Source organism: Geodermatophilus sabuli, assembly GCF_010686765.1.
GTDB lineage: Bacteria > Actinomycetota > Actinomycetes > Mycobacteriales > Geodermatophilaceae > Geodermatophilus > Geodermatophilus sabuli_A.
In genome coordinates, this window is record NZ_JAAGWF010000009.1 from 57,672 (window position 1) to 115,342 (window position 57,671).

Annotated in this window: 44 protein-coding genes (2 of these 44 cut by a window edge); 16 read left to right on the top strand and 28 right to left on the bottom strand. The window is 75.5% G+C overall.

Going from position 1 to position 57,671, the window contains the following annotated elements; genetic code table 11:
- From GCU56_RS08995 to GCU56_RS09015, 5 genes are all read right to left on the bottom strand, one after another.
- A protein-coding gene (locus GCU56_RS08995) for an AAA family ATPase (protein ID WP_163481337.1) crosses the window boundary here: on the bottom strand, positions 1-1,836 show its 5' portion. Its footprint begins 1,125 nt before the window's first position; the window shows 1,836 of its 2,961 coding nt (coding positions 1-1,836); the start codon lies at positions 1,834-1,836; the stop codon falls past the left edge of the window.
- Positions 1,833-2,981 (bottom strand): exonuclease SbcCD subunit D, encoded by a 1,149-nt coding sequence (locus GCU56_RS09000; protein WP_163481339.1) that lies wholly within the window; start codon positions 2,979-2,981, stop codon positions 1,833-1,835. The genes GCU56_RS08995 and GCU56_RS09000 overlap by 4 nt, the downstream gene beginning before the upstream one ends.
- 80 nt (positions 2,982-3,061) lie before the next feature.
- The gene (locus GCU56_RS09005) at positions 3,062-3,619 is read right to left on the bottom strand and encodes a PH domain-containing protein (protein ID WP_163481341.1); all 558 of its coding nucleotides are present in this window, start codon (positions 3,617-3,619) and stop codon (positions 3,062-3,064) included.
- A 31-nt stretch (positions 3,620-3,650) separates the two neighbouring features.
- Positions 3,651-4,973, bottom strand: a complete 1,323-nt coding sequence (locus tag GCU56_RS09010; RefSeq protein ID WP_163481344.1) for an acyltransferase family protein — start codon at positions 4,971-4,973, stop codon at positions 3,651-3,653.
- Between the two features lie 122 nt (positions 4,974-5,095).
- On the bottom strand, positions 5,096-5,938 hold the full coding sequence (locus tag GCU56_RS09015; RefSeq protein ID WP_163481346.1) for a biotin--[acetyl-CoA-carboxylase] ligase: 843 nt from the start codon (positions 5,936-5,938) through the stop codon (positions 5,096-5,098).
- Between the two features lie 58 nt (positions 5,939-5,996).
- Between GCU56_RS09015 and GCU56_RS09020 the strand changes: the two genes are divergently transcribed.
- The 3 genes from GCU56_RS09020 (at position 5,997) to GCU56_RS09030 (ending at position 8,544) form a co-directional block, all read left to right on the top strand.
- Positions 5,997-7,625 carry a carboxyl transferase domain-containing protein gene (locus tag GCU56_RS09020; protein WP_163481348.1) on the top strand — a complete coding sequence of 543 codons (1,629 nt, stop codon included), beginning with the start codon at positions 5,997-5,999 and terminating at the stop codon, positions 7,623-7,625.
- 128 nt (positions 7,626-7,753) lie between these two features.
- Positions 7,754-7,939 (top strand): acyl-CoA carboxylase subunit epsilon, encoded by a 186-nt coding sequence (locus GCU56_RS09025; RefSeq protein WP_345771740.1) that lies wholly within the window; start codon positions 7,754-7,756, stop codon positions 7,937-7,939.
- Positions 7,936-8,544: a Maf family protein gene (locus GCU56_RS09030; protein WP_163481352.1), complete on the top strand. Its 609-nt coding sequence runs from the start codon at positions 7,936-7,938 to the stop codon at positions 8,542-8,544. The genes GCU56_RS09025 and GCU56_RS09030 overlap by 4 nt, the downstream gene beginning before the upstream one ends.
- Here GCU56_RS09030 and GCU56_RS09035 read toward each other — a convergent pair.
- Positions 8,522-9,310 carry an FkbM family methyltransferase gene (locus GCU56_RS09035; protein WP_163481354.1) on the bottom strand — a complete coding sequence of 263 codons (789 nt, stop codon included), beginning with the start codon at positions 9,308-9,310 and terminating at the stop codon, positions 8,522-8,524. The genes GCU56_RS09030 and GCU56_RS09035 overlap by 23 nt on opposite strands.
- A 113-nt stretch (positions 9,311-9,423) precedes the next feature.
- On the opposite strand from GCU56_RS09035, the gene GCU56_RS09040 reads away from it, so the two are divergent.
- The gene (locus GCU56_RS09040) at positions 9,424-11,184 is read left to right on the top strand and encodes an ATP-binding protein (protein WP_163481356.1); all 1,761 of its coding nucleotides are present in this window, start codon (positions 9,424-9,426) and stop codon (positions 11,182-11,184) included.
- Between the two features lie 15 nt (positions 11,185-11,199).
- Here the strand turns inward: GCU56_RS09040 and GCU56_RS09045 are convergent, their stop codons facing one another.
- From GCU56_RS09045 to GCU56_RS09055, 3 genes are all read right to left on the bottom strand, one after another.
- The gene (locus GCU56_RS09045) at positions 11,200-13,302 is read right to left on the bottom strand and encodes a hypothetical protein (RefSeq protein WP_163481358.1); all 2,103 of its coding nucleotides are present in this window, start codon (positions 13,300-13,302) and stop codon (positions 11,200-11,202) included.
- Between the two features lie 93 nt (positions 13,303-13,395).
- Entirely contained in the window at positions 13,396-15,141 is a 1,746-nt protein-coding gene (locus tag GCU56_RS09050; RefSeq protein WP_163481360.1) for a reprolysin-like metallopeptidase, read from the bottom strand.
- Positions 15,142-15,395: 254 nt separating this feature from the next.
- Positions 15,396-16,799 (bottom strand): NAD(P)H-quinone dehydrogenase, encoded by a 1,404-nt coding sequence (locus tag GCU56_RS09055; RefSeq protein WP_163481362.1) that lies wholly within the window; start codon positions 16,797-16,799, stop codon positions 15,396-15,398.
- A gap of 117 nt (positions 16,800-16,916) precedes the next feature.
- On the opposite strand from GCU56_RS09055, the gene GCU56_RS09060 reads away from it, so the two are divergent.
- On the top strand, positions 16,917-17,390 hold the full coding sequence (locus tag GCU56_RS09060; RefSeq protein WP_163481364.1) for a gamma-glutamylcyclotransferase: 474 nt from the start codon (positions 16,917-16,919) through the stop codon (positions 17,388-17,390).
- Between the two features lie 7 nt (positions 17,391-17,397).
- On the opposite strand, the gene GCU56_RS09065 is transcribed toward GCU56_RS09060, so the two are convergent.
- From GCU56_RS09065 to GCU56_RS09090, 6 genes are read right to left on the bottom strand one after another with little or no spacing between them, the layout of a single operon-like run.
- Positions 17,398-17,892, bottom strand: a complete 495-nt coding sequence (locus tag GCU56_RS09065) for a hypothetical protein (RefSeq protein WP_163481366.1) — start codon at positions 17,890-17,892, stop codon at positions 17,398-17,400.
- 9 nt (positions 17,893-17,901) lie between these two features.
- Complete coding sequence (meaB, locus tag GCU56_RS09070) at positions 17,902-18,903, bottom strand: methylmalonyl Co-A mutase-associated GTPase MeaB (protein WP_163481368.1); 1,002 nt, start codon at positions 18,901-18,903, stop codon at positions 17,902-17,904.
- Positions 18,904-18,946: 43 nt separating this feature from the next.
- On the bottom strand, positions 18,947-21,157 hold the full coding sequence (scpA, locus tag GCU56_RS09075; protein ID WP_163481370.1) for a methylmalonyl-CoA mutase: 2,211 nt from the start codon (positions 21,155-21,157) through the stop codon (positions 18,947-18,949).
- A complete protein-coding gene (locus GCU56_RS09080) occupies positions 21,154-23,055 on the bottom strand; it encodes a methylmalonyl-CoA mutase subunit beta (protein WP_163481372.1) in 1,902 nt (633 codons plus the stop codon). Before GCU56_RS09080 ends, scpA begins: the two co-directional genes overlap by 4 nt.
- A gap of 34 nt (positions 23,056-23,089) precedes the next feature.
- Entirely contained in the window at positions 23,090-24,334 is a 1,245-nt protein-coding gene (locus GCU56_RS09085) for an amidohydrolase (RefSeq protein WP_163481374.1), read from the bottom strand.
- Complete coding sequence (locus GCU56_RS09090) at positions 24,331-25,515, bottom strand: glutamate--cysteine ligase (protein WP_163481376.1); 1,185 nt, start codon at positions 25,513-25,515, stop codon at positions 24,331-24,333. Before GCU56_RS09090 ends, GCU56_RS09085 begins: the two co-directional genes overlap by 4 nt.
- Before the next feature lie 146 nt (positions 25,516-25,661).
- Between GCU56_RS09090 and GCU56_RS09095 the strand changes: the two genes are divergently transcribed.
- Complete coding sequence (locus GCU56_RS09095; protein WP_163481378.1) at positions 25,662-25,922, top strand: hypothetical protein; 261 nt, start codon at positions 25,662-25,664, stop codon at positions 25,920-25,922.
- A 102-nt stretch (positions 25,923-26,024) separates the two neighbouring features.
- Here GCU56_RS09095 and GCU56_RS09100 read toward each other — a convergent pair whose 3' ends face one another.
- The 3 genes from GCU56_RS09100 to GCU56_RS09110 form a co-directional block, all read right to left on the bottom strand.
- Positions 26,025-30,482 carry an nSTAND1 domain-containing NTPase gene (locus GCU56_RS09100; protein ID WP_163481380.1) on the bottom strand — a complete coding sequence of 1,486 codons (4,458 nt, stop codon included), beginning with the start codon at positions 30,480-30,482 and terminating at the stop codon, positions 26,025-26,027.
- Positions 30,483-30,598: 116 nt separating this feature from the next.
- Positions 30,599-35,023, bottom strand: coding sequence for an nSTAND1 domain-containing NTPase (locus tag GCU56_RS09105; RefSeq protein WP_163481382.1), 4,425 nt, complete (start codon positions 35,021-35,023; stop codon positions 30,599-30,601).
- A gap of 113 nt (positions 35,024-35,136) precedes the next feature.
- Positions 35,137-36,624, bottom strand: a complete 1,488-nt coding sequence (locus GCU56_RS09110) for a M16 family metallopeptidase (RefSeq protein ID WP_163481384.1) — start codon at positions 36,622-36,624, stop codon at positions 35,137-35,139.
- Positions 36,625-36,736: 112 nt separating this feature from the next.
- On the opposite strand from GCU56_RS09110, the gene GCU56_RS09115 reads away from it, so the two are divergent.
- Genes GCU56_RS09115 through GCU56_RS09130 form a run of 4 tightly spaced genes read left to right on the top strand, consistent with a single transcriptional unit; the run spans position 36,737 to position 40,725 of the window.
- Positions 36,737-37,546, top strand: a complete 810-nt coding sequence (locus tag GCU56_RS09115) for a purine-nucleoside phosphorylase (RefSeq protein WP_163481386.1) — start codon at positions 36,737-36,739, stop codon at positions 37,544-37,546.
- Positions 37,543-38,406, top strand: a complete 864-nt coding sequence (locus GCU56_RS09120) for an NAD-dependent epimerase/dehydratase family protein (protein WP_163481388.1) — start codon at positions 37,543-37,545, stop codon at positions 38,404-38,406. The genes GCU56_RS09115 and GCU56_RS09120 overlap by 4 nt, the downstream gene beginning before the upstream one ends.
- The gene (locus GCU56_RS09125; protein ID WP_163481390.1) at positions 38,403-40,028 is read left to right on the top strand and encodes a phospho-sugar mutase; all 1,626 of its coding nucleotides are present in this window, start codon (positions 38,403-38,405) and stop codon (positions 40,026-40,028) included. The genes GCU56_RS09120 and GCU56_RS09125 overlap by 4 nt, the downstream gene beginning before the upstream one ends.
- Before the next feature lie 10 nt (positions 40,029-40,038).
- Complete coding sequence (locus GCU56_RS09130) at positions 40,039-40,725, top strand: haloacid dehalogenase type II (protein ID WP_345771741.1); 687 nt, start codon at positions 40,039-40,041, stop codon at positions 40,723-40,725.
- A 19-nt stretch (positions 40,726-40,744) separates the two neighbouring features.
- Here GCU56_RS09130 and GCU56_RS09135 read toward each other — a convergent pair whose 3' ends face one another.
- Entirely contained in the window at positions 40,745-41,773 is a 1,029-nt protein-coding gene (locus GCU56_RS09135) for an ABC transporter substrate-binding protein (protein WP_163481394.1), read from the bottom strand.
- A gap of 176 nt (positions 41,774-41,949) precedes the next feature.
- Between GCU56_RS09135 and GCU56_RS09140 the strand changes: the two genes are divergently transcribed.
- Both GCU56_RS09140 and GCU56_RS09145 read left to right on the top strand, forming a co-directional pair.
- The gene (locus tag GCU56_RS09140; protein WP_163481396.1) at positions 41,950-42,540 is read left to right on the top strand and encodes a DUF6318 family protein; all 591 of its coding nucleotides are present in this window, start codon (positions 41,950-41,952) and stop codon (positions 42,538-42,540) included.
- Positions 42,541-42,968: 428 nt separating this feature from the next.
- Positions 42,969-43,436, top strand: a complete 468-nt coding sequence (locus tag GCU56_RS09145; protein WP_163481398.1) for a hypothetical protein — start codon at positions 42,969-42,971, stop codon at positions 43,434-43,436.
- A 13-nt stretch (positions 43,437-43,449) separates the two neighbouring features.
- Here GCU56_RS09145 and GCU56_RS09150 read toward each other — a convergent pair whose 3' ends face one another.
- Positions 43,450-44,331 carry a Gfo/Idh/MocA family protein gene (locus GCU56_RS09150; protein ID WP_163481400.1) on the bottom strand — a complete coding sequence of 294 codons (882 nt, stop codon included), beginning with the start codon at positions 44,329-44,331 and terminating at the stop codon, positions 43,450-43,452.
- Positions 44,332-44,333: 2 nt separating this feature from the next.
- Positions 44,334-44,957 (bottom strand): uracil phosphoribosyltransferase, encoded by a 624-nt coding sequence (gene upp, locus GCU56_RS09155; protein WP_163481402.1) that lies wholly within the window; start codon positions 44,955-44,957, stop codon positions 44,334-44,336.
- 51 nt (positions 44,958-45,008) lie between these two features.
- Between upp and deoC the strand changes: the two genes are divergently transcribed.
- From deoC to GCU56_RS09175, 4 genes are all read left to right on the top strand, one after another.
- Positions 45,009-46,004, top strand: coding sequence for a deoxyribose-phosphate aldolase (deoC, locus tag GCU56_RS09160; RefSeq protein WP_239522011.1), 996 nt, complete (start codon positions 45,009-45,011; stop codon positions 46,002-46,004).
- Between the two features lie 8 nt (positions 46,005-46,012).
- Positions 46,013-47,461, top strand: a complete 1,449-nt coding sequence (locus GCU56_RS09165; RefSeq protein WP_163481404.1) for an aldehyde dehydrogenase family protein — start codon at positions 46,013-46,015, stop codon at positions 47,459-47,461.
- A 64-nt stretch (positions 47,462-47,525) separates the two neighbouring features.
- Complete coding sequence (locus tag GCU56_RS09170) at positions 47,526-48,392, top strand: aldehyde dehydrogenase family protein (RefSeq protein WP_163481406.1); 867 nt, start codon at positions 47,526-47,528, stop codon at positions 48,390-48,392.
- 55 nt (positions 48,393-48,447) lie between these two features.
- Positions 48,448-49,878: a hypothetical protein gene (locus GCU56_RS09175; protein WP_163481408.1), complete on the top strand. Its 1,431-nt coding sequence runs from the start codon at positions 48,448-48,450 to the stop codon at positions 49,876-49,878.
- Positions 49,879-50,068: 190 nt separating this feature from the next.
- On the opposite strand, the gene GCU56_RS09180 is transcribed toward GCU56_RS09175, so the two are convergent.
- The 7 genes from GCU56_RS09180 to GCU56_RS09210 form a co-directional block, all read right to left on the bottom strand.
- Positions 50,069-51,577, bottom strand: coding sequence for a DEAD/DEAH box helicase (locus tag GCU56_RS09180; RefSeq protein WP_163481409.1), 1,509 nt, complete (start codon positions 51,575-51,577; stop codon positions 50,069-50,071).
- A gap of 234 nt (positions 51,578-51,811) precedes the next feature.
- Positions 51,812-52,894, bottom strand: coding sequence for an adenosine deaminase (locus GCU56_RS09185; protein ID WP_163481411.1), 1,083 nt, complete (start codon positions 52,892-52,894; stop codon positions 51,812-51,814).
- Positions 52,895-52,971: 77 nt separating this feature from the next.
- Complete coding sequence (locus tag GCU56_RS09190) at positions 52,972-53,796, bottom strand: ABC transporter permease (protein ID WP_163481412.1); 825 nt, start codon at positions 53,794-53,796, stop codon at positions 52,972-52,974.
- Positions 53,793-54,695 (bottom strand): ABC transporter ATP-binding protein, encoded by a 903-nt coding sequence (locus GCU56_RS09195; RefSeq protein ID WP_345771742.1) that lies wholly within the window; start codon positions 54,693-54,695, stop codon positions 53,793-53,795. The genes GCU56_RS09190 and GCU56_RS09195 overlap by 4 nt, the downstream gene beginning before the upstream one ends.
- Before the next feature lie 94 nt (positions 54,696-54,789).
- Positions 54,790-56,055: a thymidine phosphorylase gene (locus GCU56_RS09200; RefSeq protein ID WP_163481414.1), complete on the bottom strand. Its 1,266-nt coding sequence runs from the start codon at positions 56,053-56,055 to the stop codon at positions 54,790-54,792.
- Positions 56,055-56,519: a cytidine deaminase gene (locus GCU56_RS09205; RefSeq protein ID WP_163481416.1), complete on the bottom strand. Its 465-nt coding sequence runs from the start codon at positions 56,517-56,519 to the stop codon at positions 56,055-56,057. The genes GCU56_RS09200 and GCU56_RS09205 overlap by 1 nt, the downstream gene beginning before the upstream one ends.
- Positions 56,519-57,671, bottom strand: partial view of an ABC transporter permease gene (locus GCU56_RS09210; protein WP_163481418.1) — the 3' portion only. Its footprint extends 128 nt past the window's final position; 1,153 of the gene's 1,281 nt are visible here — the last part of the coding sequence; its start codon lies beyond the right edge, outside the window; the stop codon is at positions 56,519-56,521. Before GCU56_RS09210 ends, GCU56_RS09205 begins: the two co-directional genes overlap by 1 nt.

Consider the following 57,671-nt stretch of genomic DNA (forward strand, 5'->3'; position numbering starts at 1 on the left):
CTCGGCGAGCAGGCCGGCCAGCTCGGTGCGCAGCGCCGGGAGCCGGGCGGCCAGCTCCCCGGCCTCCTCGGCCGCCGCGGACTGGGCCGCGACCAGCGCCGGCCCGTCGGTCCCGGCGAGGTCGCCGGCGCGGCCGCGGAGGGCAGCCAGCTCCCGCTCGCGCTCCTCCACGACGCCCGCCGCGGCGGCCATCGCCGCCTCGGCGGCATCCACCCCGGACCGGGCGGCCTGCTCGTCGGCGGCCGTGACGACGGGGCCGGCGTGCTGCGCCAGGCGGGGGTGTTCGGTCGCGCCGCACACCGGGCAGTCGTCTCCGTCGGCCAGCTGCCGGGCCAGCTCGGCGGCCATGCCGTCCAGCCGCTGGGCGCGGAGCTCGACCCAGCGCTCGCGGGCGGCGACCCAGGCCTCCCGCCGTTCGTGCGCCCGGACCCGCAGCCCGGTCAGCGCCGCCGCGAGCTCGTCGGCGGACCGGGCGGCGGCGAGCGCGGCCGCCGTGGCCGCCAGCTGGGCCCGGAGCCCGGGCAGCCGGGCGGCCGCCTCGGCCGCCTCCGCGACCCGGGCCTCGGCGTCGCCGAGCCGCACCGGCCAGTCCGCCGCGGCCGCGGCGGACTCCGCGCACCGGCGGGTCAGGTCGTCGACCGCGCGGGCCAGCCGACGTCCCCGCCGGGTCAGCTCGGCCGCCCGGTCCACGTCGGGCAGCAGCACCCGGACGGCGGCGGCCTCGTCCCGCAGTTCCCGGGCCAGCGTCGGATCCGCCTCCCGGCCGCCCGCGACCGCCGCCCACGCCGATCGCGCCGCGGCCAGGCGCTCCGCGGCGCCGTCGGCCTCCAGCGCGCACCGGCCGGCGGACTCCAGGACGTCGCGCATCGGCTCGGCACGGCGGCCGGCGTCCCGCTCGGCGCGCAGCGGCACCAGCCCGGCCTCGCCGGCGGTGAGCCGGTCGTGTTCCGCACGGGCGCGGTCCCGGCGGGCGTGCCGGTCGGCGAGCGCCCGCGCCGCGCTGAGCTCGGCGTCCAGCTCCGCCGTCCGCGCCGCCGCCGCGTCGGCCGCTGCGGTGGCCGTGGCCAGGTCCTCGGCCGCCGCCGTCCGGAGCCGGACGACCCAGCTGCCGATCCGCGCGCCGTGTCCGGCGCCGGCCAGCTCGGGGGCCAGCTCCTCCGGGACGGCGGTGTCGGCGACCTGGGCGAGCCGGGCCAGCAGTCCGCCCATCGTGCGACGGACGGTCTCCAGCCGGTCCCGGGCGGCGCTCCGCTCGGCGGCCAGCCAGTCCTCGACGCGGGCGAACCGGCCGACGTCGAACAGGGTCCGCAGCAGGCGGCCGCGGTCCTCGGGCTCGGCGCGCAGGAACCGGGCGAAGTCGCCCTGGGGCAGCAGCACGACCTGGCAGAACTGCTCCGCGGACAGGCCCAGCCGGGTGCGCAGGAACTCCGATCCCTCGTCGATGCGGGTGCTGACCGGCTCCCACGTGCCGCCGTCCCACCGCTGCACGGTGAGCTTGGCCTGCTCGGTGGTCCAGCCGTCCCCGCGCTTCTTCGGCCGCTGCTGCTCGGGCCGGCGGATCACCCGCAGCCGCTCGCCGGCGAGGGTGACCTCGCAGGAGACCTCGGTGCGGACGGCGTCGGCGGCGTGGTCGCTGCGCAGCCGCTTCTCCTCGCCGCGGGCGCCGGGCACCGTCCCGTAGAACGCGTAGACGACCGCGTCGAGCAGCGTGGTCTTCCCCGCGCCGGTCGGCCCCCACAGCAGGAACAGCCCGTCGCGGCCGGCATCGTCCAGGTCGACCTCGACGGTGTCGGGGAAGGGGCCGAACGCGGTGAGCGCGAGCGTGTGCAGCCTCATCCGGCCGCCTCGGCCCGGTCGGCCGCGGCCAGCGCGCGGCCGATCAGGTCCCGCTCGGCGGCGGTCGCCGGGACCGCGCGCACGTGGCCGACGAACTCGCCGACCACGTCGAGGTCGCCGCGCCCGCGCAGCCGCTCCTGGTAGGTGCGGCCGTCGGACACCGCGGCCGAGCCGGTCCACTCCAGGTGGACGCAGTGTGGGAAGCGGGTCTGCAGCCGGCGCATCGGATCGGCCGGCCGCACCGGGTCGGTGAGCCGCGCCGAGACGAAGTGCGCCTCGGCGGCGGCGTGCGCCCGGTCCTGCAGCAGCTCCTCGAGCGATCCGGTGAGCACCGTCAGCGGCCGCGCCGTGGGCAGCGGCACCGGCCGGACGTCGGCCAGCCCGCCGGCGTCGAGCTCGACCAGCCACGCCTGCTTCTGCTGGCCCGCCTCGCCGAACGAGTAGGCCAGCGGCGAGCCGCTGTAGCGCAGCCGCGGGGTCAGCGTCTGCGGCCGGTGCAGGTGACCCAGGGCGACGTAGTCGACCCCGTCGAAGACGGCGGGCGAGACCAGGTCGACCCCGCCGACGCTGATGTCGCGCTCGCTCTCGCTGGGCTGACCGCCGCCGACGAAGGCGTGCGCGAGCACCACCGAGCGGGTGCCCGGGCGGAGGAACAGGTCCGCGCGCACGCGGTCCATCGCCTCGCCCAGCACGCCCTCGTGGCTGCGGGCTCCCGTGACGCCGAGCTCGAAGCGGGCGATCTCGGGCTCCAGGTAGGGCAGGCCGTAGACGGCGACGTCGCCGTGCTCGTCGGCCAGCAGGACCGGCTCGTCGACCTGCCGGGTCTCGGCGCGGACGTGCAGGCCGCCCGCGGCGAGCAGCTCGGAGAAGGTGCCCAGCCGGCGCGCCGAGTCGTGGTTGCCGGGGGTGAGCACCACGGCGGCGCCGGCGCGGCGCAGCCGGGCCACCACGCGGCTGAGCACCGCCGTCGCGTCGGCGGAGGGGACGGCGCGGTCGTAGACGTCGCCGGCGACCAGGACCACGTCGACGCGGTCGGCGGCCACCACCTCCGCCAGCCCACCCAGCACCGTCTCCTGCTCGGCCAGCAGCTCCGTGCCGTGCAGGGTGCGGCCGATGTGCCAGTCGGAGGTGTGCAACAGCCGCATGGCCGCAGAAGGTAGGTCGCGGTACCGACAGAACGGCCCAGGCGCGCCGTGACGGATCCGTCACACCGAGCCATGGTGGCTCACACCAGCGCGGTCGGGTACCCGCTCTCGGACCCGCGGACGTGGTCGGCGCTCTCCTGCGCCCGCCGGTCGGCGTCCTCCTCGATCATGTGGTTGAGCAGCTGCTGGACGCCGTCGCTGTCCGGGATCTGCTCGAGCACCGTGGGGCCCCCGTCGCCGGCGGTCTCGATCGTGACCGTGCCGGAGCCGATGACCCGCTCCCACAGCGTCTGCCGGTAGGAGACGTCGGTGATCCGGCTCAGCCCGATGTCCCGGCCGGAGCGGGCCAGGACGCCCACCCGCAGCAGCACCCGGTGCGTCGTGACCACGTAGTGGGTCGTGCGCCAGCGGATCAGCGGCAGCAGCACCAGCGCGACGACGAGCAGGGCCGCCAGCGCGAGGACCCCCACCCGGATCGAGCCCTGCTGCCGGCCGTCGGGCACGAGGGCGGCTCCGAACGAGGCGGCGCCGACCAGCAGCAGGAGCAGCACGACCGGCCAGGAGATCGTCAGCCAGTGCGGGTGCAGGTGCCGCACGACCTCTTCGTCGTCGGCGAGGAGCTTGTCCGGGTACGCCACGCCGCCAGAATGACCGAGAGTCGTCGGTTGGTCACGCATCCACGCGGCTGCGGGGGTGCCGCGCCGTGCGGGCCGCACCGGCCCGGGCAGGCGCGGGGACGAGCGCCGCGGCCGGCGCCGGGACCTCGGCCGGCTGCTCAGCCCGGGGCGGCGGCACGGGGGTGCCCGGTCGGGCCGGCCGGTCGGCGCGGGCCCAGCGGCCGGGTCCGCGGTGGCGGAGGAACAGGCGGGCCGGCTCCTCCAGGTAGCGGTAGCTGAGGTGCGCGAGCAGGACGGTGAACAGCAGCACCTGCGGGATGAGGAACCCGGCCAGACCGCTGCCCGGGGCGATCGACGGCGTCCAGCCCATGGAGGTCCAGAAGATCTCGAACACCGGGATGTGGACCAGGTAGAGGCTGTAGGAGATCCGGCCGCCGTGCACCATCGGGCCGGTCGAGAGGACACGGCTCAGCCCCTGCCGGGAGAGCGCCAGCGACCCGACGAGGACGGGGAACGCGAGGACGACGACGCCGCCGTACTCGCCCTCGCCCTGCCCGCGCCACTCGCCCCACCACAGCCCGACGAGGATCTCCACGACCGCGAGCACCGCGACGCCCGCGGCGATCCGCTCCACGCGCGGGGTCACGCTGATCCGGCGCACGGCCAGGCAGGTGAACGCCCCGGCCAGGAAGCCCGCGCCGATGCGCAGCGCCCAGCTCCACGCGAAGTACGGCTCGCCGGTGGTGAAGCAGACGTAGGCGAGGGGCACCATCGCGCCGACGGCGAGCGCACCGGTGACGACCGCCGGGGCGCTGCGCAGCCGCCAGAGCAGCAGGACGGCGACCGGGAAGAGGACGTAGGCCAGCCACTCGGCGCTGATCGACCACGCGGCCCCGACCCAGGAGGAGCCGTCGAAGAACGGCTGGTCCCACAGCTGGACCATGAGCAGCTGCTGCAGGTAGTGCCAGACGTCGACGTCGGGCTGCTCGAGCTGGTAGGCGACGAACCCGTCGGTGACCTGGGTCGCCTTGTAGAGCAGCCACGCGCCGAACAGCGTCGTGACGACGACGTAGACCGGCCAGATCCGGCAGACCCGCGCCCACCAGAAGCTGAGCATCCGGCGCGGGGAGGGCCGTCGGCCCATCTTGTCCAGGTAGGTCAGCGTGATGACGAAGCCGCTGAGGACGTAGAAGAGGTCGACGCCCAGAGCACCGGTGCGGACCACCGGCTGGAGCGGCTCCCACAGGTCGGCGTAGGTGTCGCCCGGCGTGAAGGAGAAGTGGAAGACGACGACCCACAGTGCGGCGACGATGCGCAGCCCCGTCAGCGACCGGATCTCGCCACCGGTCGGCGGTGTCTGACTGGCAGCGGTCACGACCGGCCCTCCTGGGACAGCGGTACGTCAACGACCGCCTACGGGTAGTAGTCAGAAGCTACCGGGCGGACCCGTCCGTCCGCAGTACGACACCGACCCGCCGACCCCGCCGTCCCCAGCCGTCACAACCGCCCCGGCGGCGCGGTCCGCACGTGCCGGACGTCGCCGACGGCCAGACCGACGGTGCCCTCCGGCGTCCGGACCACGAGCCGGCCGTCCCAGTCGATCGACTCGGCCACCCCGTCGAGCCGGGAGCCGTCGGGCAGCGCCACGGCCACCGTCGCGCCGACGGTCGAGGACCAGGCCAGGTAGTCGCGGGCCAGCCCGGAGCTGACCGGGTCCCCCAGCACCTGAGCCCAGCCGAGGTACCGGCGCTCGAGGGCCCCCAGGAACTGGAGCAGCAACGAGGCCCGGTCCACCGGCCGGCCCGCGGCCATCGCCAGCGAGGTCCCGCCCTCGGGCAGCTCGTCGGCGCGGGTCGAGACGTTGACGCCCACGCCCACGACCACGGCGCCCGGTCCGACCTCGGCCAGGATCCCGGCCAGCTTCGCCCCGTCGGCGGCGAGCAGGTCGTTGGGCCACTTCAGCGAGGCCCGCACGCCGGGCACCTCGGCCACGGCCTCGGCCAGCGCCACCCCGGTCAGCAGCGGCAGCCACCCGCGCCGCGCGGCCGGCACGTCCGGACGGAGCAGCAGGGAGACGGTCAGCCCGGCGCGGGGCGGGGAGGCCCAGGTGCGCTCGAGCCGGCCGCGGCCGGCCGCCTGGTACTCGGCGACGAGGACGGTGCCCTCGGGGGCGTCATCGGCGGCGGCGGCGAGCAGGGCGGCGTTCGTCGAGCCGATCTCCTCGACCACCTCCACCGTGCGCCACAGGCGGCTGCCCGTGACCAGCGCCGTGGTGAGCGCCGACGCGTCGAGCGGGGACCGCTCGGCGTCCGACCAGGGGGACGGCGACGACTCGGGCACTCCCCTACGCTACGGAACCCGTGAGCGAGCATCGCAGCGAGCGACCGGGCCCCAGCACGTGACCGCGGCCGAGCTGGAGAGCGCCGGGGAGCACGTGCCGGGCGACGTCGACGTCCACACGACCGCCGGCAAGCTGGCCGACTTCGAGCGGCGGGTCGTCGAGGCCACGCACGCGGGCTCGGAGCGGGCGGTCGAGAAGCAGCACGCCGCCGGCAAGATGACCGCCCGCGAGCGCATCGAGGCGCTGCTGGACCCGGGGTCGTTCACCGAGCTCGACGAGTTCGCCCGGCACCGGTCGTCGAACTTCGGCATGGACGCCAGGCGCCCGTTCGGGGACGGCGTCGTGACCGGCCACGGCACCGTCGACGGCCGCCCGGTGTGCGTCTTCTCCCAGGACGTCACGGTGTTCGGCGGCAGCCTCGGCGAGGTCTACGGCGAGAAGATCGTGAAGGTGCTCGACCTCGCCATGAAGACCGGCTGCCCGGTGATCGGCATCAACGAGGGCGGTGGGGCGCGCATCCAGGAGGGCGTGGTCTCCCTCGGCCTCTACGCGGAGATCTTCCGCCGCAACGTGCACGCCTCCGGCGTCGTCCCGCAGATCTCGCTGGTGATGGGCGCCGCTGCCGGCGGGCACGTCTACTCCCCCGCGCTCACCGACTTCATCGTGATGGTCGACAAGACCAGCCAGATGTTCATCACCGGCCCGGACGTGGTGAAGACCGTGACCGGCGAGGACGTCACGCTCGAGGAGCTCGGCGGCGCCCGCACGCACAACACCCGGTCCGGGGTGGCCCACTACCTGGCCGAGGACGAGGCCGACGCGCTCGACTACGTCAAGGCGCTGCTGTCCCACCTGCCCAGCAACAACCTGGACCCGCTGCCGGCCGTCGAGGTGCCACCGGTGGACATCGCGCTGCCCGGAGCCCTGACCGACGACGACCGGGAGCTCGACACCTTCATCCCGGACTCGCCCAACACGCCCTACGACATGCACACCGTCATCACCCACGTCCTCGACGACGGCGAGTTCCTCGAGGTGCAGGCGCTGTGGGCACCCAACATCCTGATCGGCTTCGGCCGGGTCGAGGGGCGGCCGGTCGGGATCGTGGCCAACCAGCCCACCCAGTTGGCGGGCACGCTGGACATCGACGCCAGCGAGAAGGCGGCCCGGTTCGTCCGCACCTGCGACGCCTTCAACATCCCGGTGCTGACGTTCGTCGACGTCCCCGGGTTCCTGCCCGGCACCTCGCAGGAGTGGGAGGGGATCATCCGCCGCGGCGCCAAGCTGATCTACGCCTACGCGGAGGCGACGGTCCCCACGATCACGATCATCACGCGCAAGGCCTACGGCGGCGCCTACGACGTCATGGGGTCCAAGCACCTGGGCGCCGACGTCAACCTGGCGTGGCCGACCGCGCAGATCGCCGTCATCGGCGCGCAGGGGGCGGTGGGCATCCTCTACCGCAAGGAACTCGCCGCCGCCGAGGACCCCGACGCGCTGCGGGCCGAGCTGGTCACCGAGTACGAGGACACGCTGGCCAACCCCTACGTCGCCGCCGACCGCGGCTACGTCGACGCGGTCATCCCGCCCTCGCACACCCGCATCCACGTGGTGCGGGCGCTGCGGCTGCTGGCCAACAAGCGGCAGACCCTGCCGCCCAAGAAGCACGGGAACATCCCGCTGTGACGACGACATCGCGATCCTCCGGATCGCACCGCGGCCGGGTGCCGTCCCCCGACGCGGGCGGAGCCGCTTCGGCGCTCGATCGCGGGGACCCTCCGGGCCCCCACTCGGCACGACCACCGTTCCTGCGGGTGGTCCGCGGGGTGCCCACCGCCGAGGAGCTCGCGGCTCTCACGGTCGTCCTCGCGGCCCTGTCCCAGCGCCGTCCGCGCCGCCGGCTCACCCCTGTCGGGACGTGGGGCTCGGCGGGCGCCGCGCACCGCGCGCCGCTGCGTCCCGGCCCGGGCGGCTGGCTGGCATCCGGGAGGCCGGCATGAGCACCGACCGTCGCCTGGTCCTGGCGTCCGCGTCCCCCGCGCGGCTGGCGCTGCTGCGGCAGGCCGGGCTGGCCCCCGAGGTGGTCGTGAGCCACGTCGACGAGTCCGCGGTGCACGCCCCACGGGTCGGCGAGCGGGTCGCGCTGCTGGCGGCGGCCAAGGCGGGCGCGGTCGCCCGGCGCGAGGACGACGCGCTGGTCATCGGCGCCGACTCCCTCCTGGAGTTCCGCGGCCAGGCGATGGGCAAGCCCGCCGACGCCCGCGAGGCGCGCGACCGGTGGCAGCGGATGCGCGGTCGCCGCGGCGTCCTGCACACCGGGCAGGCACTGCTCGACGTGCGGGACGGCCAGGTGCTCGCCCGGGACGTCGCCGTCGTCTCGACGGTGGTGCACTTCGCCGAGCCCACCCCGGAGGAGGTGGAGGCCTACCTGGCCACCGGAGAGCCGCTGGCGGTCGCCGGCGCGTTCACCCTCGACGGGCTGGGGGCGCCGTTCGTCCGCCGGGTGGAGGGCGATCCGGCCGCCGTGGTGGGGTTGTCGCTGGCGACCCTGCGCACCCAGCTGGCCAAGCGGGGGCTCGCGATCACCGACCTCTGGCGCCGCTGACCCGCTCGGCCGGACGACGGTCGGGCGGGGCCTCCGGCGACAGCGCCAGGCAGTCGCAGTTCTCCTGCGACGTCTTCAGGTAGGCGGCCATGTCGGTCGCCGACATGGGGCGTCGGGTGACCCAGTCGGACTGCTCGGCGACCCGGACGAAGAACTCCCGGTAGCCACGCGCCGCCAGGGTGTCCAGGACGTCGAAGGCGCCGGGCGGGTTGACCTCGAAGAAGATCGTCGGGCGCACCGTCGTCAGGCCCCGGACGACGCGGTGCTCGTGACCCTCGACGTCGATCTTCACCAGTGCGGGCTCCCCGTGCGCGGCCACCAGCGCGTCCAGCGTCTGCAGGGGCACGGTGATCGTGGCGCCCCACTCCAGTTCGGCGCCGGGGCCGGTCCCCTCCGTCGCGCGGGCCGCCTCCAGGGTTGCCAGCGCGTCGGCGGTCGTGGTGTACAGGGTCGCCTCCCCTGCGTGGTCGGACACCGCCGTCCCCACGACCGTCACCTCGGGGTCGGAGCGGAACCGGTGGCGGAGGTGTGCACCGAGCCGCGGCTGCGGCTCCACGGCGACGACGCGGGCACCCAGGTCCCGGAACGCGCCGGTGAACTCGCCGATGTTGGCGCCGACGTCGAACACCACGTCGCCGGGGCCGACCAGCTCCGCGAACAGCCGGCGCTGGTGGCGCCGCGTCCCGACCGCCTTGCGGCCGACGTTGCGCAGGTGGAAGTACAGACCCGGGACCCGGGTGAGGAGGAACCGGTGCACGGCCAGCATCAGCGCAGGTTAGCCACCAGCGGCCGGCATCGGGGCCGCTGTCGGCCTGCCGGGAGGAGTGGCCGGGCCCACTGGTTAGAGTCCGACCGGTTCGAGCCGACAGGGAGCAGCCGGTGCAGAAGGTCCTGATCGCCAACCGCGGTGAGATCGCGGTCCGTGTCGCGCGTGCCTGCAGGGACGAGGGCCTGACCAGCGTCGCGGTGTACGCCGAGCCGGACCGGGACGCCCTGCACGTCCGCGTCGCCGACGAGGCCTTCGCCCTCGGCGGGACGACGCCCGGCGACTCCTACCTGGTGGTCGACAAGATCCTCGACGCGGCGACGAAGTCCGGCGCGGACGCGATCCACCCCGGCTACGGCTTCCTGTCCGAGAACGCCGACTTCGCCCGGACGGTGATCGACGCCGGGCTGACCTGGATCGGTCCCTCCCCCGAGGCGATCATCGCCCTCGGCGACAAGGTGCAGGCTCGGCACATCGCGATGAGGGTCGGCGCGCCCCTCGTCCCGGGTACCGAGGACCCGGTCGGCGGCGCCGACGAGGTGGTCGCCTTCGCCGAGGAGCACGGGCTGCCGGTCGCCATCAAGGCGGCGTTCGGCGGCGGCGGCCGCGGGCTCAAGGTCGCCCGGACCATCGAGGAGATCCCCGAGCTGTTCGACTCCGCCGTCCGCGAGGCGGTCTCCGCCTTCGGCCGCGGCGAGTGCTTCGTTGAGCGGTTCCTGGACCAGCCTCGGCACGTCGAGGCGCAGGTGCTCGCCGACACGCACGGCACCGTCGTCGTCGTCGGGACCCGCGACTGCTCGCTGCAGCGGCGCAACCAGAAGCTGGTCGAGGAGGCGCCCGCGCCGTTCCTCACCGAGGAGCAGCGGGCGCGGATCCACTCCTCCGCCAAGGCCATCTGCGCGGAGGCCGGCTACCACGGGGCCGGCACGGTGGAGTACCTGGTCGGCGTCGACGGCTCCATCTCCTTCCTCGAGGTGAACACCCGGCTGCAGGTCGAGCACCCGGTGAGCGAGGAGACCAGCGGCATCGACCTGGTCCGCCAGCAGTTCCGCATCGCGCGGGGCGAGGCCCTCGAGATCACCGAGGACCCGACGCCGCGCGGGCACAGCATCGAGTTCCGGATCAACGCCGAGGACGCCGGCCGCGGCTTCATGCCGGCGCCGGGCCCGGTGACCCGGCTGGAGATCCCGCAGGGGCCCGGCGTCCGCTGGGACTCCGGCGTCGAGACCGGCGGCGAGGTGGTGGGCGCCTTCGACTCGATGCTGGCCAAGCTGATCGTCACCGGCGCCACCCGCGCCGAGGCGCTGCAACGGGCCCGCCGGGCGCTGGACGAGCTCGTCGTCGAGGGCATGCCGACGGTCCTCCCGTTCCACCGCGCCGTCGTCCGCGACGAGGCGTTCACCACGGAACCGTTCGCGGTGCACACCCGGTGGATCGAGACCGAGTGGGACAACCAGGTCGCCCCCTACGCCGCTGCGCCGGCCGAGTCCGACGAGGACGAGCCCCGTCAGAGCGTCGTGGTCGAGGTGGGCGGCCGCCGGCTGGAGGTCTCCCTGCCCGCCGGTCTGGCGCTCGGCGGCGGCGCCCCGGCCGCCGGCCCGGGTGGCCGGGCCCGCAAGCGTGCCGGCGGGCACGGCGGCGCGGGTGCCTCCGGTGACTCCCTGACCAGCCCCATGCAGGGCACGATCGTGAAGGTCGCGGTGGCCGACGGGGACACCGTGGCCGCCGGTGACCTGGTCGTCGTCCTCGAGGCCATGAAGATGGAGCAGCCGATCACCGCCCACAAGGCCGGCACGGTGAGCGGCCTGTCGGCCGAGGTGGGCGCCGCCGTCACCAGCGGCGCCGTCCTCTGCACCATCGCCGACGCCGGGTAGGGCGCCGGCGCGCCCTCAGCCGGGACGCCGGACGCCGAGGGTGTCCACCCCGTCGCCGTCCCAGTCCCCGGCGAACGCGGTGTCGGTGACGTCGCCGTAGGCCACCAGCTGGTCGGCCGGACCCGACGTCAGGCTGAAGCGCAGGTGGTAGAGCCCGCCCCGGCGCACGGCCAGGGTGTCGCCGCGCTGGCCGGCCCGCCAGCGGCCGATCAGGACGGTGTCCTGCGGGTCGCCGTAGCCGAACGTGCCGTCGGCGTACCCGGTGGTCAGGCCGTTCTTCACGAAGTACAGCGCGCCCCGGCGGACGGTCAGGCTGTCGGCCCGGTCGCCGTCCCAGTCCCCGACGAGGACGACGTCGCCGGGGTCGCCGTAGCCGAAGGTGGTGTCCGCGAAGCCGGTCTGCAGCGTGTTCTTGACGAAGTACAGGTTGCCCCGGCGCACGGCGAGGGTGTCCCGGCCGTCGCCGTCCCAGTCGCCGACCAGCACCGCGTCCCCGGGGTCCCCGTAGGTGAAGCTGGAGTCGGCGGGCCCGGTGGTGTTCTGCTCGCGCAGGTGGAAGGTGTTCCCCCGCCGGACGGCGAGGGTGTCGACGCCGTCGCCGTTCCAGTCACCGAGCAGCACGCTGTCCCGCGGCTCCCCGTAGTGGAACACCTGGGTGGCGATGCCGGTGAACCGGTCGTTGAGGAAGTACCTGCTCCCGGTGCCCCCGATCTCGCCGGTGCCCTGGGAGGCCGCGGGCGCGGCACCCGGCTGCCCCGCGCCGCTGGTCACCTCGATGCGCGCCCCGGCCGGCGTCTGCTCCAGCACCCGCACGGCGAACCGCGCGTCCCCGACCACCACGGGACCGCCGCCGGGGAGCGCCACCGCCGAGTCGGCGGACCACTGGCTGCGCGGGGAGGGCGTCGCGTCGAGCAGGAGCGACGTGTGGTCGGCGTCGCGGGCGAGCCGGAGCAGCACCCCCGACTGCAGCCGGCGCCGGTTCGCCGACGAGCCCAGCCAGGCGTCCTGGCCGGTCGCGGTCCGGTACTCCAGCCAGTACACGTCACCGTCGGTGTCGGTCAGCCGCACCGCGCGGGTGCCCGTCCGGGCACCCACCGGGGCCAGCACGAACTGGGTGGGCGGTGCGCCGGCGGCCGCCGTCGGGACCGATCCGGGCGGCAGCACGCCCAGGCGAGCGGCGTGCGGAGCGCCCAGCGAGCCGAGCTGCTCCCAGGAGACACCCATGACGTCGTACCAGTCGGCGTAGCCGGCGACCGCACAGGCGCCCGTCTCGACGGCGGCGTCGCACTGCAGCTCGGAGGCGTGACCCAGGCCGAAGTTGTGGCCCAGCTCGTGCGCCAGCAGGGAGGTGACGGTGTCGCGGACGTAGAGCCGCCCACCGGAGGTGACCGAGCTGCCCACCTCGGCCAGTCCGGACACGCAGCCGGGTGCGGTGCTGGGGACGTAGACCAGCAGGTGCCGGTTCGGGCCCCGGACCCATCCGGCGTGGGCCGCCGCCTGGTTCCACAGCGCGTACGGGTCCCCGCATCCGGCGGACGCCTGGAACCAGCCGGAGGACGCCGTCACGCCCAGGCGGATGGCCCCCTCGCTCTGCTGCGCCCACCAGCTGGCCACCGGACCGTCCACGGCCGCGACGACGTCCGCGACGGTGCGGCCGTCCGGAGCCGCGCCGGCCGGCAGGACCATGACGACGGTGACCGCGTTGGTCACGCCCGACACGGCCGCGGCGAGCGGGGGGTCCGGCCGGGCGCCGGCGACGACCGCGGCCTCCTGCACCTCGACGGCCGGCTCGAGCAGTCCCGCGGCCGATGCCGCGTCGCGCACCTCCGCGCCGACGACCGCCTCGACCGTGGCGCCCACCTCGACGTGCGCGACGTCGTCGGTGGCGACGCGGACCGCCTCGCCCTCCGGGGTCTCGATCCAGCTGACCGGCCCGGCCTCGGCGTGCGCCGACCCCGTGTCCGCCGGCTCCGCCCAGGCCTGCACCAGCTCGCCGACGACGGTCTCGCCGGCCGGGGGGCCCTCGGCGGCGGCGGGCGCGGTCGGCAGGACGGGGAGGAGCACCGCGACGGCGCCCAGCACGAGCAGGCGCACGGACGGACGGGGCAGATCGGGCACGGCGGACTCCAGGTCGGTGGGGGTCGTTCTGGTTCATCGGCGGCCGGCGCCCGGTTCTGCAGGGGAAGGCCCCGGACGGGGGACGGCGAGGGGTCAGGACCGGCTGCCGGCCGCCCGTCGCCGCGTGCCGGCCCACCAGGTGAGCCCGAGCAGCGGAACGCCGGCGAGCAGCGCGGGAACGGCCCAGCCGGCCGCGGTGGACCGGGTCGACGCCACCGTCTCGGTGTCCGGGCCGGCCTCGGCCGCTGCCGGGCCGTCCACCCGGGCGAGGGGGACGGCGGCCGCGTCGGGGGCCGGCGCGACCTCGACCGGTGCCGCGTCGGCGGTCACGGCGTCGGCCGGAGCGGCGGGAGCGGCCGCGGCCGGCGCGGACCCCGCTCCCGGGAGCACCGACGGGCGACCGGTCCGCGGGGGCAGCGGGGTGACGGGGAGCGCGTCGCCCGCGGCAGGGGCGACCGTCACCGTGGCACCGGCGGCGGAGACGGCCTCGACGGTGACGGTCAGGTCACCGCCCGAGACCGGCACGGGCACGCCCACCGGCAGGGCCGCCTGCTGGTCGGCGTCCCACCCTGCCGCGGCCGCGGGGGTGCCGTCGAGCAGGAGGGAGGTGTCGGGCATGGCGCCGCTGCGGCGCAGCAGGACGCCGGAGCCCAGGCCGAAGCGGTCCTCGGCCGAGTCCAGCCAGGCATCCCGGCCGACCGCGGCCCGGTACTCGAGCCAGTACGTGGCGCCCTCGCGGTCGGTCAGGCGCACCACGCGGGTGCCGGTCCGGCCCGCCAGCGGTGCCAGCGTGACCGTCGCCGCCGGACCGGCCGCCGGCAGCACCAGCTGCGCGGACGCCGGCAGCACGCCGAGCAGGGCGGCCTGCGGCGCGGTGAGCGCGCCCGACCGGCTCCACGAGGCGCCCATGACGTCGTAGTAGTCCCGGTAGGGGGCGGTGCGGCAGCGGCCGGTCTCCACGGCACCGTCGCACTGGTGGCCCGACGAGTGGCCGAGGCCGAAGTTGTGACCCAGTTCGTGGGCGATGACCGAGGGCAGCACGTCGCGGACGTAGAGCCGGCCGCCGGTGCCCGGGCCGGTCCCGATCTCGCCCAGGGCGTAGGAGCACCCGGGCAGGTCGCGCGGTGCACCGCTCAGGTAGACGGCGAGGTGCCGGCCGGGGCCGGGCACGAATCCGGTCCGCGCGGCCACCTCGTCCCACAGCGCGGTGGGGTCGGAGCAGCCGGCGTCGGTGGTGATCCAGTCGGTGGCCGCGGTGACCCCGAGGGCGATCGCGCCGTCGGTCTCCTCGCCCCAGTACCGGGCGACCGGGCCGTCCACCGCGGCGACCACCTCGTCGAGCGTCGTCCCGTCCTCGGCGCCGCCGGCCGGCACCACCATCGCGACGGTGACCTCGTTGGTGAGCAGCCCCATCCGGGCCGCGGCCACGGGCTCGGCGTCCGCCAGCAGCTCGGCGGCCAGCACGTCGCGGGCCGGCTCGTAGCCGTCCTCGCCGGCGGCGTCGGCCAGCTGCTCCCCCACGGTGACCTCCACCGTGGCGCCGACCGGCAGGCCGGCGAGCGCGTCGGTCGGCACCCGCACCGACTCCCCGGCCGCGGTCTGCACCCAGCTCAGCGGCGCCTCGGCGACCTCGTGCCCGGCGTCCCCGGTGGCGTGGCCGTCCAGGCCGGCCTCGGGCCAGGCCTGCACGAGCGCCCCGACGACGGTGTCCCCCGCGGGCTCGTCGGCGTGCGCGGCCACCGGCGGCAGCGCCAGCGCGGCGACGAGGGCCGTCGCGACACCGGCCAGCGCCCGGAGTGGGCGGCGGCGGGGGGCGGGGGTCGTCCGGTGGGGGTGCATCCCCCTTCCCATCGGCGGGCGAGGTCCCTGTCGGCACCGGGCGGACGGAATCCAGCCGAACCCGGTGTCACCTCAGTCCCACGGCGCCCCGCGCGTCCCGCAGGCCCCGTCCGTCCCGCACCCGGCGCACCACACGCCCCGCCGGCCCCGCCCCCGGGGTCCGCCGCGGGCTGGCGAGTGGCGCGGGGCACCGTGGCCCCGCTGCAGGGGCCCGCCGCGAGCTCGCGAGTGGCGGGGGGCAGCGGGGTCCTCTGTCACGCCAGGGCGTCGGCGCCCATCAGCCGCCGGCCGGCCTCGGTGATCGACCCGGACAGCGACGGGTAGATCGCGAAGGTGTGCGCCAGGTCGGTGACGGTGAGCCCCTTGGTCACCGCGAGGGCGATCGGCAGGATCAGCTCCGACGCCCCCGGGGCGACGACCACCCCGCCGACGACCACGCCGGTCGCCTGCCGGGCGAAGAGCTTCACGAAGCCGTCCCGCAGGTCGCTCATCTTGGCGCGGGCGTTGGTGGCCAGGGGCAGCCGGACGACGTCGACCTGCACGTCGTCGGGCAGTGACTTCTCCTGGACGCCGACGGTGGCGATCTCGGGGTGGGTGAAGACGTTCGCCGCGACGGTCTTCAGCCGGATCGGGGTGACCGCCTCACCGAGGGCGTGCCACATGGCGATCCGGCCCTGCATCGCCGCGACCGAGGCCAGCTGGAACACCCCGGTGACGTCACCGGCGGCGTAGATGCCCGGTACCGACGTCCGGGAGACGCGGTCGACGACCACGTGACCGGAGGGGGCGAGCTCGACGCCGCACCGATCGAGGTTGAGCCCCTCGGTGTTGGGCACCGTCCCGACGGTCATCAGCGCGTGCGAGCCCTCGACGGTGCGCCCGTCGGTCAGCTCGACGGCGACGCCCTTCTCGGTGCGCTGCACCGCGGCGGCCCGGCCGCGCTCGAGCCGGCCACCGCGGGACTGGAACACCTCCTCGAGCACCTCGGCGGCGTCGGAGTCCTCGCCGGGGAGCACCCGGTCCCGCGAGGAGACCAGCGTGACCCGCACGCCGGCCTCCAGGTAGCCGGAGGCGAACTCCGCGCCGGTCACCCCGGAGCCGATGACGACGAGGTGCTCGGGCATCTCCTGCAGGTCGTAGACGTCCCGCCAGTCGAGGATCCGCTCGTGGTCGGGCTCGGCCCCGGCCAGCACCCGCGGGTCGGCGCCGGTGGCGATGAGGACGACGTCGGTCTCCAGCGTCTCGGTGACCGTGCCCTCGGCGTCGCGCACCTCGACCCGGTGCTCGGCCAGGCCGCGGATCTCGTCGGAGAGCCGCGCCTGGCCGGCCACGACACGCACGCCCTCGCCGATCAGCCGCTCCCGGATGTCGGCCGACTGGGCGACGGCCAGACCCTTGACCCGCTGGTTGACCGCGGCCAGGTCGATGCCGACGGCGGCCAGCTCGGCACCCTGCACGCCGAGGGACGCCGAGTCGCGGACGCCGGTCATCGCGCCGGCCGAGGCGATGAAGGTCTTCGAGGGCACGCAGTCGGAGAGCACGCTGGCGCCACCGACGCCGTCCCGCTCGATGACGGTGACCTCGGCACCGAGCGATGCAGCCACCAGCGCGGCCTCGTAGCCGGCGGGGCCGCCGCCGATGATCACGATGCGGGTCATGGAGTCCTCACTGGTGAGCCGAACGGACACGAGCGCCCGCCATTCTCCCCGCTGCCGGTCCCGCCGTCGTCCATCCCCCCGGGTCAGCCGTGCCACACGGCCGTAGGCTCGCAGGCGATGGGCCTCTACGCCGCGTACGGGTCGAACATGGACCCCGCACAGATGCTCCGGCGCTGTCCCTCCTCGCCGCACACCGGCACCGGCTGGATCCGGGGCTGGCGGTTGACCTTCGGGGCGGAGGAGTACGGGTGGGAGGGGGCGATGGCCACCCTCGTGCCCGACGACACGACGCCGGGTGAGGCGCTCACCCCCGGCGTCTTCGTCGCCCTCTACGACCTCACCGACGCCGACGAGCAGGCGCTGGACGCGTGGGAGGGCGCCGATCTGGGCCTGTACCGGAAGCTGCACCTGCGGGTGCACACGCTGACCGGGGACCAGGTCGCCTACGTCTACGTGCTGGACGCCTTCGAGGGCGGGCTGCCCTCGGCCCGGCACCTGGGTGCGCTGGCCGACGCCGCCGAGTCCGCCGGCGCCCCGGCCGACTACCTCGAGGAGCTCCGCTCCCGCGAGTGCCGCTCCTCCGGCGTCTGAGCCGCGCTCACGCGCAGGTGTCGAACCACCAGTCGGTGAGCTCCTGCTGGGCTGCCTCGACCTCGTCACCCGGGTCGAACAGGGCGGGGTCGTCGACCGTGCCCCCGTCGGGCAGCGCCTGCGCCGCCGCCTGGTACTCCTCCAGGTAGCTCTGCGCGGTCGCCCACGCGTCGGCGACGTCGGCGGCCGGGTCGGACTGCTGGAGCGGGGTGAGCTTCCCGTCGATCCAGTCCAGCAGGTCCGCCTTGGGCAGCAGCGCCTGCACCGGCCCGAAACTGGCGCCGTTGGCTCCGGCCGACCGCAGCTGCTCGCAGGTGTCGCCCTCGACCACCGGCTCGTCCCCCGCCGCGGACGACGCGGCCGACGACGCCCTGGACGACGCGGCGGGCGAGGACGCCGACGACGCGGTGTCGTCCGCGCCGCAGCCGGTCACCAGCACCGTGCTCAGGGCAGCGCCGACGACGAACAGGGACCGGAACGGTAGGGCATCGGAAGTCGGCACCCCGCGAGGCTAACGAGCCGCGCCGTCCTCCCCGAGGAAGGCCCCCAGCAGCTGCCGCGCCGCCAGCGCAGGCGTCAGCTCGCCCGCGAGCACCGCCTGCTCCAGCCCGGGCCGGGCCGACCGCACGCCGGGGTGCGCGCGCAGCCGGTGCTCGAGCCCGTCGCGGACCAGCTGCCAGGTCCAGCGCACCTGCTGCGCCCGGCGGCGTTCGGCGAACTCCCCGGAGGCCCGCATCCGGTCCTGGTGCTCGACCAGCTTGGCCCACACCTCCGGCAGGCCCTCCCCGGTCAGCCCGGCACAGGTGAGCACCGGCACGTCCCAGGTCTCGCCGTGCCCCCGCAGCATCCGGATCGCCCCGGCCAGCTCGCGGGCGGCCTTCCGCGCGTCGCCGGCCGCCGGCCCGTCGGCCTTGTTGACCGCGATCACGTCGGCGATCTCGAGGATGCCGCGCTTGATGCCCTGCAGCTGGTCGCCGGTGCGGGCCAGGGTGAGGAAGAGGAAGGAGTCGACCATCTCGGCGACGGCGATCTCCGACTGCCCGACGCCCACGGTCTCCACCAGGACGACGTCGTAGCCGGCCGCCTCGACGACGACCATCGACTCCCGGGTGGCCTGCGCGACCCCGCCGAGCGTCCCCGACGTCGGCGAGGGGCGGATGAACGCGGCCGGGTCGACCGACAGGCGCGACATCCGCGTCTTGTCCCCGAGGATCGACCCGCCCGACCGGGCCGACGACGGGTCGACGGCGAGCACCGCGACCCTCGAGCCCGCGGCCGTCAGGGTCACGCCGAGGGAGTCGATGAAGGTGGACTTGCCCACTCCCGGGACGCCGCTGATGCCCACCCGGCGGGCCGACCCGGCGTGCGGCAGCAGCTCGACCAGCAGCTCCTGGGCCCGCTCCCGGTGGTCCCCCCGCCGGGACTCGACCAGCGTGATCGCCCGCGCCACCACCCGGCGGTCGCCGGCCAGCACCCCCTCGACCAGCGCCGGGACGTCGACCTCCCGGCTCACGTCCCGTTCCCGACGGCCGGAGTGGCCACTCTGGCCGTCGTCCTCACGCGTGGCCGAGGCGGCTGGACAGCTGGGTGAGCAGGTCCTGGGCGGCCTCGGCGATGACCGTGCCGGGCAGGAACACCGCGGCGGCGCCCATCTCGGTCAGCGTCGGGACGTCGTCGGGCGGGATGACGCCGCCGACGACCACCATCACGTCGTCGGCCCCGAGCGCGGACAGCGCCTCGCGCAGCGCCGGCACCAGGGTGAGGTGCCCGGCGGCCAGTGACGAGACGCCGACGACGTGCACGTCGGCCTCGACCGCCTGCCGGGCCACCTCCTCCGGGGTCTGGAACAGCGGGCCCACGTCGACGTCGAAGCCGAGGTCGGCGAACGCGGTGGCGATGACCTTCTGTCCCCGGTCGTGGCCGTCCTGACCCATCTTGGCGACCAGGATCCGGGGACGACGCCCCTCGGCCTCCTCGAACGCCGCGGCCATCCGGCGGGTCTCCTCCAGCGGGCCGGTGTCCCCGGCCTCGTCGCGGTACACACCGGAGATGGTGCGCACCTGGCCGGCGTGCCGCCCGTAGACCTCCTCCAGCGCGTCGGAGATCTCCCCGACGGTGGCCTTGGCCCGCGCGGCGTCGACGGCCAGCTTCAGGAGGTTGTCGTCCAGGTCGCGGCCCCGCCGTCCCTCGGCCGCGGCGCGCGCGGCGTCGGTGAGCCGCCGGAGCGCGTCGGTGACCGCGGCGCCGTCCCGCGAGGCCCGCAGCTCCGCCAGCTTGGCCTTCTGCTGGGCGAGCACGTCGGCGTTGTCGACGCGCAGGACCTCGATCGCCTCGTCGGCCTCGACGCGGTACTTGTTGACGCCGATCACCGGCTGCCGGCCGGAGTCGATCCGGGCCTGGGTGCGGGCGGCGGCCTCCTCGATCCGCAGCTTCGGGATGCCGTCGTCGATCGCCTGCGCCATGCCGCCGTGCTCGGTGACCTCCTCGATGTGCGCCCACGCCCGCCGGGCCAGGTCGTAGGTCAGCTTCTCCACGTAGGCCGAGCCACCCCACGGGTCGATCACCCGGGTCGTGCCGGACTCCTGCTGCAGCAGGAGCTGGGTGTTGCGGGCGATCCGGGCGGAGAAGTCGGTCGGCAGCGCGAGCGCCTCGTCGAGGGCGTTGGTGTGCAGCGACTGGGTGTGCCCCTGGGTGGCGGCCATGGCCTCCAGGCAGGTGCGGACGACGTTGTTGTAGACGTCCTGCGCGGTCAGCGACCAGCCCGAGGTCTGCGAGTGGGTGCGCAGCGCCAGCGACTTGGCGTTCTGCCCGCCGGCGTCCTTGACCAGCCGGGCCCAGAGCAGCCGCCCGGCGCGCAGCTTGGCGACCTCCATGAAGAAGTTCATCCCGATCGCCCAGAAGAACGACAGGCGGGGCGCGAACCCGTCGACGGGGATCCCGGCGTCCTGGCCCGCCTTCAGGTACTCCACCCCGTCGGCCAGCGTGTAGGCCAGCTCCAGGTCGGCCGTCGCCCCGGCCTCCTGGATGTGGTAGCCGGAGATGGAGATCGAGTTGAACCGCGGCATCTGCTGGGACGTGAAGGAGAAGATGTCGCTGATGATCTGCATCGAGGGCTTGGGCGGGTAGATGTAGGTGTTGCGGACCATGAACTCCTTGAGGATGTCGTTCTGGATGGTCCCGGTCAGCTGCGCGGGGGCGACCCCCTGCTCCTCCGCCGCGACGACGTAGAGCGCGAGCACCGGCAGGACGGCGCCGTTCATCGTCATCGAGACGCTCATCTTGTCCAGCGGGATGCCGTCGAAGAGCTGCCGCATGTCGAGGATCGAGTCGATCGCGACGCCGGCCATGCCGACGTCGCCCGGCACGCGCGGGTGGTCGGAGTCGTACCCGCGGTGGGTGGGCAGGTCGAAGGCGATCGACAGCCCGCGCTGTCCGGCGGCGAGGTTGCGCCGGTAGAAGGCGTTGGACTCCGCCGCGGTGGAGAAGCCGGCGTACTGGCGGACGGTCCACGGCTGGGTGGTGTACATCGTCGGGTAGGGCCCGCGCAGGTAGGGCGGCAGGCCCGGGAGGGTGTCGAGGAAGTCCAGCCCGGCCAGGTCCGCCGGGGTGGCCAGCGGCGGGACGGCGATGCCCTCGGGCGTCTCCCAGGCCGCGTCCGCGACGCGGTGCCCGGTGACCTCCTCGAAGCGCTTGGCCCAGTCGTCGCCGGTGACGTGCGCCCCCGGCTGTCCCAGGTCCAGCGCGCCGAAGTCGGGGATCCCGCTCATTCCGCACCTCCGAGCTGCTCGTGGACCGCCCGCAGCACCGCGAGCGCGTCGCATCCGGCGTACACGTACCCGTCGACGCCGTCCACGTCCAGCGACGGCTGCCCGGCCAGCCACACCGTCGTGGCCCCGGCCGCGCGCAGGTCGGCGGCGAGCGCGGCCGCCGACTCGGCGTAGTCCCGGTCGGTGCCGCAGACGCAGGCCACCGTCGTCCCGGCGTCGGCCAGGCCGGAGGCGCCGTCCCCCGCTGGCGTGGCCAGCCCGCCGGCCTGGAAGAGGTTGCCGGCGAACGAGGCGCGCGCGGTGTGCCGGGCGACCGGGCCGATCGTGGCCAGGTAGACCGCCGGACGCGTGCTCGCGGCGTCGGCGCGGTCCCGCAGCTCCTCGAACGCCTGCGCGGCGCGGACCCGCGGCAGGCCGCCGGTGGGCAGCACCAGCGCCGCCGGCTCCCGCTCGGGCAGCCGCTCGGCGAGGTTCGGGAACTCGCTGACGCCGGTGATCGCGTCGGAGCGGTGCGCCAGGCGGTCGCTGCGCTCGGCCCAGGCGGCGCCGATCCGCTCGGCCACCAGGCCCGACGTCAGCGCCGCGACCAGCCCGCCGGCCCGCTCGATCTCGGTGAACCACTCCCACGCCGCGCGGGCGACGTCCTCGGTGAGCGACTCGACGTACCAGGAGCCCCCGCCGGGGTCGAGCACGCGGGCCAGGCTGCCCTCCTCGACCAGCAGGCTCTGGGTGTTGCGGGCGATCCGGCGGGAGAAGGCGTCGGGCAGGCCGAGGGCGGCGTCGAAGGGCTGCACCGTGACGACGTCGGCCCCGCCGACTCCCGCGGCGAAGCAGGCGACCGTCGTCCGGAGCATGTTCACCCACGGGTCGCGCCGGGTGGTCATCACCGACGAGGTGACCGCGTGCTGACGCTGCGCCCGGACGTCGGGCGTGGCGCCGCTGGCCTCGCCGACGCGGTCCCACGTCCGGCGGGCGGCCCGGAGCAGGGCGATCGTCGTGAACTGGTCGGCCGAGGCCGAGAAGCGGAACTCCAGGGCGCCGAACGCCTCGTCGACCGACAGGCCGCCCTCGGTGAGGGCGCGCAGGTAGGCCACGCCCGCCGCCAGCGAGCAGCCCAGCTCCTCGACCACCGATCCCCCGGCGTCGGCCCACACGGTGCCGTCGACGACGACCGTGCGCAGCCCGGGGTGCGCCGCTGCCCGCCGCGCCACGTCGGCCAGTGCGGCGAGGTCCTGCAGCTGCCCGGACGCCGCCTGCAGGCCGAGCGGGTCCAGCCCCAGCGAACCCCCGGGCGCGAGCTCGCGCCCCTCGGCCAGCGCGAGGAACGCCGCCGCGGCGTCCGGACCGCCCTGCACGCTGACCGGCGCGAGGTCGAGCAGGACGTCGGCGAGCACCTCGGGCAGCGCCTCGACCGGCACCGCGCCCTCCCCCAGCACCAGCCACAGCGAGGTGACGCCGTTCTCCAGGTCGGCGGCGATCGCCTCCCTGGTGACGGCGACGTCGGGGTGGGCGTGCCGCTGCCGGACGTCCCAGCCGGCGGGGAGGCCGAACGCGGCCGGATCGCCGCCGCCGGGCACCGCCGCACCGGCCCGGGCACCGCGGACGAACGGCGGCAGGCCCGGCACGCCGACCGCCGTCGGCAGGTCACCGGCGTCCTCGGCGGTGTAGAGCGGCGCGACCGTGACGCCGGTGGCGACCGGCCGGCGCAGCGCGTCCTCGACGCGGTCCGGGAGGTCCTCGCGGCCGGCCTTCCTGAGCACGCCGGCCACGAGGTCGCGCCACTGGTCGCGGGTGACGGCCGGGAAGTCGCCGGCGAGGCGCAACTCCTCGGGCACCTCGTGCTCGGCCGGCACCTCCGCGTCGCCGGCGTGGGCGGGCTGCTGATCGGTGGAACTCATCGTCGGGCTCCCCTCCAGTCGATCCGGCCAGTGTCTACCGTCGGTCGCCCGCCGACCGGGTGGGACCAGGAGATCGTCCCGACGGCGGGGTGCCGGCGTCCGCGGCGAGCGCGTGCAGTGCCGTCCGGGCCAGCAGCCGCACCCCGACGGCGATGGCCCGTTCGTCGACGTCGAAGGTGCCGCGGTGCAGGTCCAGGGGGGCGCCGCCGCCGTGCGTCCCCAGCCGGGCCAGGGCGATCGGCAGCACGTCGGCGAACCAGCCGAAGTCCTCCCCGCCCATGCTCTGCGCGGACAGCCGCAGGCTCTCGTTGCCGACCGTCTCCAGGGCCGCCGAGCGCAGCAGGGCCACCGCGCGGGGGTCGTTGACCACCGGCGGCACGCCGCGCACGTAGTCGACCTCGACCTCGGCGCCGGTGGTCGCGGCCACGCGGGCGACCAGGGAGCGCAGCAGCCCCTCGGCGTTCTGCCACTCGTCGCGGTCGAGCACCCGCACGGTGCCACGCAAGTGGCCCCGCTGCGGTATCGCGTTGGCCGCGACGCCGGAGCTGACCGCGCCCCACACCAGCGACATGCCCGCACGCGGGTCGACCTGCCGGGACAGCAGGGCGGGCACGTCGGTGATCAGCCGCCCGAGGGCGTCGACGAGGTCGACGGTCAGTTGCGGGCGGGCGGTGTGCCCGCCCGGTCCGGTCAGCGTGACGTCCACGCGGTCGCACGCCGCGGTGATCGACCCGGTCCGCAACCCGATCGTGCCGGCCGGGATGGAGGGGTCGCAGTGCAGGGCGAACGCGCGGGAGGCACCGTCGAGGAGGCCCGAGGCGACCACCTCGGTGGCGCCCCCGGGGATGGACTCCTCGGCCGGCTGGAACACGCAGCGCACCGTGCCGGGCAGGTCGTCGAGCGTGGCCAGCGCCAGCGCCGCGCCCAGGAGGACGGTCATGTGCACGTCGTGCCCGCAGGCGTGGCACAGGCCCTCGCGCGTCGAGGCGTAGGGCACGTCCTTGAGGTCGGCCAGGGGCAGGGCGTCGATGTCGGCGCGGAGCACGACCACCGGGTCGCCGGAGCCGATCTCGACGACCAGGCCGGTGCCGGTGGCCAGCCGCTTGGGCGCGAGGCCGCCGTTGCGCAGCCGCTGCTCGAGGAAGGACGTCGTCTCGAACTCGGCGAAGGCCAGCTCCGGATGGGCGTGCAGGTGCCGCCGGATGGCGACCAGCTGCTGCTGGCGCTCCTCCGCCCACGCGTCGACCGCCGTCCCCAGCGCCTCCGCGAAGGCCGTCATGCGGCGTGCCCCCCGGCCGGCGCGGCGGGTGCCCCCGCCGGACCCGCGGCCGGCAGACCGCCGTGCATCTCGGCCAGCAGGCTGTCGACGACGGCCCGCAGGTCACCGCCGTTCGCGGCGGCGACCGCCCGCTGGCGCTGGTAGGAGGCACCGACGGCGAGGACGCGCCCGACGTCGCCCAGCTCGGTCTCGCAGCCCAGCCGGCGGGCGGTCGGCATGAGGTCCTCGACGAGGTCGGTGATCGCCTGGCGGACCGGTCGCACGGTGCCCTTGTCGTCGACCACGATGTCGGCGTCCAGGCCGTACCGGGCCGCCCGCCACTTGTTCTCCCGCAGGATCCAGCTGGCCGGCACCGGCAGCGTGTAGCCGCGGTCGAGCTCGCGGTCGAACTGCTCCACCAGGCACTGCGACAGCGCGGCGACCGCGCCGATCTCGTCGAGGGTCGGCAGCCCGTCGCAGATCCGCAGCTCCACGGTGCCGAAGTCGGGGTGCGGGCGGATGTCCCACCACACCTCGCGCACGCTCTCGATGGCGTGGGTGGAGATCAGCGTGTCCATGTACTGCTCGAAGCGGTCCCAGCCGGAGAGCTGGTAGGGCAGGCCCGCGGTCGGCATCCCCTCGAAGACCTTCGAGCGCGCACTCGCCAGACCGGTGTCGGCGCCGACCCAGTACGGGGAGGACGCCGACAGGGCGAGGAAGTGCGGCACGTACTGGGTGAGCGCGTTGACGATCGGGATCGCCTTCTCCGGCGCCCGGACGCCGACGTGCACGTGCACCCCGAAGATCTGCAGCCGGCGGGCCAGCCACTGCATCTTCTCGACCAGCTGGAGGTAGCGCTCCTTGGGCGAGATCTGCTGGGTCTGCCAGTCGGTGATCGGGTGGGTGCCGGCGCACATGAGCCCCAGGCCGTGCCGGTCGGCGACCGCGGCCACCTCGGCGAGGGTGCCCGCGAGGTCGGCCTTGGCCTCGGCGACCGTCGTGCAGATCCCGGTGATGATCTCGATCGTCGACTGGAGCAGCTCGTGCTTGGCCTTGGGGTGCTCCTCGGCCCCGTCCGGGCACAGCTCGGAGAGGATCTCGACGGCGCCGGCGGTCAGCTGGCGGGTCTCGCGGTCGACGAGCTGCAGCTCCCACTCCACACCCAGACTGGCGCGCTCGGAGGAGCGGAAGGGGATCTGCACGCGGCGAGTGTAGGGACGATCACCGCACTCGGCCGGGCCACCGCAACCGGACCGCAACCGCGCACGGCCGACCCGCAACCGTCCGGGCCTGTGCTGGGTGCGTCGCCAGGGACCCGCCCGGCGCCGCACCCGGAGGTAACCCGGTCATGAGCACCCGCCGCCCGACCCGCACCCGCACCCTCGCCCGCGTCGTCACCGTCGCCGCCGCCGCCGTCCTGGTCGGCTCCGCCGCCCCCGCCGCCCTCGCCGACCCGGCCGCCGTCGACACCCGCGACCTCTCCTGCGCCGCGCTCCTGCAGCAGGCCACGAGCTGGCCCGGCACCGACGCCGAGGGGCACCCGATCTTCTCCGACCGCTACGAGTCCTACCTGCTGTCGCAGCCCGCGTGCGCCTCCCCCAGGGCCTGAGGTCGGCACCCGGGTCCCGCCGCCCCCGGGCGGCGGGACCCCGGCCTGCCCGGACTCCGCCCCACCGTCCCCGGGCGGCGGACGGTGGGGCGGCCCCCCGGTTCAGCCGAGGTCGGTGCAGGTGGGCCGCCAGTCCCTGGAGGGGAGGAAGCGCTCCCACTCCGCTCGGGTGAGGTCCCGTCCGGTCACGGCGCACGCCGCTGCCAGCCAGTCGCGGGGGTCGAGGGGCAGCCGCCGGCCCGGGCCCGCGCCGCCGGAGGCGATCAGCTCGTCGCCGGCGACCAGCAGGTGCACGGGACTCCCGCCGGGCTCGCCGGACACCGGGAGGGGCGGACCGCGGCGCAGCCCGCTCTCGGCGTCGACCAGCGCGACCGATCCGTCCGCGGCCGACGCCGCCACCGTCCGCCCGTCGGGGAGCCAGTCCGCCTGCAGCAGGGGGACGCCGATGCGGACCGGCTCGCCCACCGGCTCCAGGCGTCCGGCGTCCACCACCTGCACCACGCCGGTGCTGCCGACCACGGCGATGCGCCTCCCGTCCGGGCCGAACGCCAGGTCCTCGATCTCGTCGTCGGCACGGAGCGGCACGACGCCGAGCAGCGCGAGGGTGCTGCCGTCCAGGACCCGGACCATCGGCCGGCTGTTGCTGCCCAGGGCGAGATAGCGGTGGTCGGGGCTGACCGCGGACACCCTCGCGTCGCTGCCCGAGGTCGGACGGCTCTCGACGCGGCCGGTCGTGGCGTCCACGACCGCGAGCCCCGACACGTCCTCGAAGGTCCCGCCCGCCCTGGAGCAGAGCACGAGGCGCGAGCCGTCGGGGGTCCACTCGGCGCAGGACACCACCGCGGCGGGCAGCGGGCGGCCCTCGCCGTCCACCTCCCCCGTCGAAGGCAGCCGGATGGGGTCGCCCGGCTCCCGGGTCTGCGTGTCGATCACGGTGGTGGCCAGCCCGCTGGTCACGGCCACCCGGCGACGGTCGGGGCTCACCGCGACGGAGACGGGGGGCGAGACCGCGACGGCCGGCCGGGCGGCGGAGGAGAAGTCGTCGGGCACTGCGGGCAACGCGCCCAGGGGGACGACCTCGAGCACCCGGCCGGTGCCGGGATCGAGGAACGCGGCGCCCACGTCCCGGGTGTCGGCCGGCGGGTCGAGGACCGTGCCACCCCCCGCGACCGACGCCCTCCGCACGGGTGCGACGGCGAGCCGTCCGGGGTGCACGATCTCGGGCCGGCCCGCGACCCACCAGCCCGGGACCTCCGGATAGGCGCTGCCCAGGCCGCCGTCGGGGCCGACGTCCCAGCTCACGACGGTGTCGTCCGGCGCCAGCGTGAACAGCCTGTCCCCGTCGGGGGTGACCACCGCGGTCGTCACGGCCTCCGCGTGGCCGCTGAGCGCCTCGCGTTGCGACCACTGCCCCGTGGTGGCGTCGACGTCCCACAGGAGCACGCCCGGGTCCCCGCCGACCGTGACCCCCCACGAGCCGTCCGGGGACTGGACGACGTCGGTCACCGGGGGCCGGTGCGCGTCGAGCTCCTGACGGACGCCGCCGTCGCTGCCGTACAGGGTGACGCCGCCGTCGGACCACAGCTGGGCCGCGCCGGTGGGCAGGGCTCGGAACCCGAGGCTGTCCGCGGGCCGGTCGGGCACCTGCAGGGGGACCTGACGCGCCGCGGCGAGGTCGGTCAGGGTGGCGTCCCCGGCGCCGCCGGCGTCCCCCTCGGCCCAGGTGACCAGGGTGCTGCCGTCGGGGGCGAAGTCCACCGGGAGGGCGCCGGCGTCCTCCCGGACGAGCCCGCCGATGCGCAGGTCGGTGACCGGCCCACCGTCCCGGTCCACCTCCACCACGTCCCAGCGGAGCTGCCCGTCGGGCGCCTCCCGACCCGATCGCAGCACGAGGACCCGGATCCGCCGGCCGTCGGCGGTGAAGGAGACCCCGTAGGGGGTGCCGCCGAGCGCGGCGGTGTCGAGGAGCACCCGGTCGTCCCCGTCCGCGGTCAGCAGCCGCAGCCAGGACTTGCTCTCGTCCCACCCGACGCCGGCGACCACCTCCTCCGTCGGCGAGCCGGCCACGGCCGTCGTCCCCCACCACGGACCGCCGGACCGGACCTCCTCGACGCCTGCCTCCCCGGATGACCAGGCCGTCCAGTCCGAGCCCAGCAGCAGCAGCGTCGCCGAGCCCATCAGCACGGCGTCGCGGACGCCGAACGGGGTGGGCAGGACGCGGTCCACGCGACGGTGCTCGACGAGCGCGGTGAGCAGCCGGTCCCGGGTGTCCGGTGTCTCGGCCAGCCGGACGGCCTGGGCGGCCAGGAGCAGCGCCAGGTCCAGCGGCCCCCTCCCGGCCGAGGAGGTGGCCAGCCGGTTGGCGTCGGCGACCCGGGCGGCCCGCGCCGCCTCCGCCTGACCTGCCTCGGCATCCCGCTCCGAGCGCACCGCGAGGACGACGACGACGAGGACGGCGGCGAGCATCGCGGCCAGCGCACGGGCCAGCAGGCGGGTCCGCCGCCGGGCCGCGGCCTCCGCGTCGGCCCGGCGGTGGGCAGCCGCCAGCTCGGCGTCGGCGTGCGCCCGGGAGGCCTCGAGGAACCGCTGTTCGACCGGCGCCGGGTCCGCGTCGGGACGGGCGGCCCAGTCGAGCGCGGCGGCCAGCCGGGCGCCGCGGTACAGCTCGTCGTCCGGGCGCCCGCCGGCGTCCCACTCGCGGGCGGCCGGGGCGAGGTGGCGCCGCACCGCGCGACCGGCCGCGTCGTCCTCGAGCCAGCGGGCCAGCCGCGGCCAGCCGGTGAGCAGCGCCTCGTGCGCGACCTCGAGGTGGTCCCCGTCGACGACCAGCAGCCGCCGGGCGACGAACACCTCCACCACCTCGCGCCGGGCGGCGTCGGCCGGGTCGAGCTCGCTCAGGAGCAGCGGCCGGCGGACGAGCCCGCCACCGGCGTCGACGTCGGCCAGCCGCACGAGCAGCCGCCGCGCCAGCTGCTGCCCCGGGCGGTCGAGCTGCGCGTAGGCCGCCTCGGCGGTCCGGGTCAGCGCACCCGCGACTCCGCCGGCGGCCAGGTAGCCGGCCAGGGTGAGGGTGCCCGCACGGCGACGCTCCCAGGTGCCCACCAGGGCCGTGGACAGCAGCGGGAGGGCCGCCGCCCGGCCCAGGACGTCGGCGACGACGGCGTCGACCAGGTCGGCCTCGACGCCGAGCCCGACCGCGGCCGCCGGTTCGGCCACGATCTCCCGCAGTTCGACCTCGGTGAGGGCGGGGACGAGCAGCACCCGGCCGTCGACCCGGGCGGCGAAGGCGGCGTGCTCGGCCAGCCGGCCCACGTGGTCCCCGCGGAGCACCACCACGCAGCGGACGACGATCCCGTCGTCCAGCAGCCCCAGCACCGCGTCGAGGAAGGCGTCGCGCTCGACCGGGTCGACCCCGGGCGCCCACAGCTCCTCGGCCTGGTCGACGACCAGCAGCACCGGCCCGTCGTCCGCCGTCAGCGCCAGCCCGTCGACCGGACGCCGGCCGGGGGTGCGGACGACCGGCCGCCAGCCGGCGCTGCCCGGCAGGGCTCCGCCGGTCAGGGCCGGCACCAGCCCGGCCCGCACCAGCGAGGACTTGCCGGCACCGCTGGTACCGGTGACCACGAGCAGGGGGGCGTCGACCGCCTTGGCCACCAGGCCGGCCACCAGCCGGCGCCGGCCGCGGAAGAGCCGCGCGTCGGCGGCCTGGTAGGGGGCCAGCCCCTTGTAGGGGCAGATCGAGCCGTCGCGCGGGCCGCCGGCCGGCGGGCCCCGCCCTGCGGGTGGCCCGGACACCTCCAGTGCCGGGTCCTGGGCGAGGATCGCCGCCTCGACCTCGCGCAGGGCCGGGCCGGGAGCGGTGCCCAGCTCGTCGGCGAGCAGGGCCCGCACCCGGCGGCCGGCGGCGAGGGCGTCGGACTGCCGGCCGGCCCGGTAGAGCGCCAGCATGAGCAGCCGCCACCAGCACTCCTGCAGCGGCTCCTCGGTGACCAGCCGCTCAAGATCGGGCAGCACGTCGGCGTGCTGGCCGCCGGCCAGGCGGGCCTCGAGCAGTCCCGAGAGGGCGCCGGTCCGCACCTCGGCCAGCCGCCGCCGCTCGACCTCGGCGAAGGGCGCGTCGGGCCAGTCGGCGTAGGGCTCGCCGCGCCACAGCCCGAGGGCGGCGGTCAGCTCCGCGACCGCCGCCTGCGCGTTGCCGGAGGCGAGCTGGGCGCGCCCGCGGGCGGCCAGGTCGCCGATCTGGAGGGCGTCGACGTCGGCGCGGTCGGCGGTGAGCGCGTATCCCGGCCCGCGGCGGGCGACGTACCGACCCGGAGAGCCCTTCGGCCGGTCGGGCTCGAGGGCGCTGCGCAGGTGGACCAGGTGCGCCTGCAGCGTCTTCCGGGCGGTCTGCGGTGGGGAGCCGCTCCACAGCACGTCGACGATGCGGTCGGTCGGGACGACACCCGGGGCACCGGCGGCCAGGACGGCGAGCAGCAGACGCTCCTTCGCGCCGGGGACCGCCACCGGCGCCCCGTCGTCCCCTCGGACCTCCAACGGTCCGATGACCGCGATCCGCACCTGGCAAACGGTAGGGACGCCGGGGGCCGGCCACCGTCCCGCGGGCGAGGACCGGGGGTCGCCGCGCGAGCCCCGTCAGCCTGTGCCGGGCCGACGCCGGGCGGTGAGCGGCGGTGTCAGTCGAGGTCGGTGCAGGTGGGTCGCCACTCGCGGGCGGGCAGGTAGCGCTCCCACTCCGCCCGCGTCAGGTCCCGGCCGGCCAGCGCGCACGCCGCTGCCAGCCACTCCTGCGGGTCGAGGGGGTAGCGGCGCCCGGGGACCTCACCGCTGAAGGCCACGAGCTCGTCGCCCGGCCCGGGCAGCAGGTGCGTGTAGACCGCCGTCCCAGCGCCCGAGGCACGGAGCGGTCCGGTGCGCGGCAGCCCGCGCTCGACGTCGAAGAGCGTCACCGTGCCGTCCATCCCGACCGTCGCCACCGTCCGGCCGTCGGCCAGCCACTCGGCCTGCAGCAGGATCTGCGGCGAGATGGCGACCGGCTCCCGCGCTCGACCGGTCCCGATGTCGACCAGGTGCAGCAACCCCGCGTCGCCGACCACGGCCAGCAGCCGGCCGTCCGGGGACCAGGCGACGTCGAAGGGCCGGTCACCGTCGAGCAGGTCGACGGTGGCGACCACCTGGAGGCTGTCCGCGTCGAGCAGGACGATCCGCTGGGTCGTGGCGCTGGCGATCGCGAGGAGGTCTCCGTCGGGGCTGGGCGCGATCGCCTGGGCGCTCACGCCGATGTCCAGCTGGTCCTCGACCTCCCCGGTGGCGGGGTCGACGACGACGAGCCGCGCGCCCTCCCCGGTGTCCGGGTCCCCCTCCGCGCCGAGCAGCAGCCGGGAGCCGTCGCGGGTCCACCCCGCCGACCAGAAGACGGCGGCGGGCAGCGGCGCACCGTTCCACAAGGCGCCCTCGACCGGCGGCAGGACGATGTCCGGCGCCATCCGGCGCCCCTGCGCGTCGAGCACCGACGCGCCCAGCCCCCAGGTGACGGCGACCGCGCCGCCGTCGGGCCGCACCGCCACCGACGACCCGAACAGCACCAGCGGCAGCGTCTCCCCCAGCACGACCTGCCGCACCACCGCACCGCTGTCGGGATCGAGGAAGGTGGCGGCGACCTGCCGGGTGTCGTCGGGCGGTCCGAGGGGGTCGGCCCCCGCGACCCGTGTGAGCGGCCGGGTGGGCACGACGACCGTCCCCTCGGGTCCCATCACCCGCGGCCGGTTGGACACCCAGCGCCCGTCCAGGGCGGGGTAGTCGGCGCCGAAGCCCCCGCCCTCACGCATGTGCCAGACGATCGCGGTGTCGTCCTCGCCGGCGGTCACCAGCATCGACCCCGTCGGGTCGACCTCCGCGACCCGCACGTCCCCGCGGTGGCCGGTCAGCGGCTCGGGCTCCGACCACTGGCGCGTGAGGGGGTCAACGGCCCAGCGCACGACCACTCCGTCGTCCCCCACGGTGGCCGCCCACCCCGCAGGCGACACGGCGACGCGGCGCACCGGCGCGGAGTGGGCGTCCAGCTGCTGCAGCACGCGGCCGCCGCGGTCGTAGCGGGTCACGACGCCGTCGTCCCAGAACTGGGCGGCGCCGTCGCCGGTGACCTGGAAGCCGATGCTCCCCGCGTCGCGCGAGTCGACGGGGAGCGCGACCTGCGCCCCACCGGCGAGGTCCACGAGGACGGCCGGGCCGCCCTCGTGGGCCCACAGGACGAGCAGCTGGGCCCGCGCGTCCAGGTCGGTCTCGAACGAGCCGAGGGCCGCAGGTGCCATGCCAGCGGCCGCCGTGTCCGACGCCGGACCGCCGTCGGCGTCGATCGTCCGGAGCCGCCACCGCGCCGGGCCCTCGGCGTCCCCGGGCGGTGGGGTGACCACGATGAACTCGACCGTCTCGGCACCGGCGGTGTGCGACACGGCCACCGGCAGTCCGCCCACCTCGGTGCCCTCGAGGAGCCGGGTCACCTCGCCGTTGGGGGTGACCAGCCGGACGTAGGGTTCGTCGTTCGCGGCCAGCCCCGACGTGGCCAGGGTGTCGGTGACCGGGGACGGGTCCGCGCCGTACCAGGCACCCCAGGTCGCGTCGAGCGGGACGGCCACGCGAGGCAACCCGCGGCCCCCCGTGGGCCACGCGACCACGCGATCGCCGACCCCGAGCCAGAGGGTGCCCGTGCCGTCGACCCGGCCGCCCTGCACCCGGCCGGGGATGGGCACGGCTCGGACGACCCGCTGGTTCTCGGCGAGCAGCGCCAGCAACCCGTCCTGGGTCTCCGGGGTGTCGGCCAGGCGGACCGACGTCGCGGCCAGCAGCACGGCGGTGTCCAGCGACGACGCAGTCCCGGTGCGCGAGGTCAGCCAGTTGGCGTCGGCCACCCGCGAGGCGCGCTCGGCCTCCGTCGCCCGGGTGTCGGCGTCCTGCTGGAAGTAGACGGCCAGGCCCGCGGCGACGAGGGCGGCGACGAGGACCACGGCGAGCACCGTGGCCAGCCGGCGGGTGCGGCGTCGGCCCCGCGCCTCCCGGACGGCCTGGTCCCGGGCGACGGCCAGGTCCCGCTCGGCCTGCGCGCGGGACGCCGCGAGGAAGTCCCGCTCGGTCGCGGTCAGCTCTTCGCCGGCTGCCGTCGCCCAGTCCAGCGCCGCGGTCAGCCGGGCGCCCCGGTAGAGCTCGTCGTCCGGGCGCCCGGCGTGGTCCCAGTCGCGCGCGGCCGGGGTGAGGTGCCGGCGCACCGCCCGGCCGGCCGCGTCGTCCTCGAGCCAGCGGGTCAGCCGGGGCCAGGCGCGCAGCAGCGCCTCGTGGGTGACCTCCAGCCGGTCGGCGTCCACCGAGAGCAGCCGCCGGGTGAGGAACACCTCGGCCACCGCCCGGCGTCCGCCGTCCTCCAGCTCGGCGATCGGCACCGGCCGCCGGACGAGTCCCCCGCCGTCGTCGAGGTCCGCCAGCCGGACGAACAGCTGCCGCGCCAGCACCCGGCCCGGCTCGTCGAGCGCCGCGTACGCGGCCTCCGCCGACCGGGCCAGTGCCCCGGCGACACCGCCGGCGGCCAGGTACCCCGCGAGGGTCAGCAGGTGGCCGCGGCGCCGTTCCCAGGTGCCGACCAGCGCGGTGGACAGCAGCGGCAGCGCCGCCGGGCGGCCCAGCCCGTCGGCGACCACGGCGTCGACCAGGTCGTCCTCGACGCGCAGGCCGACGGCGGCCGCCGGGGCGCGGACCACGTCCCGCAGCTCGGGGTCGCTCATCGGCGGCACCAGGACCAGCGCGGCACGGAGCCGGTCGACGAAGCCCGGGTGCTCGGCCAGCCGGCCGACGGCGTCCCCCCGGACGACGACCACGCAGCGGGCCACCACCCCGTCGTCGAGCAGGGCGACCACCGTGTCCAGGAACGCCGACCGCTCCGCCGGCACCATGCCGGGCGCCCACAGCTCCTCGAACTGGTCGCAGACCAGCAGCACGGGAGCCGGCGGCGGGTCCTCGCCCGTGAGGCCGGCCAGGCCGTCGACCGGGTGGCGACCGGGCAGGAGCACCACCGGCCGCCAGCCGTCGCTGCCGGGCAGGGCACCGGCGCCGAGGGCGGGGACCAGCCCGGCCCGGACCACCGACGACTTGCCCGCGCCGCTCGGGCCGGAGACCGCCACGAGCGGCGCGTCCACCAGCCGCGCGACGAGGGTGGCGACCACCCGTTCCCGGCCGGCGAACAGTCCCGCGTCCTCGGCCTCGTAGGCGCGCAGCCCCAGGTAGGGGCACGCGCCCGGCGCCGGCTGGGCCGCTGCCGTCGCCGGGGCCGTCGCCGGTGCCGGGGTCGCGTCGAGGTCCGGGTCCTGGGCCAGGACGGCGGCCTCCACCGCGCGCAGCGCCGGACCGGGATCGGCCCCCAGCTCCTCGGCGAGCACCGACCGCGCCCGCCGGGCGGCGCCCAGAGCGTCGGCCTGCCGCCCCGAGCGGTAGAGCGCCAGCACCAGCAGCCGCCACCACTCCTCGCGAAGCGGCTGCTCGGCCACCAGCCGCTCGAGGTCGGGGACCAGCGCCGCCGCCTCGCCGCGCGCCAGCCGGGCCTCGGCCAGCGCGGTCCGCGCACCGTCGCGGACCTCGGCCAGCCGGCGCCGCTCGGCCCCGGCGAAGGCGGCGTCCGGCCAGTCGGCGTAGGGCTCCCCGCGCCACAGGTCGAGGGCGGCGGTGAGCAGCTCGCCCGCCCCCGCGGCGTCGCCGGCGGTCAGGGCCGCCCGGCCCCGGGCGGTCAGGTCGCCGAAGGCCAGCGCGTCGAGGTCCTGCCGGTCGACGGCCAGCGCGTACCCGGGTCCCCGGCGGAGCACGTGCCGGCCGGTCGAGCCCCGGGGCCGGTCGGGCTCCAGCGCGCTGCGCAGGCGGACGACGTGGGCCTGCAGCGACTTGCGGGCGGTGGCCGGGGGGTCGCCGTCCCACAGGTCCTCGGCGATGCGGTCGGCCGGCACGAGCGCGGGCGCTCCGGCCGCCAGGACGCCCAGCAGCAGGCGCTCCTTCGCGCCCGGGATCGCCACCGGCGTCCCGTCGTCCCCCCGGACCTCCAACGGTCCGATGACCGCGATCCGCACAACGGGCCACGGTAGGGACGCCGCGCGCCGGTCAGCGCGCCCCGGGGCGCGGTCGCCGCCCGTCGCGCGAGCCCCGCCGGCCCGTAGCCGGAGGACGCCGGGGGGTGAGCGACTCAGCCGACCGGGACGCCCGCCTGTGCCGCCACCGGGGCGGTGACCCACCGTGGCGCGGGCACGCGGGCACGCACGGCCGCGACGGCCCGCCGACCGAAGCGGTCCTCGTCCACCAGCACCGCGCACAGGTTGCGGCCGACGACGAACACCCCCCGCCCGTCCTCGGTCGGGACGGCCGCCTCGACGAGTTCCCACGGGACCGTGTGGACGTCGCCGTCGGCGTCGCGGTGGGCCAGCCCGCCGTCCCCGACGACGAGGTGGACGCGGCTGCCCCGGTCGACCAGCCGGGTGAGCAGCGGGGGGCGGAAGACGGTGCCGACCGGCAGCTGCGGCGTGACGTTGCACAGGAACCGGCGCTCGACCGGCGCACCCGGCCCGGCGTACCCGCTGCCCTCCGGCACGTACAGGATCGCGGTGTCCAGTCCCTGCGCCAGCGACGTAGCCACCCGCTCCGGGGTCACCGCGCGCCAGCCCTCGAGCACGTCCTCGACCGGCCGGAAGGGCAGCCCGCTGACCGCGCAGTACGCCGCGTCGGCCAGCTCGGACTCCGCGACCGCCCGCGGGTCGGCGTCCAGGTCCTCCTCGAAGCCGGCCACCGCGTGCGCGAGCTCGGCCGGTGTGGGGCCGGTCGCGGCCAGCTCGGTGCTGGTCCGCCACAGCAGGTCGGCGACCTCGCCCTCCTGGCCCTCCCGGGCGTCGACGACGACGGCGACCTCCCGCCGGTCGGGGCCGAGGTCGAGGCCGAGCGAGTCGACCGAGTAGCTGAGGCCGCGGGCGTGGCGGGCGGTGTCCCGCAGTCGCTCCTTCAGGACGTCCACACCGACCATGAGCGCGGGGTCGCCGGACCCGCCGGAGGCCAGCAGCAGGCCCACGCCGGAGCCGTGCCCGGCGGTCCACACCGGCCCGGTCTGCGGACGCGCCGCCGGGATCGCCCGCTCGGGACGCGGCCCGGCCGGCAGCGGCAGCCGCAGGCCGGCGGGCACGGCACCGGAGCACCACAGCGCGGCGTTGCCGCGCACGAACCAGCGGCGGGCGTGGGCCCGGACCAGGTCCTCGGTCAGGTACCGGCGGCCCGGCCCGTCGGCCATCACGAGCCCCGGCCCGGTCAGCCCGAACCGGGCGGCCCACAGCGCACCGATGGTGGAGTCCGCCGTCGAGCAGTTCTCCGCCTCCAGGACGCCGACCTCCAGCTCCAGCCGCTCGGTCGGCAGGTCGGAGAGCGCGCGGCACACGCCCTCGAGGAAGGCGCGCACGGCCTCGGGGCGCCCGGTGGCGTAGAACGCGGTGGTGTCGACGTCGGTGACGGCGTTGCACCTGAGGTGCGACTTGGGCAGCGCGCCCATGGCCAGGTGCTCGACCAGGTGGGTGATCTCGATGGTCGCGAAGGTCTCGTCGCGGAGGCCGACCCCGAAGACGAGGGCCGCGGTGATCCGCTCGGGCCCCGGGGCGGAGATGACCGGGACGCCGTCGATCTCGATGCGCTGCACCGAACCAGGCTCGGGCCGCCGTGGTGCCGGGCGGGGCAGACACGCCCGCGACGGGACAGCTGTGGCACGTGTGCCCTCCTCGCCGGTCGCGGGGCTGCGTTAGCGTCCCGGCGTGGAACAGCCTCCCGCGGACGACCCCGCCACCCTCGCCCGCGCAGCCGCCGGCGCCCTCACCGCCGCGCTGGGCGACGGGCACGACGTCGCCGTCGTCATGGGGTCGGGGTGGGCGCCGGCGGCGGACGCCTTCGGCTCCGTCGAGGGCAGCGTCGCGATCGGCGACCTGCCGGGGTTCGCGGCGCCGACCGCCGTCGGGCACGGCGGCGAGATCCGCTCGGTGCGCGTGGGCGGGCGCCGGGTGCTGCTGTTCCTCGGGCGCACCCACCTCTACGAGGGCCGCGGTGTCGAACCGGTGGTGCACGGCGTCCGGACGGCGGCCGCAGCGGGCGTGCGCACCGTCGTCCTCACCAACGCCGCGGGCGGACTGGCCCCCGAGCACCGGGTCGGCCAGGCGGTGCTGATCAGCGACCACCTGAACCTGACCGCGCGCTCGCCGCTCGTCGGCGCCACCTTCGTCGACCTCACCGACCTCTACGCCGAGCGCCTGCGCGCGCTCGCCCGGGAGATCGACCCGTCCCTGACCGAGGGCGTCTACGCGGCACTGCCCGGACCGCACTACGAGACACCGGCGGAGATCCGGATGCTGCGCACCCTCGGCGCCGACCTGGTCGGCATGTCCACGGCGCTGGAGGCGATCGCCGCCCGTGCCGCGGGCACGGAGGTGCTGGGGCTGTCGATGGTGACCAACGCGGCGGCCGGGATCACCGGCGAGAAGCTCGACCACGAGGAGGTGCTGGCGGCCGGGAAGGCGGCGGCCGGTCGGCTGGGCGAGTTCCTGGTGGAGTTCCTGGGGCGGCTGTCGTGAGCGGACCCGTGTTGCTGACGGGCGCGGCCGGGCGGATCGGCACGGTGCTGCGCGGCGGGCTGCCCGAGCGCGGCTGGGCGGTGCGCTGCCTCGACGTCGTGCCCGTCCCCGACACCCGTCCCGGGGAGGAGCAGGTCGTCGCCGACGTCACCGATCCGGCCGCCGTGGGCGACGCCGTCGCCGGGGCGTCGGCGGTCGTGCACCTGGCCGGCATCTCCGGGGAGTCCACCTGGCCGGCCGTCTCGCACGCCAACATCCAGGGCACCTGGTGCGTGCTCGAGGCCGCCCGGCTGGCCGGCGTCTCCCGGGTGGTGCTGGCGTCGAGCAACCACGCGGCCGGCTTCACCCCGCGGCCGGACACCGGCCTGTTGCGCGAGACCGACGTCCCGCCGCGGCCGGACACCTACTACGGCGTCTCCAAGGCGGCGATGGAGGCACTCGGCTCGCTGTACGCCGACCGCTACGGCATGGACGTCGTCTGCCTGCGGATCGGCAGCGCCTTCCCCGAGCCGACGACCGTGCGCATGCTGGCCACCTGGCTGTCCCCCGCCGACCAGGTGTCGCTGGTCGACGCCGCGCTGCGGGCACCGGCGCCCGGCTTCGCCGTCGTCTGGGGCGTGTCGGCCAACACCCGGAGCTGGTGGGACCTCACCGCCGCCCGGGCGCTGGGCTACGAGCCGGCCGACGACGCCGAGGTCTACGCGCAGGCGCTGATCGAGGCGCACGGCGAGCCCGACCCCGCCGACCCGGTGCACCGCCTGGTCGGCGGCCAGTACACGCTGCCGGAGTTCGACGCGGAGAACTTCGAGCCGCCCCTCCCCCGCGGCGACATCGCGCCCGGCAGCGGGGACCCGGCGTGACCGTGCTCGACACGGCCCGCGCCTGGGCCGAGGCCGACCCGCACCCGGGCGACCGCGCCGAGATCGCCGCGCTGGTCGAGGCGGGCGACGAGGCGGAGCTGACCCGCCGTTTCGCCGGACCGCTGACCTTCGGCACGGCCGGGCTGCGCGGGCCGCTGCGTGCGGGGCCGGCCGGGATGAACGCCGCCGTCGTCACCCGGGCGGCGGCCGGCCTGGCCCGCCACCTCGCCGACGCCGGGCACGCCGGCGGCGGCGTGGTGATCGGCTTCGACGCCCGCCGGCGCTCCGACGAGTTCGCGCACGTGTCCGCCGCGGTGCTGGCGGGTGCCGGGTTCGCCGTCCAGGTCCTGCCCCGGCCGCTGCCCACGCCGGTGCTCGCGTTCGCCGTCCGGCACCTGGGCTGCGTCGCCGGCGTGATGGTGACCGCCAGCCACAACCCGCCCGAGGACAACGGCTACAAGGTCTACCTGGACGACGGCGCCCAGCTGGTGCCGCCGGCCGACCGGCTGATCGAGGCCGCGATCAACCAGGTGGGCCCCGCCCGCGAGGTCCCGCTGTCCGACGAGTGGGGAACGCTCGGGGACGACGTCCAGACCGACTACGTCGCCGCCGTCGTCCGCGCGCTGGAGCCCGAGCTCCTGCCGGCCGACCAGCGGAGCGCGCTGCGGGTCGCCTACACCGCGATGCACGGGGTCGGCGCGGAGACGACGCGGCTCACCTTCGCCGCCGCCGGGTTCGCCCTGCCGGTGAGCGTCGAGGAGCAGGACCGGCCCGATCCCGCCTTCCCGACGGTGGCCTTCCCCAACCCGGAGGAGCCGGGCGCGGTCGACCTGCTGACCGCGCTGGCGGCGCGGACGGGGGCGGACGTCGCGATCGCCGAGGACCCCGACGCCGACCGCTGCTCGGTGGTGTGCGACGGCCGCCAGCTCACCGGCGACGAGGTGGGCGCCCTGCTCGCGGACTGGCTGCTGCGCCGGGGTGTCCGGGGCACCTACGCGGCCTCCCTGGTCAGCGGCTCGCTGCTGCACGCCCTGGCCGCCGCGCACGGCGTCCGCTTCGCCGAGACCCCGACCGGGTTCAAGTGGATCGTCCGCGCCGGCACCGACGACGTGCCGCTCGTGTACGGCTACGAGGAGGCGCTCGGGTACGCCGTCGCGCCCGGGGTGGTCAAGGACAAGGACGGCATCTCGGCCGCGCTGGCCGTGGGGCTGCTCGCCGCGGAGCTCAAGGCGACCGGTCGCACGCTGGTCGACCGGCTCGACGAGCTCGCCACCGAGCACGGCCTGTTCGTCACCGGCCAGCTCGCCGTCCGGGTGGCGGACCTCGCGCTGATCGACGACGCGATGGCCCGGCTGCGCGCCGATCCCCCCGCCCGGCTGCTCGGCCGGGAGGTCGCGTGCACCGACCTCGCCGTGGAGGACCCGCCGGTGGACGCCGTCCGGCTCCTCGGCGACGGGGTCCGGGTGATCGTGCGGCCCAGCGGCACCGAGCCCAAGCTCAAGGCGTACCTGGAGACGGTGGTGCCGGTGCACGACGACGCCGGGCTGATCGCCGCCCGCGGCCGGGGCGCCGACGAGCTCGACCAGTTGCGCGCCGAGATGTCCGCGGTCCTGGGGCTGTAGCGCGGTGGAGGTGCGCGCACTGGTCTTCGACGTCTTCGGGACCGTCGTGGACTGGCGCGGTGGCGTGGCCCGCGAGGTGCGCCGGCTGCTCGGGCCGTCGGTGGACGCCGAGGCGCTGGCCGACGACTGGCGGGGTCGCTACCTCCCCTCGATGGAGCGCGTGCGCTCCGGGCAGCTGCCGTGGACGCCGCTGGACGCGCTGCACCGCGCCTCGCTGGACGACGTGCTGGCCGACGCGGGGCTGGTCGACGTCCCGGCGTCGGTGCGGGACGAGCTGACGCTCGCGTGGCACCGGCTGGACCCGTGGCCCGACGTCGTCCCGGGGTTGACCCGGCTGCGGGCCGCCTACGTGCTGGCGCCGCTGTCCAACGGCAACGTCGCGCTGATCGTGGACATGGCCCGCCGGGCCGGGCTGCCCTGGGACCTCGTGCTGGGTGCGGAGATCGTGCGGCACTACAAGCCCGACCCCGAGGTCTACGACTCCGCGCCGCGACTGCTCGCGCTGGACCCGTCTCAGGTGCTCATGGTGGCCGCGCACGTCGAGGACCTGGTGGCCGCACGAGCCCGCGGCCTCCGGACGGCGTACGTGCACCGAGCCGGCGAGCACGGCGGGCAGCGGGTGCCCCCGCCCACCGACCCGGACGCCGACCTCTCGGTGCGGTCGTTCGGTGAGCTGGCCGACCGCCTCGGCGCCTGACCGGCGGCGGCCCGGCCGGTCAGCGCACCGGCGCCAGCAGGGTGTCCAGGTCGACCTCGCCGTCGAGCAGTCCCTGGGTCTCGGCCAGCTCGGTGAAGACCTCGAAGGTCTCCTCGCTGACCTCGGTGTTCCACTCCGGGAGGATCACCTGCTCGGCGAGCTCGGGCGTGATCTCGAGGTAGGTGGGCAGAGCCGCGCGGACCGCGTCGGGGTTGTCCTGCGCGTAGGCCAGCGACTCCTCGATCGCGGTGGTGAACCGCTCCAGGACGTCCGCGTTCTCGCTGGCGAACTGCTGGCTGGTGAAGTAGCTGGAGACCTCGATCTGGACGTCGGTGAAGTCGTTCAGCGGCGTCGTCAGGATGCGCACCCCCTGGGGCGCGGCGATGGTCACGAACGGCTCGGCCAGCCAGGCGGCGTCGACGTCGCCGGCCTGGATCGCCGCCGCCATGTTGGGGAAGGGCAGCTCGACGAAGTTGATCGTGGCCGGGTCGCCGCCGTCGGCGCGCACCGAGGCGCTGACGACGCTGTCGCCGATGGCGTTGAGGGTGTTGGTGGCGACGGTCCGGCCCTCGAGGTCCGCCGGTCGGGTGATCGCCGGATCCGCCGTGACGATCACGTACGGGTCCTCCTCGGGGTCGCCGGTGCTGTCGACGCCGCTCGCCACCACCTGCAGGGGCAGCCCGCTGGAGGAGGCCACCACGAGCGAGAGGTTGTTGCCGAAGCCGATGTCGATGCTGCCGCTGGCCACCCCGGGGACGATCGCCGCGCCACCCTGCCCCGCGCTCAGGTCCAGCTCGATGCCCTGCTCCTCGAAGAAGCCCTGCTCGATGCCGACGTAGACCGGCGCCACGTCGATGATCGGGATGATCCCGAGGGCGACGGTCTCGGTCTGCTGGCTCCCACCGGTGCCGCCGGCGCCCGCGCCGTCTGTCCCGGCCTGGCCGTCGTCCCCGTCGCCCGAGCAGCCCACCAGCAGCGCCGGCAGGGCGAGGACGGCGGCCGCCGCCGCGCGTCGGGTGCGGGTCCGGGGTGCTGCCGGCGACGTCATGGCGCGATGGTGGCACGGGTCACCACCCGTTGCGGGCGTTGCCCGCGCATCGCGGGCGCTGCAGACCCGGCGACCCGCGGAGAACGCCGGCCATGCGATCGGGTGGTTTCCACAGGGCCGGATGCCCGGGCGGCCGGGCCTCCGTAGTCTCCCGGCGACCGGTGATCGACTCGGGGGTGGACGACGTGACACGGCGCTGGACCCTGCGACTGGTCGCTGCACTCGCGGCCGGAAGCGCCGTGCTGGGTGGCTGCTCGGAGCCGCAGGAGGCCAGCGACACCCTGCCGCCGGCGACCGCTGCACCCAGCACCACGGAGGGACTGCCTCCCCTCGGACCGCCCGACCTCCCGATGCCCGACGCGGCGCGGACCCAGGACGCCGCGGGAGCCGAGGCCTTCGTCCGGTACTACATCGACCTCATCAACCGGACGTCGACGGTGATGGACGCCGCCCCCCTCCGCGAGTTCAGCAACGGCTGCGCCGACTGCGACCGCATCGCAGCTAATACGGAGAGCAGTGCAGGCGCCAATCGAGACTATGAGGGTGGCGAAATCACGATTACAGCGTTGACTGCCCCTCTTATCACTGACAAAAGAGCCGAGATGGCCATCCGTGTTAATCAAGCTCCGTTAGTTGTCGTCGGAGCCGACGGAAGCGTTCTTTCAGAGGAAGGATCGCCCGCTTATACCGGCATTCCGGGAACGGCCGCCGCCACATGGGACCCAACGCAAGCAACGTGGACGATGGCAACCTTGGCCTTCGGATGAGGAGCATCCTCACCCTTCTCGCCGGAGCTACTCTTATTCTTGTCGCCGCCATACTTCCCGCCCGTGCCGCCGAATGCGGAGAACGAATCTGCCCCGAGGTGACTACCACTCCGGGCGCGCTAACCGCGGCCTATGTGGCGCAGGGGCCCGAATCGTATTGGATAGCCACCACGGTGGCACCAGAGGTGCACCCATACACTTACCGCCTGTCGAGCCCATGCGACATTGACATTGCGGCCGGCGGCGCGTGCCGACCTGACGATGATGCCGCCTGCCCGTCGGCCCCCGACCAGGTCGTCATGGTGATGGTGATTGAAAGGCAGCGCTTGGTGCTAGCTGACGGTACGACGGTCGATGGCTACGTACCGCTGCCCGGCACTGCACCTGGGACCGCCGTCGGATCGTGGCTCGGCTTTGCACGGGGGTGTGTGGACATCACGGCGCTGAACCCGCCGCCGTCCCCGGGGGAGGTGTTCCGCTACTTCCAGACGCTGCCGCTCCCCCAGCTGCCCACCCAGCAGCAGCCGCCCGGCAACGCGCTGGTCGGCCTCCCGGTCGTCTTCTACACCGACGGCCCGACCACGCAGACCTTCACCGTCGACATCCGCGGGTTCACCGTCGACATCGTCGCCACGGCCACCGGCTTCGCCTGGCACACCGGCGACGGCACCACCCTCACCAGCACCGACCCGGGCGCGCCCTACCCCGACCACACGGTGAGCCACGACTACCGCAGCGGCAGCTACACCGCGTCGGTCACCACCACGTGGAGCGGCACCTTCAGCGTCGACGGCGGGGCGAGCGCCGACGTCCCCGGCACCACGACCACCGACGGCCAGCCGGTCACCTTCACCGTCCTGCAGTCCAGCCCGGTGCTGACCAACCCCTTCGACTGACCCGCACTGGGGATCAGACCGACTCGCGGCAGCCCGTCCCCAGCGCGCGCTCCGCGGCGGCCAGCACGGCCACGACGTCCCGGCCGAAGCTGACGTCGCAGGGATGGGTCCCGCCGGTCAGCGCCGCAGCGGTCAGCTCCTCGACCGCGACCCGCAGCGCGTCGATCGGGTGCTCGGTATCCGGGAGCAGCACCAGCCGGCCGGCGTCCCCGTGCACGAAGAACTCGATGCCGGTCGACATCGGCGTCACCGTGTGCGACAGCGTGACCGTCGACGCCACCCCGCTGTCGTGCTGCAGAACCAGGTGCACGGTGTCCCCGGTGCCGCCGCCGGCCTGCACGGACGTCACCGCACCCAGCGCCGGCACGAGCAAGGACAGCGCGTGCGGGCCGATGTCCCACAGCGCCCCGTGCCGCCGCCGCCAGGCCGAGTCGAACGGGCTGCCGGCCAGCGCGCTCAGCCACGACCCGGCGCCGCCGGCGAGCTTCGTCCGCGCCGCCTGGGTCAGCCAGGTGGACGTGCCGGTCTGGAAGCGGAACGTGAAGAACACGACCGACGCGACCCCGGCCGACCGCACCGCCGACACCACCCTGTCGGCCTCCGCCAGCGACAGGCCGATCGGCTTCTCCAGCAGCACGTGCTTGCCGGCCGCGGCGGCCTGCTCGACCAGCGGCACCTGCACGTCCGGCGGGACGGCGATGGTCACCGCGTCGACCCGGTCGAGCAGCGCGGCGACGTCGTCGTACCCCTGGACGTCGAACTCCGCCCCCAGCGCCTTGGCCTTCGCCAGGTCGCGCCCCCACACCCCGGCGAGGGACGCCGACGGGTGCCCGGCCAGGGCGGTGGCGTGCACGGTCTGCGCCCAGTGGCCGGTGCCGAGCACCCCGAAGCGCATCGTCACACCGCGCCGAACTGGCGGTCCCCGGCGTCACCCAGCCCCGGGACGATGTAGGCCTTGTCGTTGAGCCCCTCGTCGATGCTGGCGGTGAACACCCGCAGCGGCAGCCCGCTCTCCTCCAGCCGGGCGATGCCCTCCGGCGCGGCCAGCGCGCACAGCACGGTGATCGCCGTCGCGCCGCGGGCGGTGAGCAGCCCGCAGCAGTGCACCAGCGAGCCGCCGGTGGCCAGCATCGGGTCGAGCACGAACACGTCCCGGTCCACCAGCGACTCCGGCAGCGACGCCATGTAGGCCTCGGGCCGGAAGGTCTCCTCGTTGCGGGCCAGGCCGACGAAGCCCATCTGGGACTCCGGCAGCATGCCGTGCGCGGTGTCGGCCATGCCCAGGCCCGCGCGCAGCACCGGCACGATCAGCGGCGGCGCGGCCAGCCGGTAGCCGGTGGTCGTGGTGACCGGCGTGGTGATGGGGTCCTCGGCGACGGCGAGGTCGCGGGTGGCCTCGTAGACCAGCATCTGGGTGAGCTCGCGCAGCGCCGCGCGGAACGCCGCGTTGTCGGTCCGTTCGTCCCGCATGCGGGTCAGACGGGCTCGGGCCAGCGGGTGGTCGACGACGGTCAGCTGCACGCGCGACACCGTAGCGGCCGGGCTGGTGGCCGCTGAGGGGAGAATGACCCCATGACCTCCGTCCTCGACCCCGGCGCCCTGTCGGCGCAGGCCCCGCCGCGACCGGAGCCGCTCGCGCCGTTCGCCGACGTGACCCGCTCCGACGCCGCCGTCCGGGCCTTCCTGCACGGCCTGCCGGGCGTCGACCAGGTGGGCGCCGAGGCCCGCGTCGCCGTCCTCGGCAGCCGGTCGATCAAGACCACCGCGAAGGCGTGGGCGATCGACACCGCCATCTCGATGGTCGACCTCACCACGCTCGAGGGTGCCGACACCCCCGGCAAGGTCCGCAGCCTGGCGGCCAAGGCCCGCCGCCCCGACCCGGGGGACCCGACGACGCCGCCGGTCGCCGCGGTCTGCGTCTACGGCGACCTCGCGAGCGTGGCGAAGCAGGCGCTCGAGGGCACCGCCATCAAGGTCGCCGCCGTCGCCACCGCCTTCCCCAGCGGCCGGGCCAGCCGGGCGGTGAAGCTCGCCGACGTCCGGGACGCGGTGGCCGGAGGCGCCGATGAGATCGACATGGTCATCGACCGCGGCGCCTTCCTCGCCGGCCGCCACCTCGACGTCTACGACGAGATCGTGGCGGTCAAGGAGGCCTGCGGCGACGCCCACCTCAAGGTCATCCTCGAGACCGGCGAGCTGGTCACCCTCGACGCCGTCCGCCGCGCCTCCTGGCTGGCGATGCTGGCCGGTGGCGACTTCATCAAGACCTCCACCGGCAAGGTGTCCCCCGCCGCGACCCTGCCGGTGTGCCTGGTGATGATGGAGGCGGTCCGCGACTTCCGCGCCGTCACCGGCCGGCAGGTGGGCGTCAAGCCCGCCGGCGGCATCCGGACGACGAAGGACGCCGTCAAGCACCTCGTGCTCGTCAACGAGGTCGCCGGCCCCGACTGGCTCTCCCCCGACTGGTTCCGCTTCGGCGCCTCCAGCCTGCTCAACGACCTGCTCCTGCAGCGGCAGAAGCTGCGCACCGGCCACTACAGCGGCCCCGACCACGTGACGATCGACTGAGGGCCACCATGACCGATCCCTTCCAGTACGCCCCGGCGCCCGAGTCACGCTCGATCGTCGACATCGCGCCGTCCTACGGCCTGTTCGTCGACGGCGAGTTCGTCGACGGCACCGGCGAGTCGTTCAAGACGGTCAACCCGGCCACCGAGGAGGTGCTCTCCGAGGTCGCCAGCGGCACCGCCGAGGACGTCGACCGCGCCGTGCGGGCCGCCCGCCGGGCGTACGCCCGCGTGTGGGGGCCGATGCGCCCGGCCGACCGCGGCAAGTACCTGTTCCGCATCGCGCGGCTGCTGCAGGAGCGGGCGCGCGAGTTCGCCGTCCTCGAGTCGCTGGACAACGGCAAGCCGATCCGCGAGTCGCGCGACGTCGACGTCCCCCTGGCCGCGGCGCACTTCTTCTACCACGCGGGCTGGGCGGACAAGCTGGACTGGGCCGGCCTCGGCCCGGGCCCGCGGCCGCTGGGGGTCGCCGGCCAGGTCATCCCGTGGAACTTCCCGCTGCTGATGCTGGCGTGGAAGGTCGCTCCCGCGCTGGCCACCGGCAACACCGTCGTCCTCAAGCCGGCCGAGACCACCCCGCTGTCCGCGCTGCTGTTCGCGGAGGTGTGCCGGCAGGCCGACCTGCCGCCCGGCGTGGTCAACATCGTGACCGGCGCCGGGGACACCGGCCGGGCCGTCGTCGAGCACCCGGACGTCGACAAGGTCGCGTTCACCGGCTCGACCGAGGTGGGCCGCTCCATCGCCCGCGCCGTGGCCGGGACCGCCAAGAAGCTCACCCTGGAGCTGGGCGGCAAGGCGGCCAACATCGTCTTCGACGACGCCCCCATCGACCAGGCGGTCGAGGGCATCGTGCAGGGGATCTTCTTCAACCAGGGCCACGTGTGCTGTGCCGGCAGCCGGCTGCTGGTCCAGGAGAACGTGCACGACGAGGTGATCGCCTCGCTGCAGCGGCGGATCGGCCGGCTGCGCGTCGGGGACCCGCTCGACAAGAACACCGACATCGGCGCGATCAACTCCGCGGAGCAGCTGGCCCGGATCCGCGAGCTCACCGACATCGGGGAGGCCGAGGGGGCGCAGCGCTGGCAGCCGGCCTGCGAGCTGCCCGAGCGCGGCTTCTGGTTCCCGCCGACGGTGTTCACCGACGTGTCCCCCGCGCACCGGATCGCCCGTGACGAGGTGTTCGGCCCGGTCCTGTCGGTGCTCACCTTCCGGACGCCGGACGAGGCGGTCGCCAAGGCGAACAACACGACCTACGGGCTCTCCGCCGGCATCTGGACCGAGAAGGGCTCGCGGATCCTCAAGATCGCCGACCAGCTGCGCGCCGGCGTGGTCTGGGCCAACACCTTCAACAAGTTCGACCCGACGTCGCCGTTCGGTGGCTACAAGCAGTCCGGCTACGGCCGCGAGGGCGGCCGGCACGGACTGACCGCCTACCTCCAGGGAGCTGACAGGCCGTGAGGATCGCAGCGAGCGCCGGCGAGCGAGGGCCGGAGCGGCCCATGGACACAGGAGCGACGAACTCGTGAACGACCGGCTGGCCGTGCGCAAGACCTACAAGCTCTACGTCAACGGGGCGTTCCCGCGGTCGGAGTCCGGCCGCACCTACGAGGTGACCGACGCCAAGGGCCACTTCCTCGCCAACGCCGCCCGCGCCTCCCGGAAGGACGCCCGGGACGCCGTCGTCGCCGCCCGTGGCGCCTTCGCGAAGTGGTCCGCCGCGACCGCCTACAACCGCGGCCAGGTGCTCTACCGGGTGGCCGAGGTGATGGAGGGCCGGCACGTCCAGTTCTGCGAGGAGGTCGCCGCCGGCGAGGGCCTGTCCCAGTCCAGGGCCCGCGCCGCGGTGGACGCCGCGATCGACCGCTGGGTCTGGTACGCCGGGTGGACCGACAAGCTGGGCGCGGTCCTCGGCGGCGCCAACCCCGTCGCCGGCCCGTACTTCGACTTCTCCCTGCCCGAGCCCACCGGGGTGGTCGCCGTCCTGGCGCCCCAGCGGTCCTCGCTGCTGGGCCTGGTCAGCGTGCTCGCACCGGTGCTGGCCGGCGGCAACACCGCGGTCGTCGTGACGTCGCACCAGCGCCCGCTGCCCGCGGTCACCCTCGGCGAGGTCCTGGCCACCAGCGACGTCCCGGCCGGGGTGGTCAACCTGCTCACCGGGGACGCCGGTGAGATCGGCCCCTGGCTCGCCGAGCACGACGACGTCGACGCCGTCGACCTCACCGGCGCCCCGGCCGCTCGGGCGCTCGAGCTCGAGCGGCAGGCCGCCGGCAGCATCAAGCGGGTGGTGCGCCCGCCGGCCGAGGAGCCGGACTGGGCCGCCGACCCGGGGCTGTCCCGGCTGACCCCGTTCCTGGAGACCAAGACCGTCTGGCACCCGATGGGCCTCTGAGCGGGGCAGCGATACCGGCCTGCGGGCACCGGGGCTCACCCGGCAGGATGTCCGGGTGGCCAGGCCCAGCATCGTCCCGATCGCCCTCACCGTCGACGACCGAACCGGCTACACCCTGTGGGCGCCGCCGTGGGAGGAGGACGGCGAGGAGTGGCAGGCGTTCCTCGGCACGTCCGAGGGCGACACCGCCAGCGTCCACCTCTTCCCGTCCCCGGCGGCACTGGCGGCCTTCTGCCGCAGCCGCACCGACCACGACCTGGCCGATCACCCGGTCTGGCCGGTCGTCGCCGGCCTGGGCGCGGACGACCTCACGCCGGACGACGACCACCGCTACGACCTCGACGGCGTCTACGACATCGCCGCGGAGAACCCCGACCGGTGGGCCGTGGAGGAGCTGGCCGCGACCGTCGACATCGTCAGCCGGCTGGCCGAGTGCCTGGACGTCGGTGACGAGGAGGACGACCTCGACGACGAGCTGACCGACGTGGGTGACGACCGGGACGTCGACGCCGACGTCGACCTGGACCGCCGTCCGGGCAGCGAGGTCGAGCGGGGTGGGGAGTTCGGCGCGCTGGCCGACCTGGTCGCGCGCCCGGAGGTCGGCTCGCTCGGGCTGGGTGTGGACGCCTTCGTCGGCCGGTCCGGCGAGGACGCCTGGCTCGGTGTCGGCGGCGCCCTCGACGACCTGTGGGAGGACGTCCTCGAGGAACTCGGCGCCCACCTGGACTGGACCGGTGGCGGCACGGTCGGCGTCGCGGACTACCCGTCGGCCGCCGAGGCCGAGGACGCCGACGAGGACGACGGGCTCGAGGACGACGCCCCCACCGCTGCCTCCAGCGCCGCTGCGACCGTGCCCGCCGCCGCGGCGGCGCCCGGGGTGAGCAGGATCGCCCGCCCCGGCCGGGTCGCCGCCACCCCCGCCGAGGTCGCCGCCGCCGCGGGGTTCTGGGAGGGCGTCGGCATCCTGCCCGTGGAGGTCGTCGTCCCGGAGGGCGCCGGGCTGACCCTGCGCTGCTACGTCGACGACCGGGCGCGCTTCCTGGGGCGCAACGGTGAGGTCTACCTCTTCCCCTCCCCGGCCGACCTGGCGCGGTTCTGCGCCGGCGACGAGGAGCACGACCTCACCGAGATCGCCTCCTGGCCCGACGTGGCCGACACGGCGACCCCGCCGCTGCCCGCCGACGAGGACCGCTACGACCTGACCTCGTTCGGCGAGGTGCTGCGCGAGGTCGCCGACGGCGCGGCCGGGCTGGTCGAGCACCGCGCGCTGGTCCAGCCGGTGGAGGGCGCACGGGACATCGCCGAGTACGCGGGTCTCGCCCGCGTCGACGAACTGCTGCGCCCGACGCAGCCGCTGGGACGGGCGGTCGCGCTGGCCGAGCGGCAGACCGGGGCGCCGCTGCGCGCGGAGGACGCCGCCGCCCTGCGGCCCGCCTGGGACGAGCTGGTCACCGCGGTCAGCGGAGCCCTGGTCTTCCGCGACTGAGCGGACCTCCTGCGGCGGGGCCACCGCCGCCCACGTCGTCGGCGGCGCGTCCACGACGGACGATCGACGACGGACGGCGCGGGCAGGACAGACGGCAGCGGCCGGCCCCGGGATCCGGGACCGGCCGCTGCCGTGCCGCCCTCCTGCACCCCACCGCCGGCGTGCGCAGGGGGTGCAGGAGGGTCCTGCGTCAGCTGGAGAAGTCCGCCGAGCGGTTGGGGCGTCCGCCCTGACCGCGGTAGCCGCCGGGGCGACGGTCGCCGCCCCCGCGGCGCTCGCCGGAGCCGGACCGCTCGCCGAACGAGCGCTCCCCGGTGGGACGGTCGCCGTCCCGGCGGGGCCGGTCGCCGTAGGGACGGCGGGGCCGGTCACCGTCGCGGCGCGGGCGGCCGCCGGGGCCACCGCCGCCACGACGCATGTCGCGCTGGGTGCGCTCCTTGGGCTCCACCGGGACACCCGCGGCGACCAGGTCGAGGATCGGCTGGTCGCCCGGACGGGTCCGGTCGATGGCCGGGTCGACCTTGGCCGTGCGGAACCGGCGCTTGGCCTGGCCGACCTGGTCGGGCAGGAGCAGGGAGACGACGACCCCACCGGCACCGGCGCGGGCCGTGCGGCCGGAACGGTGCAGATAGGTCTTGGCGTCCGTCGGCGGGTCGTAGTGCAGGACCAGCGAGACGTCGTCCACGTGGATGCCGCGGGCGGCGACGTCCGTGGCGACCAGGACCGGCGAGCGGGCGTCGGTGAACTCCTCCAGGGCGCGCTTGCGCGCGGACTGCGGCAGTCCACCGTGGATGGCCTCGGCCTTGATCCCGGCGGCCTGGAGGTTCTCGGCGAGCCGGTCCACGCCCATCTGGGTGCGGGCGAAGACGATCGTGCGGCCGGGACGGCCGGCGAGCTCCGTGGCGACCTGCAGCTTGTCGCGGAACGCCAGGGTGAAGGCAAGGTGCTCGGCCGGCGGGGCCTCGCCGCCGGGGCGGACGACCTCGTGCCGGGCGGGGTCCTTGAGGTAGCGGCGGACCAGCGAGTCGACCTCGCCGTCCAGCGTCGCCGAGAACAGCAGGCGCTGGGCGTCGCGGGCGGTCTGGTCGAGCAGCTCCTTGACGACCGGGAGGAAGCCCAGGTCGGCCATGAAGTCGGCCTCGTCGAGGACGGTGACGACGACGTCGGCGAGCGTGGCCTCGCCCTGGCTGATCAGGTCCTGCAGCCGGCCCGGCGTCGCGATGATGACGTCGACGCCGCGGCGCAGCTGCTGGATCTGGCGGTACATGGGGGCACCGCCGTACACGGCGACGAGCTGGACGCCGATGGCCTGGCCGAGCGGGGCCAGGGCGTCGTGCACCTGCTGGGCCAGCTCGCGGGTGGGCACGAGCACCAGACCGCGCGGGGTCCGGCGACCGTTCTTGACCTCGGCACCGACGCGGGAGAGCAGCGGCAGGCCGAAGGCCAGCGTCTTGCCCGACCCGGTGGCGGCCTTGCCGAGCACGTCGCGGCCGGCCAGGGCGTCGGGCAGGGCCGACGTCTGGATGGCGAACGGGCGGTGGATGCCACGGCGCTCGAGCGCCGTCACCAGCGGCTGCGGCAGGCCCAGCTGGCCGAACGTCGGGCCGGCGGGGGCCTCGACGGCGTTCTCGGTGGTGTTCTCGATGAGGGTGTTCTCGACCTCGTTCGACTCGAACGAGACAGGGTGGACCAAAGACATGCGGGGTGGGGCTCCGATACAGCTCGGAGCGCGTCCCGTGAACGAGGAGGAGGCACCGTCAGGTACCGGCGTCCTCACTTGGCGATCGTGTGCGCCCAGGGATGGAACGCGTGATCTGCACGGATGCGCTCGTGCCCGGACCAACCGTCCGGGAGGATGACCGGCCTGTGTGCCGGTACACCCAGGTTAGCAGCGCCGGCCGCCGGGCTGTTCCCGGCCGGGACGTGGGTGCGGTCACCCTGCGTCAGCCCGCAGTCCCGCGAAACCCGGCCGGACGACGTCGACCAGCAGCCGGGCCCGCTCGGCGTCGGGGAGGAAGGCGGCGGCCAGTGCACGCTCGGTGACCGTCTGGACGTCGTCCCAGTCCCAGCCGAAGGTGGTCGCGACGGCGGCCAGCTCACTGGTCGCCGAGACGCCGCTCATCAGCCGGTTGTCGGTGTTGAGCGTGACCGCGAACCCGAGTCGGTGCAGCCGGTCGACCGGGTGCTCGGCCAGCGAGGCGTACGCGCCGGTCTGCACGTTGGACGACGGCGCGACCTCCAGCGGCACCCGGGCGTCCAGCACCCGCTGCGCGACGGGGCCGAGGGTGCCGTCGGCGGCCACCTCGTCGGCGATGCGGACGCCGTGGCCGAGCCGCTCGGCGCGCGCGCCGTCCAGTGCCGCCCGGATGCTGTCGGCCCCGGCCGCCTCGCCGGCGTGGACGGTGCGGTGCGCGCCGGCGTCGTCGAGCCGGGCGATCGCCGAGGGGTGCCGGTCGGGCGGGAAGCCGTCCTCGGGGCCGGCCAGGTCGAAGCCCACCACCCCGGTGTCGCGGTAGCGGACCACGAGGCCGGCGACCTCGTCCCACCGGTCCTCCTGCCGCATCGCGCACAGCAGGGTGCCCACGGTGATCGGTGTCCCGACCGCGGCGGCGTCGCGGCAGCCCTGCGCGTACCCGTCCAGCATCGCCTCGACGGCGGCCTCGATCGGCATGGCGGGGGTCAGCAGCTCCGGCGCCATCCGGACCTCGGCGTGGACGACGCCGTCGGCGGCCAGGTCCAGGGCGCACTCCCGGGCCACCCGCTGCACCGCCTCCGGGGTCTGCATGACGCCGACGGTGTGCGCGAACGTCTCGAGATAGCGCACCAGCGACCCCGAGTCGGCGGCCGTGCGGAACCAGCGGCCCAGCGCGTCCGCGTCGTCCGCCGGCAGGTCCCGGTAGCCGGCCTGGTCGGCGAGCTCGAGCACCGTCTGCGGCCGCAGCCCGCCGTCCAGGTGGTCGTGCAGGAGGACCTTCGGAGCGCGGCGGAGGGAGGCGACGTCGAGCGGTGCAGGCACGGCGCAGACGCTACCGAGCGTCCCCGGTCACCCCTCTGGCGGACTTTCGGCGCCGGGAGTCCGCCGGGGTCCCGGCCTCAGTCGGAGCCGCGGTCCTGCCAGCGGAAGGTCAGCACGCAGAGCACCAGGCCCGCCACGCACCACCCGCCGAGCACCAGGGCGACGCGGCCGAGCTCCCACGTCCCGGCCGGCTCCTGGGCGGCCAGCACGTCGGGCAGGAACACCGAGCGCAGGCCCTGCGCCATCCACTTCAGCGGGAAGAACGAGGCGATCGTCTGCATCCAGACCGGCACCTGGCTGAACTGGAAGAAGACGCCGGAGATGAACTGGAGCACCAGCGCGATCGGCGTGATCATGGCCGAGGCCGAGCGGCCGTTCTTGGCCAGGCTGGAGACGGCGATGCCCAGCAGCGTGCACGCCGCCGACCCCAGGACGGCGACCCACGCGAAGGTGAACCAGTCGCGCCCCGACGGCAGCGGGACGCCGTAGGCCAGCCGCCCCACCGCCAGCAGGATGGCGATGATCAGCACCGTGACGGCGAGGACCTGCACGACCTTGCCGACGAAGTAGGCGCTCTTGGGCATCGGGGTGCCCAGCAGGTGCTTGAGCGTGCCGTCGGAGCGCTCGGTGGCGATGCTGATCGCCATGTTCTGCAGGCTGCTGCCCAGGATCCCGGCAGCGACGATGCCGGCCATGAAGTACTGGGTGAAGCTGACCCCGCCACCGATGTCGTAGTCGAGGACCGCCCCGAAGACGACCAGCAGGATCACCGGGAAGGCGAGGGTGAAGACCACCGACTCCCGCTGCCGGAAGAACTCCTTGAGCTCCACGGCCGACCGCGAGCGGTAGACGCTGGTCACCGACGGGAGGGCGACCTCGGTCCCGCTGACCGTGGCTGTCACAGGGTGTCCCCGATCATCCGGAGGTAGACGTCCTCGAGGGTCGGCCGGGCCACGGCGAGGTCGGGCACCTCACCGGGGAAGCGGGCCGAGAGCTGCTGGACGAACGCGGTGGGCGTCGGCGTGGCCTCGCTGCGCCGGACGCCGTCCTCGGTCCAGGTCACCACCGCCGGCGCGTTCCCCCGCCCACCGAGGGTCGAGGGGACGGCGACCTCGACCAGCCGCCCCCGGGCGATGACGCCGACCCGGTCGGCCAGCGCCTCGGCCTCGTCCAGGTAGTGGGTGGTGAGCAGCATCGTGGTGCCCAGGTCGCGGAGCGAGCGGATCAGCGACCAGAACTGCCGGCGCGCCTCGGGGTCGAAGCCGGTCGTCGGCTCGTCCAGGAACAGCAGCGTCGGGCGACCGACGATGCCCAGGGCGACGTCCAGACGGCGCCGCTGGCCACCGGACAGCGACCGGCCCCGGGCACCGGCCTTCTCGGTGAGCCCGACCAGCTCGAGCACCTCGTCGGGGTCCCGGGGTTCGGGGTAGTAGGACGCCTGCGCGCCCAGCAGCTCCCGGCAGGTGAGCTGGCTGTCGCCGGCGCCGGACTGCAGCACGATGCCCAGCTGCGCCTTCCACCGCCGGGTCGCGTGCGCGGGGTCGGTGCCGAGCACGCGGACCTCGCCGCCGTCCCGGGTCCGGAAGCCCTCGCAGATCTCGACCGTCGTCGTCTTGCCGGCGCCGTTGGGACCCAGCAGGGCGAAGATCTCACCGCGCCGGATGTCCAGGTCCAGCCCGTCGACGGCGGCCGAGTCGCCGTAGCGCTTCACCAGGCCGCGCACGGAGATCGCCGCGTCGGGGTCGATCGGGGCGCTCGGCGGGAGCGTGCCGGCAGCCGGCACCGTGGACGAACGGGTCACGAGCTGACAGTGTCCTCCACGACCCTGTGGCCCCGATCAGGCCCCGTCCGGAGGTTCGCCCCGGGCTGGCGAGGGTGAGGGGGACGGGGTCCTCTCAGATGCGGTCCAGGACCAGGGGCAGCGGGACGTCGTCGGTGTCCACGCCGACCGCACCCTCCAGGGCCGCCAGGGCGCGCGGGATGCGCGAGGGGTCGTCGGTCTGCAGCTCGAGCAGCGGCTGACCGGCCGTGACCTGCTCCCCCACCCCGGCGGTCCAGACGACGCCGGCCGCGGCCGAGACCGGGTCCTCCTTGCGGGCCCGCCCGGCGCCCAGCCGCCACGCCGCCACCCCGAGGGCGTAGGCGTCCAGCCGGGTGAGCGTGCCCGTCGCCGGGGCGGTCACCACGTGCCGCTCCGCGGGCTGCGGCAGGGGCGCGTCCGGGTCCCCGCCCTGGGCGGCGATCATGCGCCGCCACACGTCCATGGCGCGGCCGTCGCGCAGCGCCTCGGCCGGGTCGACGTCGGGACGCCCGGCACCGGCCAGCATCTCGCGGGCCAGCGCCAGGGTCAGCTCGACGACGTCGGCCGGCCCCCCGCCGGCCAGCACCTCGACCGACTCGGCCACCTCGACGGCGTTGCCGGCGGCGCGGCCCAGCGGGCGGTCCATCGCCGTCACGAGCGCGACCGTCCGCACGCCCGCCGCCTCACCCAGGCCGACCATCGTGCGGGCCAGCTCGCGGGAGGCCTCCGGGTCCTTCATGAACGCTCCGGAGCCGGTCTTGACGTCCAGCACCAGCGCGTCGGCGCCCTCCGCGATCTTCTTGCTCATGATCGAGCTGGCGATCAGCGGGATCGACTCGACGGTGCCGGTGACGTCGCGCAGCGCGTAGAGCTTCTTGTCGGCGGGCGCGAGGTCGTGGCCGGCCGCGCAGATGACCGCACCGACGTCCCGGAGCTGCTGGAGGTAGGCCTCCTCGTGCACGTCGGCCCGCCACCCGGGGATCGCCTCGAGCTTGTCCAGCGTGCCGCCGGTGTGCCCGAGCCCGCGGCCCGACAGCTGCGGCACGGCCACCCCGCAGGCGGCAACCAGCGGCGCCAGCGGCAGCGTGGTCTTGTCGCCCACGCCGCCCGTCGAGTGCTTGTCCGCGGTGGGCCGGCCCAGCGAGGAGAGGTCCTTGCGCTCACCGGAGTCGATCATCGCCTGCGTCCAGACGGCGAGCTCGTCGGCGGTCATGCCGCGGAAGAACACCGCCATGAGGAGCGCGCTCATCTGCTCGTCGGGCACGGCGCCGTCGGTGTAGGCCTGGATCACCCAGCGGATCTGGTCGGCGCCGAGGGGGACGCCGTCCCGCTTGGCCCGGAGGACGTCGATCGCGTCCATCAGGCCTGTCCCCGCTCAGCCGCGGCCGTGCCCTCGGCAGACCGCGTGGCGGCAGCCGTCAGGTCCTCGGGGCCGAAGGCGTCGGGCAGGACCTCGCGCATGGGCACGATGCCCAGCGACACGGTCTCGATGAGCATGTCCGCTCCCCCGTGCTCCCACAGCAACTGCCGGCAGCGCCCGCAGGGCATGAGCGGCTGCCCGTCGCCACCCACGCAGGCCACGGCCACCAGCCGGCCGCCGCCGGTGCGGGCCAGCTCGCTGACCATCCCGCACTCGGCGCACAGGCCCACCCCGTAGGAGGCGTTCTCCACGTTGCAGCCGGTCACGACGCGACCGTCGTCCACGAGCCCGGCCACGCCGACCGGGAAGTTCGAGTACGGCGCGTAGGCGTGCGTCATCGCCTCGCGGGCAGCGCTCCGCAGCGCGTCCCAGTCCACCCGCACCGCCGCTCCCGGCTCGTCCACTAGTGCTCTCCTCGTCGGTAGACCAGACCGTCGGCCTTGGGCATCCGCAGCCGTTGGGAGGCCAGCGACAGCACCAGCAGGGTGGTCAGGTGGGGGGTGAAGAAGACGATGCCGGCCGGCAGCCGGTCGATGGTGAGGAAGCCGACCAGCGACGCGGCCGCGAACGCCCCGGCCAGGACGGCCTGCACCAGCTTGCGCTGCACCACCTGGTAGACCGCCACGGCGGCGAGCAGGACGGCGACCAGCAGCAGCAGCGCGACCACCGCCGTCCGGCTGCGCAGCTGCAGGGCGTCGGCGAACCCGAACAGGCCGGCGCCCGCGGCCAGGCCACCGGGCCGCCAGTTGCCGAAGATGAGCGCGGCCAGCCCGATGAACCCGCGGCCGCCGGTCTGGCCCTCGCGGTAGATGTTGGCGATGAAGACGAGGAACACCCCGCCGAGGCCGGCCAGCGCCCCGGAGATCACCACCGCGATGTACTTCAGCCGGTAGACCGGCACCCCGAGGCTGTCGGCGGCCGCCGGGTTCTCCCCGCAGGACCGCAGCCGCAGGCCGAACGCGGTGCGCCACAGCACCAGGTAGGCCGCGGGGACCATCAGCACCGCCACCAGGGTGAGCACGCCCACGCCGCTGGTCAGTCCGCGCAGCAGCGCGGCGAGGTCGCTGATCAGGAACCAGTGCCGCTGCTCCAGGTCGCCGACCAGGTCGGGCCCGGAGGACAGCACCGGGAGGGAGAACTCCGGCGGCTGGCTGGACAGCGGCGGGGACTGGGCCGCGCCACCCCCGGCGGGGTTGTCGATGTAGATCAGCTCGGAGAGGAAGCGCACGATGCCGGCGGCGAGGATGTTGATCGCCACCCCGGAGACGACGTGGTCGACCCCGAAGGTGACGGTGGCGATCGCGTGCAGCAGGCCCCCGACCGCGCCGAGGACCAACCCGCCCAGCACGGCGGCGCCCCAGCCCCACTGGTAGCCGGCCCAGCCAGCCCCCCAGGTGCCGAGGATCATCATCCCGTCGAGGCCGATGTTGACCACACCGGCCCGCTCCGAGAACAGGCCGCCGAGCGCGGCCAGCGCGATCGGCACGGCCAGCAGCAGCGCGGCGGCGATCGTGGACGACGAGGTCAGCTCCTGCTCGCCGGAGATCACCCGCACC

Coding starts and splice junctions, on each gene's coding strand:
- GCU56_RS09000 (WP_163481339.1), bottom strand. CDS start 2,981: ATGCGGCTGTTGCACACCTCCGACTGGCACATCGGCCGCACCCTGCAC.
- GCU56_RS09030 (WP_163481352.1), top strand. CDS start 7,936: ATGAGCACCGACCGTCGCCTGGTCCTGGCGTCCGCGTCCCCCGCGCGG.
- GCU56_RS09035 (WP_163481354.1), bottom strand. CDS start 9,310: ATGCTGGCCGTGCACCGGTTCCTCCTCACCCGGGTCCCGGGTCTGTAC.
- GCU56_RS09050 (WP_163481360.1), bottom strand. CDS start 15,141: ATGCACCCCCACCGGACGACCCCCGCCCCCCGCCGCCGCCCACTCCGG.
- GCU56_RS09055 (WP_163481362.1), bottom strand. CDS start 16,799: ATGACCCGCATCGTGATCATCGGCGGCGGCCCCGCCGGCTACGAGGCC.
- GCU56_RS09060 (WP_163481364.1), top strand. CDS start 16,917: ATGGGCCTCTACGCCGCGTACGGGTCGAACATGGACCCCGCACAGATG.
- scpA (WP_163481370.1), bottom strand. CDS start 21,157: ATGAGCGGGATCCCCGACTTCGGCGCGCTGGACCTGGGACAGCCGGGG.
- GCU56_RS09080 (WP_163481372.1), bottom strand. CDS start 23,055: ATGAGTTCCACCGATCAGCAGCCCGCCCACGCCGGCGACGCGGAGGTG.
- GCU56_RS09085 (WP_163481374.1), bottom strand. CDS start 24,334: ATGACGGCCTTCGCGGAGGCGCTGGGGACGGCGGTCGACGCGTGGGCG.
- GCU56_RS09095 (WP_163481378.1), top strand. CDS start 25,662: ATGAGCACCCGCCGCCCGACCCGCACCCGCACCCTCGCCCGCGTCGTC.
- GCU56_RS09135 (WP_163481394.1), bottom strand. CDS start 41,773: ATGACGTCGCCGGCAGCACCCCGGACCCGCACCCGACGCGCGGCGGCG.
- GCU56_RS09150 (WP_163481400.1), bottom strand. CDS start 44,331: ATGCGCTTCGGGGTGCTCGGCACCGGCCACTGGGCGCAGACCGTGCAC.
- deoC (WP_239522011.1), top strand. CDS start 45,009: ATGACCTCCGTCCTCGACCCCGGCGCCCTGTCGGCGCAGGCCCCGCCG.
- GCU56_RS09165 (WP_163481404.1), top strand. CDS start 46,013: ATGACCGATCCCTTCCAGTACGCCCCGGCGCCCGAGTCACGCTCGATC.
- GCU56_RS09180 (WP_163481409.1), bottom strand. CDS start 51,577: ATGTCTTTGGTCCACCCTGTCTCGTTCGAGTCGAACGAGGTCGAGAAC.
- GCU56_RS09200 (WP_163481414.1), bottom strand. CDS start 56,055: ATGGACGCGATCGACGTCCTCCGGGCCAAGCGGGACGGCGTCCCCCTC.